This is a genomic window from Rossellomorea aquimaris (genome assembly GCF_001877785.1).
GTDB classification, from domain to species: Bacteria; Bacillota; Bacilli; order Bacillales; family Bacillaceae_B; genus Rossellomorea; species Rossellomorea aquimaris_A.
The window spans coordinates 115,343-173,013 of sequence record NZ_MINN01000117.1; the positions used below are offsets into that span (position 1 = coordinate 115,343).

The following is a 57,671-nucleotide window of genomic DNA, read 5'->3' on the forward strand; positions in this document are numbered from 1 at the left end:
GATAAGGCTGAGTCCAATTAGGGCGGTGTAAAGGCGTGCCATTCAAATTCCCTTCTCTCTAATAAAGATAGTATGTAAATTTGGTGATAAGTATCTTATGATCATCTCAGATCAGCGATTGATTGGAGTTCAAGACGAAGACTCCTAACCGAATGCGGAAGGGCTTTGAAGAGAGGCGTGTGGCATAAGACGGATCGTCCACGAACACTTTGCCTTCTTGGTCGGTTTGGCTTATGACATGTGCCTCTAACCCCTGCAGCTGGACAGTTCCACTTAACGGAGGAGGCTCACCAACCGCCCGCGGAAAGCGAAGTATTGACGGAAATCAAAAGCGCTTAAAATGCAATTTAATAGCTAAATAGATGTTATACTATATAGTTTCAATCCTATCTTATTTTCACCCGTAAAGGTAGCCCCTATTTACACTGTAAATTTACAAACAATTACAAAAACACTACTTTTCAACCATTCTATTTTTACACCTAAATGCTACTATGTAAGTGTTTGCAACTTAATACATATTTTAGGGGAGATCATGATGAAGAAGAACATGAAAAAAGCAGCCTCTGCCGCTCTAGCCTTAGGACTTATTATCCCTGCAGCCGCTCCTTCCATTACGTACGCAGATGTAATGGATCTGGATGTTGTGAAGCTTCGCATCCTGGAAACGACTGATATCCACGTTAACCTTGCCAATTATGATTATTATCAGGATAAAGAAACAAACAGCTATGGGCTTGTAAAAACAGCCACCCTCATTAAAAACGCACGTGAAGAAGCGGCCAACAGCCTTCTGTTCGACAATGGCGATCTGCTCCAGGGGAATCCGCTTGGTGATTATATTGCAAAAGTGGATCCTCTGCAGGACGGGGAAACTCACCCTGTATACAAAGCGATGAACCTGCTCGATTATGATGCAGCAAACATCGGAAATCATGAGTTCAACTACGGTCTGGACTTTCTCGGAAAGTCATTGAAAGGTTCCAACTTCCCTTATGTCAATGCGAATGTATACAAAGATGACGGCGACAGTGATCCGGCCAACGACGAAAACTATTTTAATCCTTATACAATCCTTGATAAGGAAGTGGTCGATGAAGACGGTGAAAAACACACTTTGAAGGTTGGCGTCATCGGATTCACTCCTCCGCAGATCATGCAGTGGGACAAGGCAAACCTCGAAGGAAAAGTGATCACAAAAGATATCGTAGAGACGGCAAATAAATTCATCCCTCAGATGAAGGAAGAAGGCGCGGATATCATCGTCGCCATCCCTCACTCCGGTATCGGCAGCGTCACAGATGAAGGCATGGAAGAGAACGCTACATATTCCCTGTCAAAAGTGGACGGCATCGATGCTATCCTTTTCGGCCATTCACACGGGGTTTTCCCATCTGAATCATATGCAGGGATTGAAGGTGTCGATACTGTGAAAGGCACGATCAATGGCACTGCATCCGTCATGCCGGGGTACTGGGGAAGCCATCTTGGCCTGGTTGATTTAGAACTTCAGCTTAAGGATGGGGAATGGTCTGTGGCCGATTCACAATCATCCACCCGCGGAATTGCAGATAAAGACGGCAATCCATTGGTCGAGCGTGACGAAGAAGTATTCGGCGCGATCGAAGAAGATCATAACCATACCATCGACTGGGTCAGAAGTGCGGTCGGTGAAACCGAAGCGCCGATCAACAGTTATTTTGCTCAGGTAAAAGACGATCCGTCCATCCAAATTGTGACGAATGCACAGAAATGGTATGTAGAGAAATACATCCAGGGAACTGAATATGAAGGGCTCCCTGTCCTTTCCGCAGGTGCACCGTTCAAAGCGGGCACACGCGGGGACGCTTCCTATTACACCGATATCCCTGCAGGCGAACTTGCCATCAAGAACGTTGCAGACTTATATCTTTATCCCAATACGCTTCAAGCTGTGCTGATAGATGGCGCTCAGGTGAAAGAATGGCTCGAGATGTCAGCCGGTCAGTTCAATCAGATCGACACTGCAACGACCGAAGAGCAGCCGCTGGTTAATGGGGATTTCAGATCTTATAACTTTGATGTCATCGACGGGGTGACATATGAAATCGATGTCACTAAACCACTCCGTTACAATACGGACGGAAAATTGATCAATGAAGATTCTCACAGAATCAAGAATCTGAAATTTAACGGAAAAGCGATCGATCCCGATCAAAAATTCATCGTTGCGACGAATAACTACCGTGCAAGCGGCGGCGGGCACTTCCCTGGCATCGATGGCTCGAATATCATCATCCAGTCACCCGACGAGAACCGCAATGTCATCATCGATTACATCATGGAAAAAGGGACCATAAACCCTGAGGCGGACGGCAACTGGAATTTCGCTGCTATCAAAGATGATGTGAATGTCGTATTCCAAAGCTCACCTGATGCACAGAAATATATCCATGATTCCAGAACGTTTAAGTATCTTGGAACTGAAGACAGCGGTTTTGCCAAGTACTCCATCAAGTTCAAGCAAAGCGATGCCACCAATCCGGGACAGGAAAAAAAGGAGTCAAAAGGAAATTTCCTGACTAACTTCATTTCTTCCATGGCCAAGACGTTCAATTTTATCAAGTAATCCCGGGGAACCCCCTTTTAAGGGGGTTCTTTTTCATAGGTGCAGAAACACTACCATTTTCGTGGTTTTGCAAACTGCCAGCCGAAACCATTTAACTTTAATGGGTTTTCATCATATAATGGGAGGGTAGAATTTATAACCAGAGAAAAATATTTTATGGGACTGATCATGAATGTACAATAAAGAAACTGTTTATAAAGAATTATTGAATGTGATGCATGAAGAGAATATCAAGCGGGATGAAATGCTGAGGGACCATCTTTATACAAAGCTCGGCGGGAAGGCGGATTTCTTCCTCACTCCGACAACGTATGAGGAAGTGCAGAACATCGTGAAGCTTGCCAACAAGGTGGACGTACCGTTCACACTTCTCGGGAACGGCTCCAATCTCATCGTCAAAGACGGCGGGATCCGCGGAATCGTGCTTCACCTGAAAAATTTCGATGATATCAAGTCAAACGACCAGCAGATTGTGGCACAAAGCGGGGCAGCCATCATTGATGTTTCAAGACGTGCATTGGCTGAACGCCTGACCGGACTTGAATTTGCATGCGGGATCCCTGGTACTGTCGGAGGGGCGTTATTCATGAATGCCGGCGCTTACGGCGGGGAAATCAAGGATGTACTCGACTACTGCTATGTTGTCGACCGTCACGGTGAGCTTGTCAAACGCACGGCTGCGGACCTGGAGCTGGATTACCGCCACAGCAATATTTCCGAAAATGGCGATATTGTGCTGGAGGCGACCTTCAGCTTAAAGCCGGGGGAATACGAGGATATCAAAGCCGTCATGGATGACCTTACGTATAAAAGGGAATCGAAGCAGCCGCTTGAATATCCATCCTGCGGAAGTGTATTCAAACGACCGCCTGGATACTTTGCAGGTAAACTGATCCAGGACAGCAGCCTGCAGGGGACGAACTTCGGCGGTGCCGAGGTTTCCACAAAGCATGCCGGGTTCATCGTCAACAAGGACAATGCGACGGCGAAGGATTATATCTCACTGATAGAGCACGTGCAGAAGACGGTGAAAGAGAAGTTCGATGTGGAGCTGGAGCGTGAAGTACGCATCATCGGTGAGGATTTAGAATAAATTCAGGGGGAGCTGCCAGTGTGCGGCTCCTTTTTACATATAGGCTGTTTTCTAAAAAATTGCTGCTTTTCGTACAGCGGTTTGCGGCCTGAATTTAACTTCCTTTTCGAACTCCACTTCAAATAACAAAAGAACGGACAAGCCGAAAATACCCAGGTTCCGGTATTTTCTAGTGTTCAAAGCAACAAAATATGTAAAAAGAGCCTGCATATAAAAAAACAGCCTAATTAAATTAGACTGCCTGAAGGTTCCGCTGGCTTTATTTATTTTTTTGAACAGGTGCTGGCTTCGGTTTACGGAAGAGGCGGATGTTCGTGTTCTGAACCTGCTGGACTTTTGCATCGAATTCCATCATTTCGCGGGCCTTCACGTATAAAAGGGACACAGCCTAGCCCTCCTTTTAAAAATGGTTAGTTGGTTTTTGTTTACCCAGGAATGAAACTTTAAAACTCAAAAGATTAAAAATCATAGTCCCACAAAATCTTCCATTCTTCTTTCTCGCGTGCCACATAACAAATCTGGCTGATCGTCATCTCGCCAAACTGGCTGTCATACAGCAGATCCACCTTGGCGGACCTCACATCCTTGAACGCCGGTCCATCCTTGCTGAACTCAAAATCCTTTATTTCTTCTATGTCCCCCACTTCCACTTCAAAGGAATCCACTCCCATATGTCCTAGGAACACATGATTCTTCGTTTGAATATAAGATGCTTTCCCGAACTTCTTCTTCATTTCAGAATGAAAAAGCTCCCATGAATTCCCGAAGTCGCCTTTCTGCTCATAATCGTAAAATTCCTCAATGACCTGTTCAGGCGAGTCCCCCTCCCTGCTTCCAAGCACACTCACGAAAAGGAAGAGGAGAATCATGCCGACGACGCCCATAAGTAAAAGAGGAATCGGATTTTTCCTTCTCCGCATCCCTTCACCCCTGTCTTGACCTTATACAACCATTTTTATGTTGGACTGCCTACACGTATGTGGTATTCAGAGATTAAATAAAAAACCTCCCTGAAAATAATCAAGAAGGTTAGTCTGTTGTACAGTCAATTTCGTTTAAATCCCAGGCTGTAACGATTCCAAGGGGAGTTTCGCCGTCCCTGCCATTTTCAGTCATGATGACGGATTCGAGGCCCAGTTTTTTGCTGATGAAATTGATTCATTTCCTTTATAATTTGCTGCTCCACTTCCCATTCAGGTACTATTTGAAGAAATATTAATATTTTTATATTTAATAAGAAAAATAGCCCGTTATTCAGAAAAACAAGCTGTAAGCCCTTCTCAATACCCCAGAGATAAAATACAAGGAATACAGATTTATGTTTTAATAAATTCAACGACAAATTACAATACCTGTTGACGGCACTTCCCTTTATGGGGAGTGCTCTTTTTATTGATTGTCTCTTTCTTTTATCTTTGTCTGGATTTGCTCTTTCTTGTTCAAAATAAATGAATGGTAGCCGTGATTATTTCTCATTTCAAATATGATCATGGCCTTCTCTATATATGGCAGTGCTTCATCATATTTGCCTTCCTGGTCAAAATTGTGTCCAATATGATAGTACAGCTCCCCGAGTCCCCAAAAGTGTTCTTCTTCTACGCACCACCGGATGCCTTCTTGACAATAGTTAGTCGATTCTGCATACTTTTCCGATCTGGTGAGTACCCTCGCAATATTATATAGCAGCCGGGTTTTGATCGATTTGTCGTTTAGAAGTTCAAGCGCTTTTAGTTCTTCCTGGACTTGTCCATAGATGGTCATCGATTTTTCCAGGCTGCCTAAATTAAACTCAAAGGAACCTAACGTCATCAGAATTTCAATTTCTCTTTCACTTCCAACTTTCTTGGGAGATGCCGTGAGCTTATACGCCTCTTTCAACAGTTCAATCGCTTTCGTATGATTTTTCTCAACTTCAAATATATAAATACTTTTATGCCATAAGAGCATCTGAAGATTGGCGGGATCCTTGTAAAAGAGGGGATTGTTTTCCTCCACTTTTACCACATCCATCATTTCGCTGTATTTCAATTTTATTCTCAGGTTCCTTAACTGGCGTTCGACTTCTTTGATATAGTCCAATCTCGGAGTCGAACCAATCTCAAAGAAATAATTGACGTCCACGCCCAGTTTCTTGGATATTTGATAGAGAGTTGCAGCACTTGGATAGATATCCCCTTTTTCAATCCGGCTGATCAACGCCTGAGTACATATATCCTCTGATAACTCTCCTTGCGTGAGTCCAACCTCTTTCCTGAGCTCCCTGATTTTTTTTCCAATGGCTGAATAGTCCAAGTCCATCCCTCCATTACCAGAATATTAATATCTTTATATTTTAACAGATATCGCCCCAAAACATTTCAATTACACAGGTATTTTTCCGGAATATCGCACGAGAATGAAGTTACACGTATTTCTATCCTGTGTTTTAATAGACTCAACGACAAATTACAATACCTGTTGACGGCACTTCTCTTTATGGGAAGTGTCCTTTTTTATTGCTCAAACATTAAACCTGCACTTCGGAAAATTGCTGCATCCTTTGAATGTGCTACCATTCTTTTTTGATGTGCGGTCAACGATCTGACCCCCGCATTTCGGGCATATCCCTTTATTCACTTGCTCCTTCTTTTGCTCTTGCTCTTTTCTTACCCTCCCTTTATGTTCTTTGCTTGCCCCTTTGTAAGTAAGCTCTTTACTCTGCAGCCTTAGTCCGATTCCTTTCATATGAAAATCACTGATGATCATCTCTTTATGATTCTCAATTAATAACAGAAGCTGTTTGATAGAAACGACATATGTATTTGGAGAATTCACCTCTACTCCTTTTATCACGGCCCTTGACCCAAATACTACAACATTATAATACGGGATGTTTTTTTGTTCACCAAGGATATGTTCGATTGCCTTAATATGCCCATAATTTTGATGAAGAGGGTTGTTAAACTTCTGTTTTCTCCGATAAATGGTCTGTGTCCATTGTCTGCTTCGCTCATTTCCGAATATCCAACCTTTGTAATTCTTTGTTTCGATTACGAAGATTCCGGCCCGCGACACTACGATATGATCAATCTGGGTGGTACCCCCATTCCTTGAAGGCAATAGTGTATCATGAAATATCTTATATTTTTCTGTATCCAGCTTTCTCAAATAGTGTCTTACTTCTCCTTCTCCAATACTCCCTTTCACTGCAGGACTGGTAAGTAGTACAGCTCCGATTAATAAAGTAATAAATAATATGATTCCCATGTCTCTACTCCTTATTAAATTAAAGTAAACTCATAGTATTAATAGTATCATTACATGAAAAATTTACCATTATATTTATAATAGATTAGACTTCCATAAAATAAGTGAGGAACGTATGGAAGATGAGGCAATGGATTGGCAGGGAAACCCTTCTTACTTTCGGCTGAGTGCCATTATTGAAGATGATACAAGGGATAATCATGCAGCGAAGAGCTTATGAAGGAGTTTGGGGCGTACCTGGAGTATTGATTGTAATTGCCGAGGCATTTGAAGAAAGTGTCAAACGGTAATCTCTTTTCACTGAATAAAAGAACCTTCCAACAGTAAAGCAGGCAGAAAAGGAAATATTAATATTTATTAGTGTGGTGCCTGGCACAGATGAGTAAGTTTGTGCCTGGCACCAATTCGGGTTTCTGCGCCTGGCACAAATCAGTCCTTTTGTTCCTGGCACAATAAGGCTGTTTTGTGCCAGGAACCCCCAATTTAACTATTATGATCCGAAAAAAAAGAAGCAGCCTGAAAAGACCGCTTCCTCCAAAAAATATTACTTAATCGCATCCGTCAATACAGGCACGATTTGCTTCTTACGAGAAACAACGCCTTTCAACACAGCTGTGTTGTTTTCAAGCTTCACGTTGAACGCCTTCTCTACTTCTGCCTGTTTGCTTCCAAGTGCCAAAGCAGTCGAGTCGTTTTCAAGGATATCCGTCACGACCAATAGGAATAGGTCCAATCCTTTTTCCTTGATCAGAGTTTCCATCGCCGCTTCAAGCTCTGCCTGGCGTCCAAGTACATCGTTCGTATCCACAACGTTTACTTGTGCAACTTCCACTTTCGCCGTACCCATGGAGAATTCTTTTGCATCAAGGGTAACAAGCTCTGCGATTGACTTCGAGCTCATGTCCGCTCCTGCTTTCAGCATTTCAAGGCCGTATTCCTGAGCGTCCACGCCTGCGATTTCCGCAAGTTCCTTCGCAGCTTCTACATCTTCATCCGTGCAAGTCGGTGATTTGAACAGCAGTGAATCAGAGATGATCGCAGACAGCATCAATCCGGCCATTTGCTTTGTTACTTCAACGCCTTTTTCTTTGTAGATTTTGTTCAAGATCGTTGCCGTACATCCGACCGGCTCTGCGCGGTAATACAACGGATCCGCTGTTTCGAAGTTCGCGATGCGGTGGTGGTCGATGACTTCAAGCACCCGCACGTCTTCGATGTCACTCGCACTTTGCTGACGCTCGTTGTGGTCGACAAGGATGACCGTATCCGCTTCGTTTGCAACCGTCTCAACAAGACGCGGCGCCTCTACCTTGAAATAGTCAAGTGCATATTGAGTTTCACCGTTCACTTCACCAAGACGAACCGGCTCAACGTCCATACCGATTTTTGATTTCAAGTCAGCATACACAAGCGCTGACGTGATCGTATCCGTATCAGGATTCTTGTGACCGAAAATAAGTGTTTTACTCATGATCATTCTCCTTACTCTATGTATTTTAATGATAGAATTTCACTCTTTACATTTTCTTATAGTACCATATTTCACAGCCGTTTTCGTCAGTTTGTTTATTTTTGAAGCCAAGAAAATTGCGGTAATGGTACATGTTTTATCTTATTGGAAATCGGTGTGAAAGACAAATAAAAGGAAGGAATTTACCAGATGGGAAAGCGGCTGTATTTTTCCAAACCGTTAAATTGATTTCTCCACTATAAATCCCGCCATTTGATATTATGGCGGGATGTTATTTTGTCTTATTTAAATTACAGCTCTTCTATCTAAACCGTACCCGGCCCGGATAATCATCTCAATCATTTCTTCCGTCATGTTGAGGTGTCTAACATCAGTTCCCAGGATCAACTCCTGCGTATTCCGGTCATCAAATGAAAGGTTCCCCGCAAGATAAACTTTGAACACATCGATCAGACTATTGAGGCGAATCTCTTCCTCATCCAGCTGCTCATCCGAACTTTCCACAACAGACAAGCTGTGAAATTCGAGGGCTTCTTTCAGCATCTGCAAGAGTTCGGCGTTTGTTGGCGGATTCGGATTTGTGATGTGATAGATTTTATTTTTTTCAGCTTTCTGTGGTGCCAGGCTCAGGATATCAGCGACATAGTCGACCGGAACCAGATTGGAAGTCCCGTCCTTGGCAGCCAGCAATCTGTATGTCCGGCTTTCGCTATTTTTCCTGGCCGTCTTTCTTTTAAAAACAGCCAGGGCACGCATGAATCCGTACAGTGTAAACTGTGAGTCAGCTTCCCCTGTTTTTGAATCGCCGACGATGATGGCCGGCCTGAAAATGGAAACGTCCATTTTATGGCGGTAGCTGAAGACAAGATGTTCGGATTTCACTTTACTTTCTTCGTAAGGATTGTTGAATGTTCCGTCTGCAGGGTAAAGCTCTTCGACTCCATGCGGGAGCGTCCCGACTGTGTAGGCCGTGCTTACATAATAAAACGTACTGGCGTTAAGTTGCGACGCCAACTCGAGAATATGTTTCGTGCCGTCATAGTTGGCTGCAAATAATTCGTCGCGTAAATCGAGATCGAATTTCACGAGTGCCGCCAGATGGTAGACTGCATCAACTTTATTGGTCAACCATTCGATGTCTTCGGGTGACAGCCCTGCCATCGGCTGGGTGATATCTCCTTGATAGATATGGATCCTGCGCTGTTCTGCAGCCGGAAATGTATCGCGCAGAGTCTCCGCTTTCGCCACATTCCTGACTAAAATGAAGACTTCATTTTGTTTATCTTTTAATAAGTTCTTGATGAGCCTGCCCCCAAGAAAACCTGTAGCTCCTGTCAAAAATAGATTCAACTAAATCACTCCTGATGTGTGTCGGTTCATAGATTTCCCCTATCATAGCATAATTCGGAGCAATTTTTGGTGAGGTTGAGGGATTTTACCGGCAGTTATGCGGATTTTCCCTCTCGAGGGAGGAGGTTTACCGCTGCATACTGGATTTATAGTTGATTAGGGTGTCTAGATTACTGGGGGGAGGGCCGGTCCATGGGGCTGCGGGAGCGGAATCTTTTAATTTTGCTCTGGAATCTTCGAATTCGACACGTTAATCTTTTAATTTCCACTTTTAATCTTCGAAACCCGCCCAATAATCTTTCGAACTCGCCAATTATTCCGTCACTTAGAAAAATATGGAATAAACCCACCACTCCTCAACATCTAAAAACCTGCGAGAACCACCCGGCAGGCCAAATTGATCGGTTTGATGAAACCGCTAGATGATTGAATGCTTGTTTACTGGTTAAATGCTAATTTCATCGCTTATCAGGAGCTTAACCGCCCCGTACAAGTACATTAACATGGTCGCGGGAGCGGAATCTTTTAATTTTGCTCTGGAATCTTCGAATTCGACACATTAATCTTTTATTTCCATCATTAATCTTCGAAACCAGCCCAATAATCTTTCGATTTCGCCCATTATTTCGTCACTTGGAAAAATATAGAATCAGTCCACCCTACCCAAACACAAAAAAACCTGCCGAGAACCACCCGGCAGGCCAAATTAAATCGCAACTACTATCAAATGCAAATTAACTCCATTCTATCAGTAATTCGAATAAAACTTCTGCGCCACCTGAACCGTATGCGTGCTTCCGCCGCGGTCTTCCACGCCTTCGAGCATCATCGCAAGAATAAATTCGGGATTCTTCTGATCATAGGATACGAACCATCCGTTTTCTTTCCCTTTCGTACCCTGTTCAGCTTTAATCTCGGCTGTACCGGTTTTACCCGCGATTTCCTTACCGGACACTTGAGCTTTACCGGCGATTCCTTCAGAAACAACCTTCCTAAGATTCGTGCGCATCAGTTGTGACTGTTGGGGAGTCAGCAGGTCCTTCTTCCAGACGCCCTGCTCCTCATCCTTCAGGAGGACCGGTTTCATCATGGTCCCGTCGTTTATGATGCCGCCATAGGCACTTGCAAGGTGGACGACGCTCATCAGGACTTCCCCCTGTCCGAAGGCCGAGTCGGCGAGCTGGATTTCCTTGGAGATTTTCCCGTCATTCGAAATTTGTGATTTTTCAATTGGATAGGACATCGGGATTTCTTCCCCGAATCCGAAGTCTTTCAGCCCTTTGATAAATGCTTCTGCACCCATCTCAAGTCCGACGCGTGCGAAGTAGATGTTGTCGGAGTACTTCAACCCGCTTTCCAAGTCGACCACGCTGTCATTATCAAATACGCGGACGACCTGATAACCGCCCCATGATTCGTCTTTTTGCCATCTCTTCCCTTTGATATCAAACGTTTTATTGGGATCGAGCTTGCCGGACTTCAAACCGACGGATGCGGTGATCGCCTTCATGGCAGATCCCGGTGAATACGTCTGATAGAAACGATTACGGAGCGGTTTGTCCGGGTCGTTATAAATCTTGTCATACTTGTCACCGGCCATTCCGAGTGCAAATTCATTGGGATCATAGGAAGGGACGCTCACAAGGGCCAATGCCTCTCCTGTTTTTGGATCGACAGCCGCTGCCGTTCCGACTTCGTCCTTCATCTGGTCATACAGTTTTTTCTGCATTTCGGCATCCAGTGTCAACGAGATATTTTCCCCGTCCTTCACTTCCTGTTCAGCCACCGGGGTTTCTTCGCCGTTCACTTTGGTGAGGTAGATACGCTGGCCGCTTTGACCGCGGAGCTTTTCTTCGTACACTTCCTCCGCCCCGCTTATACCGAGCAAGGATTGAGCCGTGTACCCTTTATCCTTTAACTTTTCCAGTTTCTCCGCATTGATTTTGCCAAGATATCCTGTAATATGGGCAGTTGCTTCACCATAAGGATACTGGCGTGCTTCCACTCGTTTCGAATAGAGTCCCGGCAGGTCGATGATATCCAGTGCAAGCGGCCGTTCGGATATCGGCAGCTTCTTGATCGGCACAAAATATTCAGGCTTTACCCAGCTTTGACCTAATTCTTTCTGGATCGCTTCAGGCGACATCTCCAGGAGGGATGACAGTTTTTTCAGTTCGCTTTCGTTAAATTCACCTGGCACGATACCGATCTGGAAAGCCTCACCGTTGATAGCCAGCGGATTTTCATTCCGGTCATAAATTTCGCCGCGCTTGGCCGGGATGCTTTCAACACCGACTTTATCCCCTTCTTCCATGTCAGGGAGGATGAATGACGGGTCCCAATCGACAAACCAGTTCTCTTCATCGTCTTTTTTCTGTTTTTTCAGGGTGACGGTTTCATCATAGGAAACCTCGCCCGCGAGTGTATTCATAGAGATTGTGACAGGGAATTCTGCTTCTTTTTCCTTGTCCCACTCTTTTTCGTCTTTCGGCTTTTTAAACTTGACCTTCAGATCCTTCACGGCCAAATCTTCATATATATCATTTGTCCGTTTTACGACATCTTCCTTTTTATAGGTTTCCTTTGCAGAAGTTGAAAGATAGGCATCGTACATCTTGTCAAATTTCTTGTCATTCCAAAGATCGACGTACTCTTTCAATCGATCGTCAGGCTGGGCTTTCTCCTGACAGCCTGCAATCAACATTCCCGCCGCAGCAACCAGACTAAGCAAGAACAATTTTTTTAACATATGTAACGTGAACCCCCTCGGTTTTCCTATTTCTAATTATTTCAAATTCATGAATCAATTTCAATTTAAATGTATTCCTGGTTCCAGGATGTATGTCCTGTACACACGATTCAGTCCATTCGTCCTTTCCATTTTCCACCTTCTTTTCCTCCCGTTCCTATTCCTTTTTTCAGTAAAACTGGTGCATATAAAGGAATATTTGTTATAATAGAATGTCGTAAGAGTAATAAGGAAAAAGATCCTAAGATTATATCTTGCAAATATTAATCGACAGGTGGAATGAAATATGAGTCAAAAACCTTACAGAGTACTTCTGTACTACAACTATGTAACAATCGAGAATCCCGAGGAAGTGACAGCCGAGCATAAGGAATTATGCCAGGAGCTTGGGCTTATGGGACGCATCCTGATTTCTTCTGAAGGAATCAACGGAACATGCTCTGGTACGATTGAGCAGACGGATGCATATATGGAAGCGATGAAAAATCATCCATTATTCCATGACACAGTATTTAAAATCGACGAAGCGGATGAACATGCGTTCAAGAAATTGAAGGTGAAGCATCGTCCGGAGCTTGTGACACTTCGTCTTGAAGATGACGTGGATCCACATGAAATCACGGGTAAATACCTTGACCCGAAGGATTTCTACGAGCAGATCCAGCGCGAAGATACAATCGTTCTTGACGCCCGCAATGACTATGAATATGATCTTGGTCACTTCCGCGGCGCGATCAGACCTGATATCCGCAATTTCCGCGACCTTCCTGAATGGGTCCGTGAAAATAAAGAATTATTGGGCGATAAAAAGATCATCACCTACTGCACAGGCGGTATCCGCTGTGAGAAATTCTCAGGCTGGTTATTGAAAGAGGGCTTCGAGGATGTAGCACAGCTGCACGGAGGAATTGTCACTTATGGACAAGACCCTGAAGTGCAGGGTGACCTGTGGGATGGCCAGCTTTACGTGTTTGATGAGCGTATCGCCGTACCGGTCAACCGCAAAGAGCATGTCGTTGTCGGTAAGGACTATTTCGACGGTGAGCCTTGCGAACGCTACGTAAATTGCGCCCACCCGCCATGCAACAAGAAAATCCTTTGCTCAGAAGAAAACGAGCATAAATATATGAGAAGCTGCTCCGACGAGTGCCGCAGAAGCGAAGAAAACCGTTATATCATCGAACACGGCTTGACTGAGGAAGAAGTGGCTGAGCGTTTGGCAGTGATTGAAGCTGAAAAGCAGACTGTATAATTAGAGAACAAGAATCAGACGCGCGGCCTGACGAGTCCGGATTTCGAATACAAAAACTTAATGAACATAGATTAGCAGTCTTATTCGCAACTGAATGAGACTGCTTCTTTTTGTTGAAATGTCCTGAGTTTCAAACCCCTTTTAACATGGGTCGTACGTTTTGTCAGCATGAAACCCGTACACCATTCTAACTAGCAGAAGAAGGGTGTAATTATGAGGGGCAGATCAATGAAGCAGATATATTTTTCAATCTACTTTGTTGTGAGTAGCCTCTGACTTTTTTAATATGGGGAATTTTTTCCGTTATCCTGCAGAATCGTCTAGGTTTGGGGGATATAAGGAGAGTTTTTTCCGTTAAGGCAAGGTTAAAGGAGCGATTTTCATGCTTTGAGAGCAATTAGAGGGATTTTTTCCTCCTATTTACTCCCTATTTCATATTAATTCCTCAATAAGGGGATTTACTCCGCTTATTTTGATGGTTAACTACTGTATATTAAGAATCCCCTGACCAGTGCTTATCTTGTAATAAAAAAATGCCTGGAGACAGATCCTCCAGGCATTTTTTCAATTCTTCTTAATTTTGGTACGGGCTGCGATACGAAAAATGATTTTCAAACATATTTTGCACCTTGAAACGGAACCCGTTACCCGATGCCAGTTCATTTTATTTAAACATTGAAAGGTCGACAGCTTCGGCCATTTTTTCATAACCGGCATCATTGGGGTGCAGATGATCCCCTGCATCATATTCAGGCAGGTACCGTTCAGGATCTTCAGGATCCCTCACCGCTTTGTCAAAATCAATGACTCCATCGAATTCACCGCTGGTCCTGATCCAGTCGTTGACCTCCTGGCGTACTTTTTCACCTTCTGCAGTGTATCTGCCAGAACCTTTATATGGTGTTAAAGTTCCACCGTAAATCTTCAATCCCCTATCATGTGTTTTTTCAATGATTTCTTTCATTTTATCTATGATATCATCCGCACTGTATTCCGGATGATGTCTGATATCATTCAATCCTTGATGAAGAATGACCGACTTGATACCGGTTTGATCAAAAACGTCCCTCTCGATTCTTTCCAACGCACTTTCTCCTTTGTCAGGAGTACTTTCTATCAATTGGTTGCCGGAAATGCCTGCATTTACGAGGGACATTGGGATATCCGATTGTTTCATCCGATTAGCAAGATAATCCGGCCAGCGGTGGTCTGTATCCGGTGTTGAATGGTTTCCATTTGCAATGGAACTTCCCAGCACCACTATGGAACCTTTCATGGAAGAATCAGCCAACACGTTAACAGCATCCAGCCAGAACCATGATTGTTCATCTTGCTCGTATGCGCCAAAATCGCTGCTGCCTGCTTTATTTCCACTGGTGATATAATTTGTCTGCATTGAGCGGGGGTGCCAAGTGACTGGCCCTGTTTTTTCCCGGATAAAGACACTAACTGCCAATTTTCCATCGCTTCTCACTTTGAAATCGAGTGGGTCACTCCACTTGGTTTCACCAGCGGGGATGGTCACTTTTTCCTTGCCGTCGAAGGTTACCTTCTGATCCGTGTCCGACTCAACTTCAGGTCCCCCTTTTGAAACGGCTATATGTACTTGTTCCAATTTGAGCGCTTCCGGGGAAAAGACATTCGATAAACGGATTCTCACATTCTTGCCGTCTATGTGAGGCTTTACTATCATCCGCACAGTCTGGTTGCTGAATCCCTCGTTCGAAATTCCGTCTTCCAAAGGTGCCTGCATGGATGAAGCCCAAGATCCTGTCCAGTTTCCTTTGCCCGCCTTATTCTCATTTACGCCTTTCCAGTCCCACCCGGTGGCTATACCAAAAGAAATAACGGCCAATAGGATGATGACGAATAAAGTAAAGGATATTCTTTTCATACGTTCTGCCTTCCCATCACATATATTGATGTATCTTTATTATTTCAAAATTCCCCTTGTGTTCGCAGAGTCATTCCTACTTGTTTAAAAATACAAACGAATTTCCCAGAATGATGGTTAGTTTTTGTAGAAGTAGTGATTTTATCCACAAATGAACTGAGTAAATTAAAAAGAGAACCAACTGATCAACAGTTGGTTCTCAAGGGTAATTCATTATTATTGAGATTAAGGCTTACTGCACCATCCAAGCAGCTTGCACAGCCAATCCTTTATCTTCTTGATGATTTCATAAAAATCATCTTCCCATCCGCCGTCACCGTCTCCCGGATCGTCCGAATCGTCAGGTTCTGCTTCCTGTACAATACGGTTCTCCACTTGTGGTGAGACAGGGCTGTTTTCTTCAAGATAATCCGTAAATACTTCGAAGTCGACAAGGAACAGATCTGTTTGGCGTCCTTCATCTTTCGCCTGTTTGAACATATCATAGCCGTCTCCGCCGTTCGCAGTGAAGGCGTTGGTCGCTACGCGGTATGTCTGTTCAGGATCGATTTCCTGGAATCCGTCAGCTGTTTTGACTTCAACAGACCAAACTCGTTCACCTGCAGGCTTGTTTACATCGTATTTGAAGTTGATTCCTGAAACCTGAAGGAATTCCCCAGGTGCGTCCTCACCTTCAACACGTGAAACGCTGTGCTCAAGTGCGTCAAGGATCTCTTGTCCTGTCAGGTCAAGTGTTACAAGCTGATTTCCGAATGGCATTGTTGTCAGCACTTCACCGAGGGTGATTTCACCTGCATCGATCGAAGCGCGGATTCCTCCGCCATTTGTAACGCCGATATAAGTTTCCACGAACTCATTTGCTTTGGCAACCATTCCGTCTGCAATCAGGTTCCCAAGGTTTGTTTCTTTACGGCGTACATCTTGACGTTCCCCATCAAGGGCAACATCTGTCGAGCCTACAACTTCACTCTTCAATTCTTCAAGCGGAGCCTTGTATTCCTGTACTTTAGCAAGTGCTTCGGCATCCTCTTCGTAATTTTCAAGATCAAGCACTTCACCTGAATGACCTGTTACGACACCATCAGAGTTGAAAGTAACATCCAACAGGCCTAGCAGATTCAGGTATTCACCCGCCTGCACGATAACTGTCGGCTCTTCCTTATCGATGACAACAGGCTCATCAAGAACCGTGTGAGAGTGGCCTCCGACAATGATATCAAGACCATCCACTGCTTCTGCAAGCTCTAAATCATGAGAATAGCCTAAGTGTGAAAGGACAATGATTTTGTTGACGCCTTCTTCTTTCAGCATATTGATGGTTGCAGTTGAACGCTCGACCGCATCCTCAAATACCACATTTTCTCCTGGATTAGAGATGAACGCTGTATCTGGAGTGGTCAATCCGAAGATTCCCACTTTTTCTCCATCTACTTCTTTGATAATCGCAGGATAGATGTTCCCGCCTTCTCCAGGCTTACCGATTTCATTCTTCACTAAAGGCTCTAAATCAGCGTCACCAGTTACGGTCACGTTTGACGATACCATCGGGAAGTTCATTTCTTTGATAAAATTAGCAAGTGTCTCTGAATCTTTATCGAATTCATGATTCCCCAATGTCATGGCATCGAAGCCAAGTTCGTTCATGAACCAAAGATCCGCAAGACCTTCATATTGGCGGAAATACAATGTACCAGAGAATACATCCCCTGCATCAAGTAAAAGCGAATTCTCTTTTTCGGCACGGATCTCGTTCACTGCCGTGAATAAACGGGGATACCCTTCAACATGAGCATGTGAATCATTCGTATGCATGATGGAAAGGTCAAAGTCTTCGTTTGTTTCTTCTTCAGTAAAATCAAGCTGTGCAACAAGGGCATCGTGATCGCTCGCTCGTCCGTGTTCTTCCATATATGGAGAGTTGAAGTTCACGATGTCGAATTCAGCACCTGCTGCCAAACGGTTTGATACAAGCATATGATCAAGGACTTGCGCGTTACCTTGGTATGTGTACGTGTATCGTTCGTTTTCAGGAAGAGTTTCAACAAGGTTTGTTAAAACGTCCCCTTTAAGTTTTTGAAGCGGATTGGAGAATTCAAAGTCATTTAAATCACCAAGTACGACAACATTTGCGTCTTCATTTTTCGTGTGGATGTCAGAAACGAAAGAGTTGATGACTTCTGCAATCTGCATACGCTGTGTTTCGCTTCCAAGAGTCGGAGGCTGATTTTTACCGAATAACGGCTCATCTCCGCCTTTGGAGTTGAAGTGGTTGTTGATGACAATCACTTCTTCACCATTGAATTCGAATTCTGCAGCCAATGATTTACGGCTGTCTTCAAATGCTGGATTTGTCGGGTCGATTCTGCCCGGGTTAACAGTCAGTGATCCATCTTCGTAAGCAACAGCTGTTGTGGCATCGCCTTTTTGAGCTTCGGCAAGAGTCACGCGTTCAGGATTGTATAGATAGCCGACACGGATATTTCCACCTGGGACACCGCCGTCTGTTTTATCCTGAGGAGCGATCTCGGTCCACGCGTACGTTGGTCCCCCGAAGCTTGCCACTGCATCGCTTAATGCTTTGTAGTTGGCATCCGCTTTAACCGTACCATCGTCAGTCGTTCCGCTTTCATCCAATACTTCTACAAGACCGATGATATCCGGAGAATTCAAGTTCTCCACCATTGATTTGGCAAGCTTGTCACGCTTTTCCGTGTCAGCTGCCGCGAAGTTTTCGATGTTGTATGCGGCAATGGATAATTCGTCGTTATCTTTTTCAATCGTCGTCACTTCCGGCGTAAACTCTCTTTCATTGAGTTCAGGAAGTTCATCTTCGTTCACAAGGATCTTGAAGTTGCTGAAGCCATAGCTGACTACACCATTTACTGTTCCGTTGAATTGATCTCCCGTTTTCGCGACAAAATCACGGTTATCCAACAGAAGGAACATTCTTTCAGGATTCTGGTTTTCTTTAGTTAAAAGTGGAGCGCCTTCTTTTGTGTAGGCTTTCCCTTCAACTTGCTCAGTGATGACCGGAAGTTCGCCGTATTTTTGAGGTCCCGTGATCATTGGGTTTTCAAGTGCAACACGCATTCCTTCCAGGCTTTCGTAAAAATCGATGCCATCCTGCTGAGGATCAAATTCACCGAACTGATCGTTGTCAATCACTTCAGACGGAGGTGTAACATCTTCACCGATAACAAGGGCTTCAGGAAGTTCATTGCCGCTTGAATCGACAATGACATTTCCGTACTGCGCATTCAGTTCTGTCATCGCAAGGTCTGTCTCTAACTTTTCGTTGTAACCGTCAAGCACCCATTCCTTTACTTGACCGTCTACCTTCACATGGTCTCCCACCTGCACACCATGAGATGGCTTGTACACAAGAAGAGCTTCGGATGTCTTCGGATTTTCATCCGGGTTAGGGTCCTGCATGTAGAAATTACTTGCATCCTCCACATGTGTGACGATCCCTTCGACTTCTTTCACTTTCTCAGAAGCATACGGAGATGAGTGGCTTTCACCCTGGATGTCATGGATGCTTAAGCCCTCGATTCCTTCGTATGGGGTTGGATCTTCAGGCTGTTCGCCTTCGAAGGACATGGCTGTAGTGTTCTTTAGTCCCGGTACAGTGAAGTAAGCAGTCAAATCACCTGTGACCGTCACTTTTTTCCCGATATTGTCCGGGTTTGTCTTTAATCCGAATTTCGTCCGGAAAGCAGATGGTATCTGAACCGGTAGAATCTTTGCCGGATCTTTTTCATCTACTGAATCTGCAATCGCAAAATTGAAATCTTCGCTAAAAGGAGCATCAAAATCAATATTAGTTCCGCTTACCGTATATCCAACGATAAACCCTTCAACCGTTCCAGTCCCCTCATTATTCTCAATCGCTTCCTGAACCGTCAAGGTATCATTCGCAGATGCAATCGAGCCGACAGGCAGGATGTACCCGGCAAGCAAGGCGAAAATCGTTGTCAAAATGAACAACTGTTTTTTCATGATCTTCAAACTGGTTCCTCCTCTATTCTTTTCTAACAGTAATTTGGTCCAACCTAAAATGCAAACGCTTACATAAGATGTCACTTCTCTCCGCAAAAACCGGTCCTTTTCCCCAAAAGGATGATTTACGGATATTTACTTTATCCTATGAAAACACCTCCACGAATTATTTCCATTAACCGCTTAGAATGTAGAATATTGACTAAGCTTCCTATTAAATATAGCATCTTTTCGTCGAATTTTAAGATATTTTCAATTATTTTACAAAATCAGAACTTTGGACTTACAAATGTAATATTAGTTGTGAATATATGCCTATTTTTTGTTTGGAATCGATAATTAATCCGTACTCCCGCTTTTAGAGTTGGCAGTAATTAGTTCAAAGTCTGTCCCACACCATCACCATTTAAAATATAGTCATATTTTCTCACTTAACCGGTATTTATTAGATATACACCAAGAAAGGGGTTTTGCGTATGAAGTGTACGAATTGCGAACACGTGAATGATGAAGGGAACTTTTGTGAAAATTGCGGGACGAGGCTGATGAAACCAGACTCTTCCGGTGATACGGGTCCAGGATATTCAACTCCGGCCGCTGTCCAGGCCGTTCCGCCGCCGAAGCCGAATGTCCATGTTGAAAATGTTAAACAGGCTTCGAGCATGTACTTCCAGTATTTTATAAAAGTTCTTAAAAACCCGGTCTCAGCAACGGCGAAGGCAGGAGCCGATCAGCTTGTGAACGGGCTGATTTCGATTGGGCTGTTTTCTGTCATCATTCCATTGATTATTTATCTCAGCCTGGATTACAAAGGGGACGGAGCGTTCTTCTCCGTTTTAGTAAAGCCTGCCTTCTTTTACGTGTTATTCATGATACTGATTGCGTCTTATTCCTACATTGCCATTAAACTTGGGAGAGTCGGGGTCACCTACACCGACGTGCTTGCGCGGTTCGGTTCCATGCTGATCCCTTTCGCAGGTATCTTTATCCTTGCCTTTGTCTTTTCATTGCTGGATATGTTCCTTTACCCGCTTCTCCTCGGACTTGGTTTCATGGGAGCTGTCTTCATCACTCCTCCCCTCGTCATTTCAAGCTTTAAAAAGGATGAGCCCGGGGGACTGGACACATTATACGGGACATTGCTGACGTATATCGCTATTTTTCTGACGTTCATTGCCATGGCTGCGATGATCATTTCCACTCTTATAAATATGGTTGAAGACAAGATTGACTCTTTCTTCTCGCCATTCTGAAGAACAGCAGCCCCTTGTTTTTTATAAAAAGGGGCTTTTTAAGATTAATCAGCAGGGGTGAGGAAGATGAAATTCTGTAAACAATGCGGGCAGTCACTCTCGGAAGGCAAGTGGTTTTGCAGCCAATGCGGGGAGGCGGCTGCTCCGAGTGAAGCTGATAAGAAAATTTGCAGGGAATGCGGGAATCTGATCGATGGGGATGAATGTTCCACCTGTTCCGTGAGTGAGCCGTTGGAAGTCGAAAGCAAATTTTGCAAAGAGTGCGGTGAGGCTCTGAAGGACGATGAAGGATGTCAACGTTGTGCAGCTTCTTCTAATCGGTACTGTAAAAACTGTGGTACAGCAGTTTCTCAATTTGAATCATATTGTGCTGATTGCAGGGCGCCGGTAGTCAGCCAGCCCATAAAGTCCGAATTTCCGCCAGTCAGAAACAAAAAGAAACCCCGGCCGCTCATGATTTCCCTGATCATTTTCGCAATCCTCCTAGCAGGAAGCGCTACATACGGATACTTCTATGTAAAAGATGCCTCCCTTCCAACTCATACAACCGACACCTTAATCGAAGCGCTGGAAAAGAAGGATGCCCCGGCTCTGCAGGAACTGCTGTCAGAAACATCTGATATCCCGCTGACCAGAAATGCACTGCAGGATTTCCTGGATCAGATTCATGCTGACCCTGAAGTATACGAAAAACTGCTCCAAAACATCAAGAGACAGGAAAAATCCATTGCATCAGCTGCTCCATCAAATCCTTTTTTAATTAAGTTGAAAAAATCCCCAGAAAAAAAGTGGCTGTTCATCAATCAATATACCGCTGAATTGATACCTGTCTCGTTCACACTGGACACGGACCCGGATGCAAAAGTGTTTCTCAATGATAAGGAAGTTCCGGCTTCAGGTAAGGAATCGCGAGAAATTGAAAACATGATACCAGGAGAATTTACATTCAAAGCAATTAAAGATGGAGAATGGGGAGAACTCGAAACATCACTGTCTCTTTTTATATGGGAGGATGCGGATGTGCCTATCCCGCTGTTATTTGATGAACAGTATATTACCGTGAAGTCCGAATTTGATGGGGCGGAAGTTTATTTGAACGGGGAACCTTACGGAACGATAGAAGATTCATCTTTACGGATCGGTCCCGTGTCGGAAGGGGATTCTGTAGTGGTGAGCGGGAAATATAGTTATCCGTGGGAAGATGTATTCAGTGGAGAGGTGGAAGCCGCAGCATCTGAAACAGTTGAATTGGATTTTCCGCCGGGCAGTCAAGTGGTCATTGACGATTTGACCAGCGGCATCATCAAATACAACGAGTCCTATATTGAATCCATTACTTATGCAGACTCCTCTTTGTTAAGAAATGTGAAAGGTTCACAACTCGAAGACAATGAGAAAACAATCCAAAACCTTCAAAAAAGGAGCATCACCTACGGCGGGCAGTTAAATGATATGATTTTCGACGAGATGTCCCTGTCGATAAAAGAAGAGGATGGAACCTATAAAGCAAGCATCGAAGTAAAAGAATATTACGACAGCAGCTGGAACGATCCATCCGACCCTGATGCGGCCGTCACCATACCAAAAACCTACTATTATACGTACTTCTGTGAATATGATGAAGATGCTTGGGAATGGGTTGTATATGATTCAGATGAACATTGAGGATTGACCTTTTATAAGAAAGAGGCTGGGACAAAACTTAAAATTCCATGTCTAAAGAGGAACATATAGAGTGGTCTCTAAACAACGCTAATGATTTCCGTGCAAGACTTCGCTTTCCGCGGGTAGCCCGTGAGCCTCCTCGTCACTTCGTTCCTGCGGGGTCTCACATTAACTACTCTTCCCGCAGGAGTCTTCGTCTTGCACTCCAATCAACCGCTGGATGTGGAAATGAACAATAAAGAAATTATAAACCGAACTAATTTGCCTTATCTAATGCAAATTAGTTTGGGTTTTACTTAGACTATATCACTTTTGTCCCAGCCTCCTATTTGTTAACCTATGAAATTATTCCATCCACTCCGGCTTCCCGAAGCCTTTGAATTCTTCATCGATCACTTTTTCAAATTCGTCTGCTTCGACGACTGCCTTGATGTCTTTTGCAAGCTGTGAATCAACGTCTTTCGTGTTCATGACAACACGGTTGCGGTATTGATCAGGCATGTTCTCAAGCTGCAAAGCGTCAAGAAGATCCATTTTCGCAGCCAATGCGTAGTTCCCCGGCACTGCTGATAGATCGACGCTTTCCACCGCCCTTGGAAGCTGGGCTGCTTCGATCGGTTTGAATTGCAGGTTCTTTACGTTTTTATCGATGTCTTTTTCTGATACCGTCAGTGGGTCAGTCCCATCTTTCAATGTGATCAGCTCAGCATCCTCTAGGATTTGGAATGCGCGGGCTGCGTTTGTCGGATCGTTCGGGATTGCGATGGCGCTGCCTTCCTTGATATCTTCGAGAGAATCAAATTTCTCTGAGTAGATCCCCATCGGTGCGGTCGGCACTACGATAACTTCCGAAAGCTCCATGCCGTGCTGCTCTGCGAATGTTTCCATATAGATTTTGTGCTGGAACAGGTTCGCGTCAAGGTCCCCCTGAGCGAGTGCGTTGTTCGGCTGGATGTAGTCGCTGAATTCCTTCACTTCAACGGTGTACCCTTTTTCCTTAAGCCCAGGTTTGATGGCTTTTGTCACCATGTCGCTGTAAGGTCCGGATGTCGCCCCGATCGTGATTTCTTTTTTATCATCAGAACTTGCTTCTTCTCCACCGCATGCTGCCAGCAGGCTGACAGTCAAAGCTGCTGCTAAAAGTAAAAACCATTTTTTCATCTGAAATCTTCCCCCTGGGTTGTTTATCGTTTATCTACAACTCTTGCAAAAATATCGCCCGTGTATTGGATTAGCTGCACCAGGCAGATCAGCACGACGACTGTGGTGATCATGACCGTATTGTCGTAGCGGTAATAACCGAAACGGATGGCAAGGTCGCCGATGCCGCCTCCGCCAACGATTCCCGCCATGGCGGAGTATGCGACGAGGCTGATCGTCGTGATTGTGACGGCCTGGATGACGGCCGGCTTTGCTTCCGGCAGCAGGACATCCTTGATGATCATCCATGGACTCGCACCCACCGACACCGATGCTTCGATGACTCCCTTATCAATCTCGCGAAGTGCCGTCTCTACCATTCTTGCGAAAAACGGAATCCCTGCCACAGAGAGGGACACAGATGCCGCTGTCGGTCCGATCGTCGTTCCCGTCAATAGTTTAGTAAGCGGTAATAGTGCAACCAATAAAATGATGAACGGGATCGAGCGGACCATGTTGACGACGAAGCCGACAATCTTCTTAATGAACCCGTTCTGCAGGAACAATCCTTTATCTGTCACAAAAAGCAGGACACCGAGCGGCAGCCCGATCAGGATCGCTATGGCCAGCGAAATACCGACCATATAGATGGTTTCCAGGAATGCTTTATTCAATTCTGGTAAAATCGCAGTCAATGAATCAGGCAGCACGGTCGAGCACCTCCAGACTTTGTGTCTTGGCCGTTATGTAGCGGATGGCGGCCTGTATTTCGGATTCTTCGCCGATCAGCTCCATGATGAAAATCCCGAGCGGCGTTTCCTGTATATATTCGATTTTCCCGTGCAGGATATTGCCGCGGACTTTGTACTTTTGGAACACTTCCGATACAACGCTCTCCTCTGCGATCGAACCCTTGAACTGTATTTTGATCAGCTTGCCCGTCCGGCTCTTCAATAAGTGAGGCGGCAGTTCGAACTGCAGGATATTTTCGATGAACTGCTTCGTCAGCGGCTGTCTCGGGTTGGCAAACAGATCGTACACGGGCCCTTCCTCAACGATCCTCCCGTCCTGCATGACGGCCATCCGGTCGCAGATCTCTTTTACGACTTCCATTTCGTGCGTGATGAGGACGATGGTCAGCCCCAGCTGTTTATTGATGTCTTTTAACAGCTTGAGGATTGACTTGGTCGTACTCGGATCCAGCGCCGACGTTGCTTCATCGCAGAGAAGGACGGATGGGTTGTTCGCGAGCGCCCTCGCGATTCCGACGCGCTGTTTCTGGCCGCCGCTAAGTTGTGCGGGATAGGCTTGAGCTTTGTCGCTTAAACCGACCATTTGTAATAGTTCGGTCACCCGCGGCTCGATCTTTGCCTTAGGCACCCTCGCTGCTTTTAAGGCAAAAGCAAGATTCTCATAAACCGTCTTTGCTTTTATAAGGTGGAAATGCTGAAAAATCATGCTGATTTTCTGACGTGCGAGGCGGAGTTCCCTTGAATTCAGCTTCGTCAAATCCCGGCCGTCAATGATGATCTCCCCTGATGTCGGTTTCTCCAGTAAGTTCAGGCAGCGGATAAGCGAGCTTTTCCCCGCTCCGCTGTAGCCGACGATACCGAAGATTTCCCCTTTTTCAATGGTGACGGAGACATTATCCACTCCGAGTACCGTCTGCTTTTTTGTTTTGTATTCTTTTACTAAATTATTGATTCTGATCATCATTCACACCCCTTTTCTTTTTCATTGATGTCTTGCCAAATAAAAAATGCTTCTTTCAATTACTGAAAGAAGCATCGCGTTTATGTCATCGACTTATCTTTCAGAATGAAATCCATTCTGCAGGAATTGGCACCGTTCCATAAATGGAGGTTGCCGGACTTCATAGGGCCTGATCCCTCGGTCGCTCTTGATAATTTGAAAGTATTTAATTTTCGAAGTTTTTTATCTTATAGGAGATATTATATGGTTTGTTTTGGAAAGTCAATAAGAGATTTTGGATTGGTTTTTCGTGTAAGCGATTTCTTTGTTGTGGTTAAAGGGAACCCCCCGCCAAAAAATATTCCTTGCATATCGCTTTTGATTTCCGTGGAAGACTTCGCTTTCCGCGGACGGGAAGTGAGACTGCCTCAATCATTCCCATGGTTTAACTGTCTAGCTGCAGTGCTTAGAGGCACATGTCATAAGCCAAACCGACCGAGAAGGCAAAAGAACGCTTTCCAGGCCGATTCGTCTTATGCCACACGCCTCTTTTCAAAGCCCTTCCGCTTTTCTGATAGGAGTCTTCGTCTTCCACTACAATCAACGCTGGAGTGAAACTATACTCACTGCTACCCTTATCCATTGATTAAACACAAACCCGATCCCGTTAATACACAATTCTATTTTTAAACAAACGTTTGATTAACTTCTCAAACCCTTTATGGGACAGGCTTTTGAAGGGTTAAACAAACGTTTAATCTAAATTGAAAAGCCCGCCTCGTTTTTGGATTTCGAGGCTGGCTTTGGCTTTGTTCATTTATTATAAGACTTCATAGTCTGTAACGTTGCGTTCTACCACGCGTGCGCCATCTACGCTTACCAGTGCGCCGCCTGAGCTTCCAAATACGCCGGTTGCGATCAGGTTGTCCATTGCTGCTTTCACCTGGACGGTATCGATCGGGTCGATCGGATCGTTGACGCTGATTTTCGCTGCTTTGCCGGTTTCTGTTATGAATTCAAGTTCAAGTACTTTTGCCATGTTAAAATCCTCTCCTTTCTATTAAAATTCAACTGTCGTTACGCGTTGATATCGAAGTTTTGGATCTTTTCTACGTTGAATAGATTTTTCTCAGAAAGTCCTGCGAGCGATTGAGCAGCACTGTGCATCTCATCTGCCGTGGCCGAGCCATTGATGTAGCCGTATGATTTGAACTTATACTTCGGGTTGCCTTTCTGATCCATCCCGTCGTTATAAGCAAATCTCAGCTTCGTTCCTTTCAAATCCGCTGTTGCCATGGTGCTTCACCTCCTTTCACCTTTTATATAGGGATTGGGGGAGGAAAAGGACACCTTTGGTTGGAATTTTTTTAAATATGAGGTGGTTTTGGTGCTGCGGGGTTGGCTGTGCCAGGCACAGCACATGTCCGGGAGTTACCAACATTTTTCGGGGTGTTATCAACAAAAATTTGAATTTACCAACGAAAATTTCCTTTTACCAACGTTTTTTTCGATATTACCGACAATTCTTCAATAATCGACAATTTTCGCCATCATGCCCGTCAGAAACCAGATTGCGATAATCGAACCTGGCTCAAATCTGGCTTTTTGAGCCAGGCTCAGACAACCCGGGTACAAAAACACACCAAACAAAAAAGCCCTCTCAGGACCATCCAATGATCCAAAAAGAGCTTTTCCTTATTTACCAGCCGCTTCACTGCAGCTTTCCCGCTTCACCAAGTGGACCGGGACAACAACTTTCTTGGCCAGTTCCCGTTTCGACTGGATCTGGTCGAGCAGCAGTTCGACCGCCGATTCCCCCATGAATTCAGTGTAGACCTTCACGGTTGTCAGGGAAGGCTGTAAAAATTTCGATGTTGCAATATCGTTAAAGCCGACAATCGAGACGTCATCCGGAATGGCGATACCTTCTTCATGAAGGGCGCGTATCGCTCCAATCGCCATGGAATCCGATGCGACAAAGAAGGCGGACGGGACATCATCTTTTTTCAGCGCTTCCTTCATAAGATGGTATCCGCTCTCCGAAGTGAAGTTGCCGTCCGTCCAGATGAAAGAAGGATTGTGCATCCCTTTTAGAGATAGATACTCACGAAACGTGATTTCACGCTCATCCAGGATCGGTTCTTCCTCGAGGACATATTCCTTTCCGCCTATGTAGCCGATGCGCTCGTGACCGAGACTTAAGAGGTAGTCGAGTACTTCTGTCATCGCCTTCCTGAAATCAACGACCACTGAGTCATAATCATCCGAAGGCGAATAATCGACGAGCACCAGCTGCCGTGCCGCTTTTTCGAATGCATCGATTTCGGATTGGCTGTATTTGCCGACGGCTATAATGCCGTCCAGTTCAGAAAGCCTTGACGGGTCGATTGTGTTTCCGTTCTTGAACAATTTGACCAGGTCGATATTCCGTTCCTGGCACTCCCGCTCGACCCCATTGCGGACGGCCATATAATATGGATCGGCCATTTCCTGCTGATCGGAGTACCAGTAGACGAGACCGAACTGGAGACGGTCTTTCACCTGCTGGGGGTCTTTCCGGTTCCTCAGCGTTTTATAATTCATATCCTGTGCGATTTGGAAAATGCGTTTTTTCGTTTCGTCCGCGACGGACAGTGAGGCGTCGTAGTTCAGGACCCTTGAAACAGTTGCCAGTGAGACTCCCGCTTTTTGTGCTATGTCTTTTAGAGTGGCCATCCCACTTCCCCCTTTAAATACTTTTTCCTGGAAGAGAAGCGGGCCGCTCGACTTACTTCTCTCTTGCATAAAACCATTCATCTATAGTGACTTCGTTATTTACGTTAAAATCTTTACCACTCTTTACTTTAAATCAAATCAACACGAATTTCCATTGTTATGGGGATTTCTTATCGGACTTCCCTCAATTTCCAGATCATTGACGCGAAGTCACCCTTGAGTATTGTATTCTCCGTAACGACGGTGCCGCTGAACATCGGCGGGACCATGAGCCCGATATTCATGAGTTCATCACCATATGCCTGCTGTCCGGGTTGTCCGGCCGCTTCAATTTTATACAGCGTATCAGGGTTGAGTCCCTGCAGCCTTATACGTTTCAGGGACGGATTTGGCATGGCCAATGTGCGGTAAAATGCCACGATCGCTTCACGGCCGTCCTCACCCGCCACCATCCATGATGTATCATTGCCTTCAAATGGAGTGATCAGCCGGTAAAATGAGCCGAACTGAAGGAGACTGCGGTTTTCTTTTACGAACTCCACCTGCTTTTTCACTTCCTGTTTTTCTTCCTCTGAAAATTGAGTGGCATCGAGCTCATAGCCGAATGCACCGAACATAGAGACATTAAAACGCGTACTTAGCGGTGTGGAACGGCCGGTCTGATGATTCGGGCAGCTTGATACGTGCGCGCCCATCGATGACAGAGGATAGACGAGCGAGGTGCCCCACTGGATCTTCAACCGTTCGATGGCATCCGTGTTGTCACTTGTCCATGTTTGCGGCATGTAATGCAGCATGCCGGGATCGAAGCGGTTACCACCGCTTGCACATGATTCAAACAGGATGTGAGGGAATTTGCCGATCAGTCTTTCAAGCAGCTGATAGAGGCCCAGCACGTACCGGTGGCCGACTTCCCCCTGCCTGTCGCTATCAACAGAGTCGGAACCCACTTCTGTCATATTCCTGTTCATGTCCCATTTCACATAAGAAATCCTGGCTGAAGACAGAATCCCCGAAAGGGTTTCTTCCAGATAATCAACGACTTCCTGCTTTGAAAGGTCGAGGATGAACTGATTCCTCCCGTGTGAGAGCGGACGATCCTTCACGCCCAGAACCCAGTGTGGATGGGTCTTGAATAACTCACTTTTTCCAGAGATCATTTCCGGCTCCATCCAAAGACCGAAGCTCATGCCCGTTTCCCCTGTTACTTTTTCACTCAATCCATCTATCCCATTTGGAAGCTTGCTGCGGTCGACTGTCCAGTCGCCAAGGGACGTCGTATCGTCATTCCGTCCGAGGAACCATCCGTCATCCAGTGCAAACAGCTCGATGCCAAGTTCGGATGCCGATGCGCAGATCTCGAGAATTTTTTCTTCATTAAAATCAAAATACGTCGCTTCCCAGTTATTGATGAGGATCGGGCGTTCCTTTCCGCGCCAATCCCCCCTCACCAGCCGGGATTCATAGAGGCGGTGAAACGTTTGACTCATGCCGTTCAGACCTTGATCGGAATATACCATCACGGCTTCAGGTGCGTGAAAGGACTCTCCGCTTTCGAGCTTCCATTCAAAATGGAACGGATTCAAGCCGATCAGCGCCCTGGATGTATCATAGTGATCCACATCAACTCCGCCGAAGAAGTTGCCGCTGTAGACAAGATTGAATCCAAACACTTCCCCATGCGACTCGGTGGCGTCCGGGGACTTCAGGGCAAAGAAAGGATTATGCAGCGAACTGGATACGCCTTTTTTGCTGTCGATCGACTGAAGGCCTTTCCGGAGCGGATTCTTCGAGACATGTCGTTCACGGATCCAGGCTCCGTCGAGGTGGATGAATTCGAAGTCGGAATTCGGGAAATCCACCGCTGCACTGAGCAAGCGCTCGATCACCACATTCCCCCTCCCGACATTCCTGAGCCGGACACTGCGGACAATCGCATCCCGGTCGTGGTACACCGTATATAAAAGATCCATCTCGAGTCCGGCCGTTGCATCCTCCAGGATGACAACCAGGGTCTCAGCCTCATCCTCACGTTCTGCATAGGTCGCTGGAAGGCCATCGATTCCAGGCTTTCCGTTTAAGACTTCATATGTTTTAAAAACAAATTGTGATGTCCTGCTTCCATTCGAGTGCCTGAGCACAAAAGCCGGCTCCCGGTAATCGCCAGTGCCGAAGCCCGGGTACTCCTGCTTTAAAAATTCCAGAGAGAAATATTGATTCCCCTCAAATGGAAAAGAGGCATTCCCAAGCGGTTCGGCCGGCAGCTGACGTAAATGAGAGAAATCGTCGCGGTGCTTCACTTTTTTCCCGAAATAAAGCTGGCCGGGCTGACCATTTTCCATTACAGAGAAGATGTAGCTGACGTTTTTCCCTTGAAGATGAAATTGTTCCGTATGTTCCGTCACATAAATTGGCATGTTGGTTCATCCTTTCATCGTATCGCAGGTTGTATAATGACAACCCCTTATTTCACCGCACTTCCAAGCATCCCTGAAATGAACTGCCGCTGCAGTGCCAGGAAGAAGATGATGATCGGGATCGTGGCTATCGTCACACCTGCCATGACCTGGCCGTAATCAATCCGGGAAAGTCCGAAAAGGCTGGACAGTGCGACCGGGAATGTGTACATATCGTTGGACGATAACGCGATCAACGGCCACAGGAAGCTGTTCCACTGATAAAGGAATAAAAAGATCGCCGTTGCCGCAAGTGCAGGCTTCATGGACGGCAGGACAATTTTAAAGAAAATCTTCCACTCACCCGAGCCGTCGATTCTCGCCGCTTCGATCAATGAAGTCGGGAACGCCAGCATATTCTGCCTCATCAGGAAGATGGCAAAAGGATACGCTAGATTCGGCAGGATCACTGCCTGATACGTATTCAGCCAGCCGAAGCCCGCCATCATCTTAAAAAGAGGGATGATTGTCGCGTGATAAGGCACCATCATGGACAGCAGGAACACGCCAAAGATGATGTTCCTCCCTCTAAAACGGAACTTGGCGAACGCATAGGCGGCCATTGAGCAGATCAATAAACTTAACACAGTGTAAATGATCGCGATGAACAGCGAGTTGAACATCACTTTGCCGATATCAATCGACGCATTCAGATTCTGGACGTTTTCTGCAAGCTTCTCACCCGGTACGAGGACCGGGGGCTTTGAAAACATCTTGCCGCTCTCATTCGTCGCCCCGATCGCCGCCCAGTAAAATGGGAAGAGCGAAACAAGGGCACCAAGGGCCAGGATACTATATAAACCGATTTTCTTACCTAATTTAGACTGTCTCATTCTTGATCACCCGTTAGTTTGAATTGTATGAACGTCATGATTGCAATCAGCACGACAATCACGTACGCAATGGTTGAAGCATAGCCAAAGTCGAAGAAACGGAATCCGGTTTGATACAGATACATCCCGATCGTCAGCGTCGCATCACTTGGTCCGCCCTTCGTCAATACGAACGGTTCATCGAAGAGCTGAAGCGTCCCGATGGTCGACAGCACGACCGTGAACAGGATGACGGGCTTCAGCTGCGGGATGGTGATGGAGAAGAACTGGCGCACCCGCGAAGCCCCGTCCATGCTTGCCGCTTCATAAAGCTCCTCGGGAATATTTTGAAGTCCTGCCAGGTAAATGACCATATTATAGCCGACCCATCTCCATGTCATCGCGATGATGAGGGAAGCTTTTGCCCAGAACGGGTCGTTCAGCCACGGAATCGCCTTGAATCCAAGGGATGTCAGCAGCTGATTGACTACCCCGTCGTTCATCAGCATGATGGAGAAAATGATGGAGTAGGCGACCAGCGATGTGACGGCCGGCAGGAAGAATGTCACCCGGAAGAACCCTTTCATGCGAAGCAGTGCCGAATTTAATAACGCAGCCAGCACCAGTGCCAAGAGGACCATGATCGGTACCTGGATGATTAATAGAATAAACGTATTTTTAAGTGCGGTATGAAAAATTTCATCATCCAGCAGCCGCTTATAGTTGTCCATCCCGACGAATGTCAGGTTGGCGCCCTGTCCGGTCTGGAAGCTGAGGATCAGCGACGAAATGATCGGATAGAGCATAAAGATGCTGAACAGAATGACGGCCGGTGCGATGAATAAATATGGGATATATGTCTTTGACTTCATACATCATCCTTCTCTCTAGTGTTATAGAAAAAGAGAGACCTAGATCACCAGACGAACCTCTTGGCTCTAAATCTCTCTTTTAAATTAGTTTGCTTTACGTTTCGTACGGTCTTCCAGTCGCTTCGCTGCTTCTTCAAGCGCTTTGGCAGGATCCTTGCCGTTGAATGTATCCGCCTGGGCTTTGATGGCTTCATCAAGCGCCACGGAATAATCCTTCGTATAGTAGGCAGTCGGAACGTCTTTCATTTCTTCTGCAAACAGTTCCCAGATCTTCTGCCCGCCGAAGAACTCATCTTCGCCAGTGAAGACTTCAGAATCGTAAGTCGTATTTAATGACGGGAATAAACCGTAGTCTTCCATTGCCATGATCTGCGTATCTTTGTCCGTTGAAAAATACTCAATGAAATCGTAAGCTGCATCCGTGTTTTCTGATGCGGCAGGTATCATCCAGCTGGATCCGCCCAGGTTGGAGGCGCGGTTTCCGCCTTCTTCAAAGGCAGGAAGCTTGAATACTCCCCAATCCCCTTTTGTACCTTTCGCCTGGTCGATGATCGTTCCGTAATACCACGCACCGAATGGGATCGCAGCAACAGAACCGTCGACTGTCGAAGAAACGACACCGTTCCATCCGTCAACATTCTTAATCAGATCCGCATCGGCGAATTTCTTCTGCATTTCCATTGCTTTCACCGCTTCTGGGCTCGTAAGGTCGATATTGCCTTTTTCGTCATAGTAGAAAACACCCTGCTGGTTCAGCATCATTCTGAATGTCGGATCATCCTTGAACATATCAAGAGGCATTGCATAGGATCCTGTTTTCTCTTTGATTTTCTTTCCTGCTTCAAGGAAGTCATCCCACGTTTCGATGTCTTCCGCTTTCACGCCCGCTTCTTCAAACAGGCTTCTGCGGTAGAACATCCCCCCCGGGCCGGCATCGAACGGCATTGCGAAGTACTTGCCGTCGACCTGCGCCAGGTCATTTTTGAAAGAAGGGAATTTATCTTTATGATCATCGAATCCCTTTTCCGAAAGGTCAAGGAAGCCCTGAGGGAATGCCTGCACATACCCCTGTATACGGTCATCCTCCACAAGGACGATGTCAGGAAGCCCGACTCCGCCTGCTGCAAGACCTGTTGAAAGCTTGTCATATACATCCAAACGGCCAATATCCTCCACTTTCAGCTTCACATTTGGATGATCCTTCTGATATTCCTTCACGGCGTCATTCAAGGCCCCCACGTTTACGTTCCAGGCCCATGCCGTCAAGGTCACTTCCCCATCCTTGCCGCCGGAACTGCTCGAACTGCAGCCGCTGATCACCAAAGCAGCAATGATGGTCATCATGACGAAAATTTTCTTCATACCCTTTGTCCCCCTTAAATTCATAGATTAGAAGAGTTGTAATCGTTTTCTATCGTGGTAAAAATAAAACACTTTCCAGAAAGCGTTTACATCTTACTTAAGATTTTAGTAAATTATCAGAAAATAGTCAATCATAATTTTACTAAAATTTTTATTATTTTAGTAAAGTATGGAGCAAGGGGTCGGCGAGGGGTTTTTCTTGATTTCAGAGGAGCTAGAGAGGGGGGGAAGCGGCGGGGTGTAGATGTACCTGGTACAAATCGTGTGCGGTGTACCTGGTACAATTTGCGGGATGTGTACCTGGTACATTAGAGGGTTCATGTACCAGGTACAGTCACTAAAAAAATTGGTGCCAGGCACAAAACAACACTTTTGTGCCTGGCACCCGCCCGAATTCGCGCTTAATTAAAAAAGGGACGGGCCTTTAGCAAGCTAAAAGCCCGTCCCCCGCTGCGTTGATTCAGTAAAGTTTTCCTTGTCTATAGAGAACGGTCGATAGTTTGGTCACCGAGTGGATATAGCAGTTCTGGCGGAGCGGGAATGGATCGCCGAAGAACTGCGGAAGTACCGTATCCAGTGTTGACTGCATCTTTTCGTAAAGGAGCCTGAACACTTCTTCTTCTGAGTAGAACTGAGTTTCCCGCCCTTGCAGCCATTCAAAATAGGATACGATGACACCGCCGGCATTGGCGAGTATATCCGGTACAATGATGACTCCCTTATCGCTCAAGTATTGGTCCGCCTCTGTCGTTACAGGGGCATTCGCTCCTTCTACCAGGATGCCTGCTTTTATTTTTTCCACATTGTCTTTGTGGATCTGATCTTCCAGGGCAGCAAGGATCAGTACATCCACATCGAGGTACAGCACATCTTCACGATCTGATATCTCTGCCTTCACATCAATCTCCTGCAGCTGATCGCCCGATTTCGGGAGGTCCCCTTTATTCTTCATTGTAAACTCGATCAGAGCAGGGATATCCAGACCGTCACTATTATAAAGAGTGACATTCCTGTCGCTGACTGCGACGACTTTGTTCTGCAGGTGGGTGGACTGGTATGCTTCCAGCGCTGCAACCGATCCAACATTACCAAATCCCTGAACGGCAATGGTCAGCGGCTTCCCTTCGTATTTCTGCGCTGTCCTGGCAAAAATATTATCCGTATTGGTAAGGAGATTTTTCTGGTTCTTTATAAAATCATGCATCATATAGCGAAAGGTGAAAAATACTCCCTTTCCGGTCGCTTCCCGGCGTCCCAGGGACCCTCCGTTTACGACACTTTTCCCAGTGAAGCTGCCCCTGTACGGATTGCCGGGATGGATACTTTTATACTCTGCCATCATCCAGTCCATCTCACGTTCGCCGGAGCCCATGTCAGGTGCCGGGATATCCTTATCAGGTCCGATGACGTCACTGAAATACTGAACGTATTTCTTCGCAATCAAGTTCAGCTCTTTATCGGTGTAATCGCGCGGATTGAGGATAATCCCTCCTTTTCCCCCGCCGAACGGAACATCATGGAGAGAATTCTTAAGTGTCATAAGCGAAGCCAGGTTGACCACTTCATCCTCATTGACGGATTCATGAAACCGGATCCCTCCTTTATAAGGACCCAGGGCATTGTTATGCTGCACCCTGAAAGCAGGGACCCGGTCGACCCGGCCGTTCTCAAGCGGCACCCTCAAATACGACTTATGTACATGATTCGGTGTGGATAGAATGGCTGTCAGCGAGGTGAAAGCCTGTTCCCTCGATTCCCCTTGCAATTCCGGTAAAAAATGTTCATCTTCGAGCAAAGCGTCCAGTGATTTCTGGACAATATCGCGTGTTTGGCTGATCATCGTTTCCCTCCTGTTAAATAAGTATTTATTGGTATTTATTATAAAGTTACCCAATTCATGCGGGATAAAACGATAAACAGCTCTTTTAGTGAAAACCTTTTCAATGATTGTCCAGGACATTAATGAAGGGGTGACTGGCCAACCTCCTGTAACTGGTACAATTGACGTCGTTTGTACCAGGTACAACAATCTTCTCTCAGACCCACCGGTGCCTGGCTCAAAACAGACCATTTGTGCCTGGCACCGCGCACCTTCCTCTTACCCACAAAAAAAGGACAGGCCCCTGTCTCACTAAAGGCCCGTCCTTTTCTCATGATTCTATTTATCCACAGAAAAAATATACGAAGTAGATGCCCTGTATTCTTCCCCCGCTTTGACCATCACCGACGGAAAGTGCGGGTGATTGACTGCATCGGGATAACCTTGGGTTTCGAGGCACAGTCCCTTGTGCCTTCCGGCTGTGTTCCCTCCGCTCAGGCGCTCGCCCGTTAGGAAGTTCCCGGTGTACAGGACGACGGACGGCTGGTCGGTTTCAATGGTCATCATCCTGCCGCTTCGTTCATGTGAAAGTACGATCTTTCCATCTTTTTTCAAGGTGAACGGATGGTCATAGCCCTCTTTGGTTTCTTTCGAGTCACCCATCCCATCCAGAATGGTGCGCGGCTGCCGGAAGTCGAATGGGGTCCCTTCAACCGGTCGTATCTCTCCAGCCGGGAGGTTCTCCCCGTTCAATGGAAGATAAGCGTCCCCTTCGATTTGTAAGGTGTGGTCCAATATCGGGCTGCTGGCGTCCCCGCTCAAATTAAAATAACTGTGGCTCGTGAGGTTGATCGGTGTATCGCGGTCGGGTACTGCCGAATATTCAATGAGGAACCCTCCCTCATTTGTCAATGTATATGCCGCATATACCTTCACGTTACCGGGATATCCCTCTTCCCCATCACGGCTGTGATAAGAAAGCTTCACACTTACACTGTCTGAAGCTATATTCACTTCTTCCTCATGCCAGTTCACGCAATTAAAACCTTCATTGCCGCCGTGAAGATGATTGCGTCCTTCGTTCTCAGTCAGATCAATTGTTTCACCATTCAAGGAATACTGCGCGTTCCCGATCCTTCCGGCTACCCTGCCGGCGATTGCACCGAAATAGTGGGTGTGCCCGATATAGTCGTCCAGTGTATCAAAGCCAAGGACGACATTCTCAAGACGGCCATTCCGATCCGGTGCAAGAATTTTCGTTACAGCCCCGCCATACGTAATGAAGGACACTTCCATGCCATGGTCATTTTTTAACGTATAGGAATCGACCTGCTGTCCATTCAGGTCCCCGAATGCTTCTTTTCTGATATCCATTCCTTTACACCTCGATGATGCGGCACTCATACGGCTGGAGTTCGATACTGTTGAATGTTTCCTCGTGCCCGTTATGATTCACGACCACCCGGTAATCTTTTCCTTCCGCCGTTCTCGTGATGACTTCCACACCATGGTTGGATTCGATTGTTTTAAGCCCTGAATTTTCGGCGATCGTCTTTGCAAGTGAATGCATGATTTCCCCTTCAACGCCTGCACCGATGTAGTAGGCTCTCCCGCTGCCGAAATCATTTTCGGTCACGCAGGAATACTCGTTGTAAAAGCGGTCATCGTAGCGGTGGAGAGTACGTGCAGTCAGCGGCTTTACAAGATCCCGCCAGGAGACGGCTTTCGAGACGGAACCGCCTTCTGCTGGAACTACCGGAGCTGCTTCACCCGCCTGCAGCGATTCTGATTCTTCAACTTCGATTCCCAAAAGACCGGAAAGTTCCCCCGGGATCATGTTTCCAAATACCAGATTATTATCGCGGTCCTTCACGCCGGCACGGTAGGACATGACGACGGTTCCGCCGTTTTCCGCGAATTCCTCGAGGCGGCCGGCAAGCTCGCGGTCCATCACTTTGGCAACCGGCAGGAGGAGCACTTTATAATCAGAGAAGTCCTGATCGTATTTGATCACATCGATGGATGTATTCTGCCTGTGGAAAGGCTCATAAAGCCGGAGGATCTCTTCCGTGTAGTCGATGCTGGCGTTTTGCTGCTGATTCCTCCACGACCAGATCGTGTCAAAATCGTAAACAAGTGCGACATCCGATTTCACCGGTGAATCGAAAAGTGTTTTGTACTCTTTAACCTCATTGAAGAACTGCTGGACTTCCTTGTATTTACGGGTAGTGCGGTTGTTGGCGTCAAGGATTCCAAGGCAGTACTGCTCGGCACCTTTGTTCATCCCGCGCCAGCGGAAGAACAGCATGTTCGAGCATCCGTGCGCAAACGCATGCCATGCCCAAGCCTTCGCCTGGTTCGGACGCGGAAGATAGCCGATGATGTCATGGCCCTGTGCCCCCATCAATTCCTCGACGATCCAGAAATTCTCTTTCTTCAAGCCTCGGACGTAATCAAGTGTCATGGACAAATGGGCTGGAGAAATCGGCTCCTTCAAGCCTCCCCATACCGGGTAGTTGTCATACGAAACGAAATCCAGTTCCCTTGAAAATTCATTGTGGTCGAACCATTTATCAAAGAATCCGCCCGGCAGATTCGTTGTCACGGTCTGGTGCCCGCCCTTCAGTTTGTTGACAAGCTCGATATGTTTGCGTGCGAATCCCGCTAGTGAAGCAGACCTGAAACGTGCCCAGTCCAGCATCATCGCAGGATTATGGACGGTGACCGTCACTTTCGGGACAGGGATTTCCGAGAAATCATTGTAGTTCTGACCCCAGAAAATCGTCCCCCAGCGTTTATTCAGTTCATCTATGGATCCGTATTTCTTTTCGAGAAATTGCTGAAATGCTTTTAAACACTGGCCGCAGTAGCACATGTCGCTGCCTTCGTGTCCAAATTCATTGTCGACCTGCCATGAAACGATCGCTTCTTCGTTTTTGTAGTGGTTGACCAGCTCCTCGACGATGCGCAGGGAGTATGTTTCGTAGGTTTCAGAGTTGAAGCAGTATTGACGGCGGCCGCCGAATGATTTTTTATTTCCGTTGATATCTTCTATCAAGATATCCGGGTGTTTAGTTGCAAGCCATGCCGGGAATGTGGCGGTCGGGGTGCCGAACATGACGTTGATCCCCTCGTTCCTGGCCTTTTTGATGACATGGTCGAAGAAGGAAAAGTCGAAGTTCCCTTCTTGTTTTTCCATGAGGTGCCAGGCGAATTCGCCGATTCTTATCATATTGACGCCCATTTCTTTCATGCGGGTAAGGTCTTCGTCGATCAGGGAATGATCCCAGTGTTCGGGGTAGTAGTCCACTCCTAGGTACATGTTTATCACCTTTCTCCTCTTTGGGCTTTTTGTTTATTTAAAATATTGGCTGCTTAACGCCGCTTTTGATTTCCTTGGAAGACTTCGCTTTCCGCGGGCAGCCCGTGAGCCTCCTCGCCGCTCGCGCTCCTGCGGGGTCTCACTTTAGCTACTATTCCCGCAGGAGTCTTCGCCTTCCACTACAATCAAAAGCTGGATCCGGTTCCGGCCCATAAATATTCCTCAGCCTGACAGGGTCAACCTAAAACCGTCGCGCCCCTTAGGCTGCTTTTCTATAAAGATTTATCTCTCACCATTCAAACCATCCACAAACTTCCTGAACGCCTGCTGCCCTTGTTCATCGCGTTTAAATACGCCGGCGTCTTCTAAGACGCGGGAGAATTTGCGGCCGAGTTCTTTGCGGACGATTCCGCTGACGTTTTGTTCGGTTAGTTCGCTGCCGCAGCGCTCTTTGATTTCCCGGACCCATGGAAGATGGATGTCTTCGACGTTATGCCCGTTACCCAGAAGTGCTTTTTCAACTTCCTGAAGTTCGGTTTTCAGGCGGGCCGGCAGGACGGCGAGACCCATGACTTCGATGAGACCGATGTTTTCTTTTTTGATATGATGGACGTCTGCATGCGGATGGAAGATGCCCATCGGATGCTCGTCGTCCGTCCGGTTGTTACGGAGTACCAGATCAAGTTCGTATTTGCCGTTACGCATGCGGGCGATCGGTGTGATCGTGTTGTGCCGGGTATCCCCCGAGTATGCATGAATGCCGACTTCCGGGTCGCTGTACTCTTTCCAGCGCGACAGGACCTCATCTGCTGCACCCGCTAGCGGCGCCATTTCAGAAGAACTCAAGCGGATCACCGACATCGGCCACTTCACGATGGAAGCTTCGACACCTGTATAACTCTCAAGTGTAAACCTATACTCGCTTTCGGCCTTCGCCATCGCGAAGTCATAACGTCCGCCCTGATAATGGTCGTGCGATAAAATCGAGCCGCCGACGATCGGCAGGTCTGCGTTCGATCCTGCAAAATAGTGCGGGAATTGATGGACGAATTCAAGCAGACGTTCGAATCCGCTCTTGCTGATTTCCATCGGACGGTGCTCTTTCGAAAGGACGATGCAGTGCTCGTTGTAATACACATATGGAGAATACTGCAGCATCCAGTCTTCATCCCCGAGGTTCAGCCTGATCATCCGGTGGTTGGCACGTGCCGGATGACCGATCCTGCCGGCGTACCCCTCGTTTTCGACACATAGCAGGCACTGCGGATATTTATTCTCCTTCTTCGGCATCGCCCTTTCCATCGCAATCTGTTTCGGATCCTTCTCAGGCTTCGACAGATTGATGGTGATATCGAGCCCGCCGTATTCAGTCGCCGCTTTATAGCTGATATTCTGCTTGATCCGCTTCATCTGGATGTAATTGCTGTCCTGGCTCAATTGGTAAAAATAATCCGTCGCTTCCTTAGGGTCACTCTCGTAACGATGGAAGAATTCTGTATTGATGACAGACGGTCTCGCGATGAAACAGTCCATTACATGGGCAGAGAAGATTTCCTTCTTATCGAACATGTCTTCAACTATCCCTTTTTCCACTGCATATTGAGTCAGCACTTCAAGTAAGGCTGGAATGTCCAGATCCCCCGGACAGGGTGTTTGATCCTGCTGATAGTCTTCAATCTTCAATAAAGCCAGCACCCGGTTTCGTGCATACACTTCATCTTCTTTCGTTATCAAATCAGCTTCCAGCGCCTTTTCAATCAGCGCGTCGACTTGACGGATAATGGTCATGTCCATCACTCTCCCTTTCTGTCACGATAGCCGTTCGGATGATTCTCATGCCAGTTCCACGCATCACCGATGATCCGTTCGATCGAGGTCCTCGATGGGCTCCAGCCAAGAACGCTCTTTGCTTTGTCGGAAGAGGCGATCAGCTTGCTGGGATCACCGGCTCTCCTTTCCCCGGCCTTTGCCGGGATGGGGTGTCCGGTCACACTGCGGGCGGCTTCGATCATTTCTTTTACAGAAAAGCCCTGGCTGCTACCCAGATTAAAGACATTGCTCTCTCCGGTTTCCTTCAGATGCTCGAGGGCCAGGAGATGAGCTTCAATCAAATCGTCGACATGGATATAATCTCGGATGCACGTGCCGTCCGGTGTATCATAGTCTTCACCGAAGATCGTGATATGCTCCCGCTGCTCCAGTGCAACCTGGAGGATGATCGGGATGAGGTGGGTCTCGGGATCATGATCCTCACCGATTTCACCGTTCGTCCTCGCACCCGCCACATTGAAATAACGAAGCGATACAAATTTGATTCCGTATGCCTCGTCGCACCACTTCATCATCTTTTCCATCGCAAGCTTCGTCTCACCGTATGCGTTGGTCGGATTCGTCACCATATCTTCCGTGATCGGCACCTGGTCCGGTTCCCCATAAGTGGCAGCCGTGGAGGAGAAGACGATGTGCTTCACGCCGAATTCCTTCATTACCTCAAGCGTAACCTGTGTGCCGTATACGTTGTTGTCAAAGTACTTCAGCGGGTTTTCCATCGATTCGCCCACCAGAGAATTGGCGGCAAAGTGGATAACGCCGTCGATGCTTTCTTTTTCAAAGACAGAACGAAGGAATTCCTTATCCCGGATATCCCCCTTGTAGAAGACCGCATCCTTATGGATTGCCTCTTCATGCCCCGTTTCGAGATTATCCACGACAATCGTGCGGTATCCTTTTTCCACCAGCTGATAGACTGCATGAGATCCTATATATCCTGCCCCGCCAAGAACTAACACGTTCATACGATCACCTCTTTGTCTAATTTTTTTGCACCATCACCGATACTTGCTGTATAAAATGTCGCTTCATAGCCAATTTCCTTCTTATATTCTTTACCGACTTCCTTGATAAAGCGGTCCGCATAGTCGTTCTCCACGATTGCGATTGCACAGCCCCCGAAGCCGGCACCGGTCATCCTTGCCCCGAGGACGCCCGGCTGATTCCAGGCCGCTTCCACAAGTGCATCGAGCTCTTTTCCGGTCACTTCATAATCATCCCGAAGCGACACATGTGACTCATTCATGAGCTTCCCGAATTCTTCAAGCTGTCCGTTTTTCAAAAACGCCAGTGCCTTAAGGGTCCTGCGGTTTTCATAGACAGCATGTTTGGCCCGCTTCCGTTCCGTTTCAGAAGCAATCACGTGCTTATGCTGTTCAAATTCCTCTTCCGTCAAGTCGCCGAGTGAATCGATCCCGACTGCACCCTGCAGGCTCTTGAGCGCATTTTCGCATTCCTGCCTGCGCTCATTGTACTTGGATCCTGCCAATTCGCGGCGCTTATTCGTATTCATGATGATGATTTTATGGTGCAGAAGATCAATCGGGGCGTACTGATACTGAAGGGAATTTGTATCAAGCAGGATGCCTGCCCCCTTCTTCCCCATTCCGATTGCGAACTGATCCATGATCCCGCTGTTCACACCGATGAAGTCATTTTCCACTTTTTGACCGATTTCTACCAGCTCAAGCCTTTCAGTATCCAGGTTGAACAATCCTTCGAGCATTACCCCGGTCGCAAGTTCGATTGAAGCCGAAGAAGAAAGACCTGCCCCGTTCGGAATATTGCCGCAGTAAATGACGTCCATCCCGGAATCGATTGTGTGGCCGGCTTCCGTTAAAAACCGGATCATACCCTTCGGATAGTTTGCCCAATCATGTTTCTTGTCAAAATTCAGGCTGCCGAGTTCAAACTCGATGATGCCCTTTTCTTCAAAGTTCATCGAATACATCCTGACCATCCGGTCCTCACGTTTGCGGGCAAATGCATACGTGCCGAACGTGATCGCACATGGAAACACATGACCGCCGTTATAATCCGTGTGCTCCCCGATCAAATTGATACGGCCGGGTGCAAAGAATGCCTGTTCTGCAGTGCAGTTGAATATATGCTGAAAGCTCTCAGACAGCTTCTGATAATCCATCCTGATTCCTCCTATATAAAAACAAATCTGTCATTCTATCATTTGTTCATCCCGCGGCCGGGTGCACTCTGAATCCGTAACCGCTTCCAATATCATGTTAATTCAAAGCGCGTTTGTCCGTCAATAAACTTTTAGTAAAAGTTTTACTAAGTTTTTATTTTAACTGGAATTTCATCTGAACTTACCAAAATAACTGCGAAGACCATAGCGCAGTTTTTCAAAAAACAGCCAGGCGAAGCCACCTGACTGTTCGATTGTATACGTATTATGCACCGATCCCCACAGGAGAGAAGACCATATAAATGATGATCATTGCGATGGTCGCTGCAATCCCGATTGGGTAAACAAGCTTCCAAGGTGTCATATCGACCTTATGGGATTCCTCAAGAACATAATCCGTATCCCTCGGCTTGATCTTCCCGATGAACAGCATCAGACCGGAACATAGGACGAACAGGATCCCGAGGATGTGCAGGAAGTGCAGTCCCGTATCCCAGAACAGCTGCGTCACTGCGTAAACCGAAATGAACACGAACAGTGAAACTTTCGCGGCAATTGCAGGCACGCGTTTCGTCAGATAACCGATGATGATGATCGTGAAAATAGGTACATTATAGAAACCGTTTACAATCTGGAGGTACTGGAAAAACCCCTGCGGCGCTTTTTCGATCAGCGGCGCCAGTACCATTGCAAACACTGCCAAGAGCGTTCCGAAGTACTTCCCGGTTTTGACAAGCTGCTTGTCGGAAGCCCCCGGTTTCATATAAGGCTTGTAAATATTCAAGATAAATAGAGTGACAGATGAGTTCAACGCCGAGTTGAATGAAGACAGAATCGCACCGAATAGTACGGCTGCAAAGAACCCGACTAGCGGAGTCGGCAGGATTTCATTCACAAGTCTCGGGTACGCATCCGTCGGTTCAAGGTTTTCACCGAACATATTGAATGCGATGATTCCCGGCAGGATCAAGAAGAAAGGTCCGAGCAATTTGAACATCGCTGCGATCAGGACACCCTTCTGCCCTTCCTTCAGGTTCTTGGCGGCAATCGCGCGCTGCATGATATGCTGCGCAGTCCCCCAATAAAACAGGTTTACAAGGAGCATCCCCGTAAACATCGTACTGAACGGCACCGGGTCCTCCGGCTTGCCGATCGCATTCAGCTTCTCGGGCGTATTTTCCATAATGGTGTTCACACCGTTGAACATAGAGCCGTCTCCAAGTACAAACAATCCAATGACCGGTATCATCAATCCACCGATCAAAAGTCCGATACCATTGATCGTGTCGGATACGGCAACCGCTTTCAGTCCACCGAAAATGGCATACAGCGAACCGATGACACCGATTGTCCATACCGTGATCCAGAGTGCCGTCGTCCGGTCCACCCCGAGCATTTCAGGGACATTGAAGATCCCGCTCAGCGCAACTGCTCCAGAGTACAGGATGGGCGGAAGCAGATTGAACACATATCCGAACAAGAACAGGATCGTAACGATTTGCTTTGTTCCGAAATCAAACCGTTCTTCCAGGAAGTCCGGAATCGTCGTGATCCCGCCTTTCAAGTAACGCGGCAGCAGGTAAAACGCCACAATGACGAGTGCAATCGCAGATCCGACTTCCCAGCCCATCACGGACATATTATCGGAATAGCCCTGGGCGTTCAGCCCGATCAGCTGTCCTTCGATAAATTGGTGAGCATCAGCGAGCCCCCGATGACCCAGCCGGTCAAACTGCGTCCGGCAAGGAAATAACCATCTTGCGTACTTAAATCTTCGTCCTTCGTTTTCCAGTACGAGATGAATGCTACAAGTAGTGTAAATAACAAGAAGGATACAACTGTAAAGATCATGATGAAACTCCTCTCTTCCGAAACTGCTTTCTAGTTAGTCCTATCAAACGTTAGAGTAACTGATTTAGTAAACTTTAAAGCTAGTATAAATGAAAGCGCTGTTATAGTAAACATTTTAGTAAAAATATTTTAAATATTTTACTGGATGTTTTTACTAAAAATAAAGAGGGAGCGCGCCGGCCCCCTCTTTGACAGTTTTTAATAAAGTTTATATTTAGAGAGAAAGCAGTCAAGCCTCAGCTTGAAAATTCTTTCAAACACTCACTCATCATTTTTACACCCCTCACACAATCGGGAAGAGATGTCCATTCTTCAGGAGAATGGCTTTTCCCGTTATGGGAAGGAACAAAAATCATGCCGCCGGCTGTGTATTTTCCTATATTCATCATATCGTGACCGGCGCCGCTCGGGAGGACTTTGTAAGCGAATCCTTCCTTTTCTGCAATTTCTGCCATCTTATCCAGGATGGACTTTTTCACCGGGACGGGAGCAATTTCTATCCCCTTTTTCACATCTGCCTCCAAATCCCTTCCGGATGCCACTTCTTTGGCTTTCGCTGTAATTCTTTTAAGAAGTTCATTCCGGTTTTCCAGTGATATATCCCTCACATCCACGTCAACAACGGCCTTACCTGCGATCACATTCGTACCGTTGGGGAATGCCTGGATCCTCCCGACTGTAGCAACCGCTGTCCCGCTTACTGTTGAAGGCAGCTTTTCTACTTCTGTGATGAACTGGGCTGCGCCTGCCAAGGCATCTTTACGCATCGTCATCGGGGTGTTTCCGGCATGATCAGTGCTGCCGTTAAAAGTGAAGCTCCGCCAGGAAGGACCGGCGATTCCGCTCACCACCCCTATATGAAGGTTTTCATTCTCCAATTGTTTTCCCTGTTCGATATGAAGTTCGAGAAAAAAGGAAATGTCTTCAGGGTTTCTTTTTGCATGTTTCAAATGCTCCGGGTCGAGACCTGCTTCAGACATCGCCCTGTGCATCGTAATGCCCGCTTCATCAGTAAAATGATGAAGCGACTGGGGTTCCACCTCCCCCATCACTACCTGACTCCCAAATAAACCATGGCCGAATCTGGACCCCTCTTCGTCTACAAAAACGACGATTTCAATGGAGCGCCGGGGTTCGAATCTTTGCTCCTTCAGTGCTTTTACAGCCAGGAGACTGCTGAGACAGCCAAGCGCCCCGTCAAAAGCCCCGCCGTCAGGGACGGTATCGAGATGTGAACCGGTCATGATGCACGGGAGGGACGGGTCTTTCCCTCCCCACTTCCCGAACAAGTTTCCGGCTTCATCTTCCCGGACCATCATTCCCAGGTCCTCCATCCATCCCTTATAAAGAGCTGCTGCACCGCGTTCTGCTTCTGAAAAAGGAGGACGATTGAACCCGCCTGAGGGCGCTGTTCCGAATTCGTTCAGGGCGGCAAGTTTCTCAGCAAGTTCGCGGTTGTTTATTGACGGATAGTCCGGACAGTCATCAAGTTCGAGTAAATGTCTCTCAAGTGTGTAGGTTGAGGTCATGTTATTTTATCTCCTTTATTGTATGAATTTGAAAGCAGGCCAGGTCTTGCTTGCGCCATAAAGATATAAAACCCGGCTCGGTATATTCATGAGCCGGGTACGAAAATTTCATTTAATAGCGATTCCGGCAATCACTTATCCAGAAAGATCCCGGAACCAGGACCAAGCGGAAGGCCCAGGAAGTACCAGATGGCAAAGAATACGATCCATGCCAGTGCGAAGAAAATGGAGTACGGAAGCATGACTGCGATCAGGGAGCCCAGCCCGAGGTTCTTATCGTATTTTTTAGCCAGCGCCAGTAAGATCGCAAAGTAGGCAAACATCGGAGTGATCGGATTCGTGATCGAGTCACCGATCCTGTATGCCATTTGCGTGAAAGCAGGGCTGTACCCCAGCAGCATGAACATCGGCACGAATACAGGACCGAGGATCGCCCATTTAGCAGATGCGCTTCCGATGAACAGGTTCAGGAATGCGCTGATAAGGATGAACCCGATCAATAAAGGCAATCCGGTCAATCCAAGGTTTTTCAGGAAGTCCGCCCCTTGTATGGCCATGATGACCCCCAGGTTGCTCCAGTTGAAATACGTAATGAATTGAGCGGCAAAGAATGCAAGGATGATGTACATCCCCATCCCGCCCATCGATACAGCCATTGATTGAGCGACATCTTTGTCATTGCGGAGTTCTTTTGTGATGAATCCATACACGAGAGCAGGGAATAAAAACAATCCCATGATAATCGGCACGAGCGAGTTCATGAACGGCGAAATGACGATCGAGCCGTTTTCTCCGCGCAATGGCCCATTTTCAGGTACAACCGTCAAAGCGACGAGCGCCAAGAAGACGAGCGTGACGATGCCTGCCCACTTCAAGCCTTTTCCTTCCAGCGGGGTCAGCTTGTCCAATGTCATTTTCGGACCTTTGTATTCCGGCAGACGCGGTTCGACGATCTTCTCTGTGACCCAGACAGCCAGCGGGATGATGAATAGACATGAGGCTGCGAGGAAGTACCAATTCATCGCCGGATTCGCAGTGAAACTCTTATCGACGATTTGAGCAGCCGACTGTGTGAACCCTGCAAGCAGGGCGTCAAGCATATTAACGATCAGATTTGCGCTGAAGCCTCCGGCGACAGCAGCGTATGCCGCAACCATCCCGGCAATCGGGTGGCGGCCGACACTCGCGAACACCATGGCGGCGATAGGCGGAAGCACGATGAATCCTGCGTCACCTGCCATATTGGCCAAAATCCCTGAAAACACGATGGACACGGTGATCAGCTTGGGAGATGTCGACAGGACCACCTTTTTCAACAGGGCGGAGATCAAACCGACACCTTCTGCAACACCTACACCGATCATGGTCACAAGGACGAGTCCAAGCGGAGGGAATTCGGCGAAATTCTTCACCATATTCGTCATCATCCGCTGGAAGCCTTCTGCAGTCAGCAGGCTGACCGCCACTACTTCTTCATTTGTCGAAGGATTGACCGCTTTCCATCCGGCAAGTGCCCCTATATGCGACAAGATGATGACCAGAATAGCGAAAATAATGAAAAGCGTAACGGGATCTGGAAGCTTATTCCCGGATCGCTCTACAAAATCAAGCATTTTTCCGAACCAGTTTTTCTTTTCAATTTTTTGAGCAGCAGCAGATGAAGAGCTGCTTTTTCTTGCGGCTTCCATAGAATCACCTCGTTTATTTTTCTGAAAATTTTAATTATTACCGATTATCACAGAATCCTTCAGCAAATTCTATATAGATAATTACAAAAATCCACTTTATTTTTTGTGCTTATATACAATGAGGTGCTATCTCGCAATAAAATCCTTTTACAACCATCTTTTTGTGTGACTGCACAAAAAGGTGGCCGAAAGTTGTTATCATTCTCTATAGCTTCCAGTTTCCAAACAATTTATAATTTTTACTAATTTAACTCAAAGGAGTTTTGCAAAATGAACCCATTACTTTCTCAGCTCCAGGAATCTTTTGATGAAATGGTCTCATTAAGGAGATATTTGCACGAGCGGCCTGAGGTTTCATTTAAAGAAGTACATACACCGGAGTATATAGCTGCCTATTTGACCGAATTAGGGATTCAAGTGAAAACAGGGGTTGGGGGAAACGGAGTGGTCGGCAAAATTCAGGGGGACCTTCCGGGTAAAACTGTTGCCCTCAGGGCCGATTTCGACGCCCTTCCCCTTCAGGATGAAAAGGATGTACCGTATCGTTCAAAGGTGGATGGTGCCATGCATGCCTGCGGACACGATGCCCATACCGCAACCTTGCTGGTCACCGCCAAAATTTTGCAGCGAAATAAGCATCTTTTAAAAGGCAATGTTGTGTTGATTCATCAATTCGGGGAAGAAGTGGCCCCGGGTGGAGCAAAACCGATGATCGAGGCCGGCTGCCTCGATGGAGTGGATGCTATCTTCGGCACTCATTTGTGGTCGACGATACCGGTAGGGAAAATCGGGGTTCGCTCAGGGCCGATCATGGCAGCCGCCGACAGGTTTGAAATTACGATTCAGGGAAAAGGCGGCCACGGCGCCTCTCCTCATGAGACGGTAGACAGCATCATGGTCGGGATGAATTATCTGCATTGGCTTCAGCAGATTGTCAGCCGGCGCGTGAATCCACTCTCCCCTGCTGTCGTTTCAGTTGGTTCCTTTCATGCAGGGGATGCCTTCAATATTATCGCTGACAAGGCTGTCATCATTGGGACCGTGCGGACTTTTGATGAAGAAGTGCAGCAATTCATCATCGAAGAAATGGAAAACTACCTGAAATCAATCTGTTCAGGGTATGGAGCCGAATATGATTTTCATTATGCAAAAGGCTACCCGGCTGTCGTTAATCATAAAAAAGAAACCGGGCTCCTTGCCTCTTGTGCAAGCAATGTCATGGGAGAGGAAGCTGTCTTTGAAATCGAGCCGATGATGGGCGGAGAGGATTTTTCCCATTATCTCAACAAAGTGCCGGGTACTTTCTTTTTTACAGGCGCAGGAAATCCGGATAAAGATGCCGTCTTCCCCCATCACCATCCTAAATTTGATATCGATGAAGATGCGATGCTGAATGCAGCGAAGGTCCTGTTGAGTTCGGCCGTTTCCTACCTTGAAGAGAACGCTGCTGCAGTCCCTTCAGCAGCCCGTTCAGAAAGATAGTATAATAGATGAAAAAACAAGGGACTGGACGAAATATGAAAGAAAACTTGAGTTACAGACAGCTGAAATCCCTCATCTATGTTTCGAATGTTTTGAACAGCTCGCTTGATCTTGAGACCATTCTGGATTCTATTTTGCAGACAACCATCTCCGTGATTGACGCAGCTGATGGCGGTGTCCTGTTTTTATATGACCCGGACCAGGATGCGCTTGTGGCAAAATCGACTACCGGTTTCGACTCGATGATCCTGAATCAACTGAATCTAAAACCGGGGGAATCCATGACAGGACAGACCTTTGTGAAAAAAGAATGCCAGATCTTTCAATCTATGCGCGAAGTCCATACCACCACGCGCTCCCTGACACCCAGGAATCTGGATATCATGGAAAGGTCGATTCCCCGATATCCTTTTTCCACGCTTTGCGCACCAATACTATTGAAAAATGAAGGGATCGGCGTAATTACGATCGATTCTTTTCAGGAGGACAAAGAGTTCAGCACAGAGGATGTCGAGCTTTTGAAAGCGATCAGCCATCAGGCTGCCATCGCAATCGAAAAAGGAAACTTTTATCATGAAAAGTCCCTTGCGCTCGATCAGTTCAAGGAATTGAACAGGCAGATTTCAAACCATAATGAAATGCTCTCTCAATCTGTCAGGCTGCACAGGGATCTAGCCGACCTTGTACTGAAAGGAAAAAACCTGCAGGACATCATCGATTACCTGCATGGCGCAATGGGAGTCAACTTATCTCTGTTTGACCGCAGCCAGGAAGAACTTGCTTCCTGCTGCGAAAATGGCCTGTCCTCTGATGTGATGGAAGCGTTGAACGATCATGCAGTGCGTTCGATGAGTGCCAATCACCTGAATCGGCAGACATTATTATTTCAAACAGATGGCGATGAGTATCATATGCTCCTGCTCCCGATTGGTTTGATGCCCGATTTGTTCGGGGTTCTTGCCGTCTTTTCAAAAGAACCGCTGAATGAGATCAATACCGCCGCCATGGAGCACGCCTGCACTGTCTTGTCGCTGGAAATATTAAAAGAAGAAGCCATATTTGATACTCAGCAGAAAATGAAAGGCGACTTTCTCGATCAGCTGTTGAAAGGGAATATGAGTGACGCCCTCCTCCATCACGCAAAACAGCTGGATATCCATCCGGAACAATCGTTCATGGTCGCCTCCCTCCATTTTGAACAGGCGTTTTCATCAGCGGAGGAAGGCTTGCTTGAGCGGAGGAGGATGATCCATACCTTTTACAGGAAGTGTCAGCTCGAATTGCAAGACTCTTTGATTCTATTGAAACATGATCAAATGGTGATCTTATTCTCCTGTAAATCAGAAAATCAGCGCAGCGGGGAAACCGAGCGCATCGATGCTTTCCTCCATAAACAGGCGGCTGCGGCAAAAAAGAATTCCCCCTCCTTCGATATCCATATTGGAATCGGCCGATGGAAGAAAGGACTGCAGGAGGTCCATAAATCCTCAAAAGATGCCAATCAGGTCCTATACTTCATCAAGCAGCACGGCTTGAATTCGAAAATCCTCCATTATTCAGAGCTTGGAATGTACCGGCTGCTGATGCAGACGCCTGCTGATGATATAGAAGGGTTCATCATGGATCAAATCGGCTCGCTGCTGGATGATTCCAAGAAAAAGAATGACCTCCTGGAAACGCTGACCTGTTATATAAACCATAACCGGAATGTAAAGGAGACAGCCGACGTCCTCCACATCCATCCAAACACGCTGCATTACCGGCTGAACCGGATCGAGGAACTGCTCGACTGCAGATTGGATATGCCGGATCAGCTATTGAATATTCAGATGGCGTTGAAGTTATATGGGTTGGAGAATTAGAGAAAAGGCCGATTGCGAATTCGCAACCGGCCTTTTCTCTTGGCTGGCTTCACCGTGATTATTCGAGCACCAATTTCCACCTTCGTCCGGCAGTCCCTTAACTTTACAAAAATACCCTTTCAATAAATATACAAGCAACCTTGACAATCCCTACTAATATACTATAATTAAATTCATTAAATTCCGATTAGATTAATATGAATTATAGGGAAAGGTGATTATTTGTTCATTCAAATCGAACATCTGAACAAACAATATAATGATAAAACCGGGACACCGGTCGATGTATTGAAGGACATCAACCTCGAGATCGACAAGGGCGAATTCGTATCGATCCTCGGTCCTTCAGGGTGCGGGAAGTCAACGCTGCTTTCGATCGTGGCGGGACTTACCAAGTCCACGACCGGCGAGATAACCGTCGGAGGTAATCCGATCAAGAAACCCGGAAAAGACCGCGGCATGGTGTTCCAGCAGGCAGCCCTTTTTCCATGGCTGAACGTACGTGACAATGTGACGTTCCCATTGAAAAAAGAAATGTCCAAAGCCGAAGCGAGGCAGCAGGCTGCAAAATATCTACATATGGTGCAGCTTGGAAACTATCATGACCATTATCCCCACGAACTTTCAGGAGGTATGCAGCAGCGGGTCGCGATCGCTCGAGCGCTTGCGATGGATCCTGAAGTCCTCTTGATGGATGAACCATTCGGGGCACTCGACGAACAGACCCGCTCACGCCTACACGGACAGCTCGAAACCATCTGGATGGAAACGAAAAAGACGGTCCTCTTTGTCACCCACAGCATCTCGGAATCCATCAAACTATCAGACCGGATCATCGTGATGGGCACACGCCCCGGGACGATCCTGGCAGACATCAAAGTGGAGATCCCCCGCCCAAGGGACGCTCATAAGGACCAAATGGTAAAGCTCGAGGAGCACATCATGAGCTACCTGAAGAAGGAAATCGACAAAGTCATAAGTGAGGAATTAGCCCATGAACACAGCTCTTAAACGAATCATCTTCTTTGCAGTCATCATCGCTTTCTGGGAAGCAGGTTCCCGGTTCGGGTTGTGGACGGAGGTTGTGCTCCCTTCTCCTACTTCGGTTTTTGAATCGCTGGCTGCCGGTATATCCGATCAGACTCTCATCATCGACCTGATCGCAAGTTTCAAACGTCTGCTGATTGGATTGGGGATTTCCCTTTTGATCGGAACCTCGATCGGTGTGCTTTTGGCAAAATCAAAAACGGCCGACGACACGCTTGGATCAGTATTGCTTGCGTTGCAAAGCGTACCAAGCATCGTCTGGCTCCCGCTGGCGATCATGTGGTTCGGGCTGAACGAAAAATCGGTTATCTTCGTTGTCATCTTAGGCGGAACCTTCGTCATGGCGCTGAATATCCGGATGGGGATCAAGAATGTATCGCCGCTGTTCATCAGGGCAGCGCAGACGATGGGATCCCGCGGATTGGATCTGTTCATACGGGTCATCTTCCCCGCTTCGATTCCATATGTGGTAACGGGATCGCGGCTTGCATGGGCATTTGCATGGAGAGCCTTGATGGCCGGTGAGCTGCTGAGCACCGGACCCGGACTCGGCTACACGCTCCGGTATGCGTCGGACTTCGGTGACATGAGTCTCGTGATTGCGGTGATGATCATCATCGGTGTCGTCGGGGCGATTGTGGATCAGCTGATCTTCCAGCGGATCGAGAAGTCGGTTATGAAGCGCTGGGGGCTGGAGTCTTAGGGGGCTGCTTGATTCTTTCGGCCGATTTGCCTGAAATATTGGTTTTGATAATATAATTGGATTTTTGATAATAAATGGCTGGTTTTTGATAATATATTCCGTTATTTGATAATAAAAGTGTTATTTTTGATAATAAACGCTCCATCATTACACAATTACGTAATGAGCACCCTGACAAAAGTCAGTTACTCACCCATAAAACCCATTAGGAGGCCACAAAATGAAAAAAATCTTCCTTTTTACAGCGATTTTCTTCCTCTTCACCGGTATTTTAGCCGGATGCGGAACATCAGGCAAAACGTCCGGATCTTCTTCGGACAAAGAAAAGATCGTCATCGGCTACTTCCCGAATATCAACCACGTCCCTGCGATGGTGGCAAAGGATAAAGGCTATTTCGAAGAACAGCTTGGGGACGGCACGAAGGTCGAATACAAGACATTCCCGGACGGTTCATCCTTCATGACCGCCCTTAAAACCGGCGACATCGACGCCGGACTTGTCGGACCGGGTCCTGCCATGAACAACTACATGACAGGTGCGGATGTGAAGATCATCGCCGGTGCCTCCACAGGCGGTACGGTCGTGCTTGCCAGTGAACAAAGCGGCGTCAACTCCGTCGAAGACTTCACAGGAAAATCATTCATCACCCCGGCTGTAGGCTGTACGCATGACGTTCAAGTCGAGACATTCCTGAAAGAACACGGCATCGAGTCTCAGCGTATCGGCGGAACGATGAAGCATGTTACAGGAAATCCTGCTCAATACGCGGCAATGCTGAAGTCTGGCAAAGTCGATATCGCCGTGGCACCTGAGCCATGGGCAGCAGTGATCCAGCAGGAAACTGGCGCGAAGGTCATCATTGACCATGACGAGGTATCTTTCGGTGAAACCCTTCCTGCATCCGTACTTGTGGCATCCGGAAAATCAGTGAATGAGAACCCGGACCGCATCCAAAAAATTGTTGACGCCCACAAACAGGCAACAGAGTTCATCGCTGAAAACCCAGAAGAAGCAAAGGAAATCACAATCAACGATATAAAAGAAACAACAAAACAGGAACTTAGCAAAGAAGTCGTCGACCAGGCTTGGGAGCGCATAGGATTCACTTATAAAGTTGACTCTGACGCTGTGCAGGCATTCGCCGACTCATCACACGAACTGAAATTCCTGAAAGAAAAACCGGAATTCACAGACCTGATCGACACACAATTCATCGACTAATTTGAAGGCCCGTCCCTCGCTGCTTACATGCAGTGCAGGGGCGGACCTTTGTTGTAAGGGGGAGATTATGATAAAGAAATTTTGGGTTGTTGTGCTGGCGGGAATACTTGCGGCTGTACTTGCAGGGTGCGGCAAGGGAAATGTGGAGGAATCATTTCCGATGAGCGTCGAGGTCGGGGAGATTGAGGCTGAAAATCAAAACGGTGAGAAGGTGCGGTTATCGGATCTCAATAAGGATAAAATCCTCATCGCAGACTTCATCTTCACCAACTGTGATACGGTCTGCCTCCCGATGACGGCGAATATGGCGAAACTTCAAAAGAAAATTAAGGAAGCCGGTCTGCAAAATGATGTCCAGCTCGTCTCTATTTCAATCGACCCCGAGGAGGATACTCCGGAAGTTCTGGCCGAATACAGCAAGCGCCACGGAGCAGACTACAATAACTGGTCGTTCCTGACCGGCTATACCCGTGAGGAAATCGAGTCATTTGCAAATGTTTCGTTTAAGACCCCTGCCGCTAAAGTGGAAGGTTCGAACCAGTTCGTTCATGCGACTTCTTTTTTCCTGGCCGGTGAATCGGGGACGCTCCTTAAAACATACGAGGGCGTATCAGACCCGCCATTTGAAGAAATCATCCAAGATATCGAAAAGCTGAAATAACAAAAAAAGCTTGATTCCCAATCGAACGGGAATCAAGCTTATTCTAATTTTCCTGCAGCCATTCATAAAAACCGGCTTTCCGCAGTACCTGGTCTGCCTTGTTTTCAGAACGGCGAATGGACACTTCAAGACCCTCGTGCTTCAGTAAACAAACCAGATCGACCAGAGCGGCAACACCAAACTGATTGATAAAATCCAGCTTGCTGATGTCGATTGAAATGTCCTTGCAATTTTTAAAGTGAGATTTATATTTAAGCAAGAACTCATCCATTTTTTCTATCGTGGATGTACCAAGATGCCCGGCAAGGACCACCTTCATAGTCCCAAACTGGGAAGAAGCCTCGATGTTCAAGCTTTTTCCATAAAGACGAGTGTGGCCCATATTGATAAATAGATCTTTCCCGGAAGACGGATGGTAAAAGAAACACATTTCCTGCTTGGTTGAAAGATTCATAGGAAGCACCTCTATCTTTTAGAGTTAAATTGCTCAGATAGTATTTTTTACCCATGACCCTTCCAGCTTAAACATTAAATTTGAGATTTATTTCCTAAATTACATAAAACATTATCAGTCAAAGTAATATCGTTGAATTTTTAGAGGGGCTTTCTTGTTTTTTCTATATTTACTTATCCTTTTTATCATAATAATACGTAAACGTATCCTCAATATCAGAAGACCAGTAAACAGATGCAGGCTGCTCGACAGGGTTTCCCCCTGCACAATTTTCATAAAATCCCTCTTTATTCTGCTCTTTTATGAACAACTTGCCGTAAATATTTTTATGTCCGGAGACTTCCAGCTTTCCGGCGACACACACTTTTGAGCCGCTGGACACATTCAAATGTTTTCCCACTTTCATGTCTCCGCCGATATATACTGCTGATTCTCCCTCCAAATCCAAATGTCCATTAAAAATGGCATTCTTACCAACTTCAAGGATTATGTTCTTTGCGTTATTCATATTTTTACCCATTGTAAACTGACCGTCTACATGGATACTTGAATTTTCAAGGTTGTTGTTGTTTCCGGTGAGCGTTAAATCATTCAGGGAGTAGACAAGATCTTTCTGGATTTTCATATTATTTTCTGAATAGGTCTTTGAGGTGGTAAGCAGGACTTCTTTACAACGATTGTTCAGACTGGCGGGATTCTTGCAGCTGTCCGGCACTGCCGGCAGCGGTATTTTTTTCAGAAAGTCACCGGTATACGAATCGCCATTATTTACTGCAGGCGTAATCGTTAATGGAATGGTCGTTTCAGCAAATAAGGTGAATCTCTCCTTTTTTTTCAGTCCCGTGCTTGTGATTTCAATGAACAGACCTGTGTCTCCCGCAGGAGAAATGGTCCGCTTGAGTTCAAACGAAGCGCCTTCCCCCACCTCCACTTTCTCTTCTTTTAAAAAGTCCGTGAATTTAGTGATCATGAGGTTAAAAATCTCTTCTTCATTTAAACCGGCATTTTTGTCCCGGGCGATTTCAGCAAGCACAGTATCCCTCGCTTTTTCAAGGGCATAAATGATCGACGTTTGATAATACGGGATCCCCATCTCGGCAATGGCTGCTGCCTGGTAGTTCTCTTCGACCTTGCTGCTCTGTTTGGAATTATTGTAAGAAGCAGCCAATAAACTAAGAGCCACTGCCATAAATACAGTGATAATCAACAAAGAAAGAACTAATGCATACCCTTTTTCTTCTCTAATTTTCATGGTTTGAACTGCCTTTCAGTTTATATAAAGTGGTATGTAAAGTGAACTTCTCCCCGGGGGCATCTTTCAGGGACAATGTGAGTTCCAAATCCCTGGAATGGTCAGAACCTTCCTCTATGTCTGCCGTGTAGCAAGTCTTTCCATCAGAAAACGATGTGATCAGCTGTTTATCATCCGTTTGAGTGTTATATACCTTAAGTTGACAGTTGTTATTCACTATCTCATATGAAGGACTGGTCTGGTGGATCCTTGTCAGTTTCATAGAAATTTGATTGGCTTCCTGCTGAAGGGAAGTGTCAGTGGCCGCTTTCTTTGAATAGGAAATACCTTGAAAGAAAACATTCCATAAGAGCAGTCCGATCACGGATAAAACAGCCAGACTGGCAAGAACTTCAACAAGTGTGAGGCCATTTTGATTACGCGTCATTCTTCCGCCTCCCTGACTGTGATATATCCGTATGTTTCAGTTATTATTTTCCCTGACTGCCCGATCTGGATGGTCACAGCATGCAGCCGGCTTTCTGCGCTATCCTTCGAAAGCTTGACTTCAACACTGAAGCCTTCCAGTACTTTAGTAAAATAAAAATCCCCCGGGTCATCAGGTACTATTATTTCGTACCCATAAGGGACAGGCATCGAGTCAGGGTCCTTTATAAATGTACTCACTTCGTTATCCTCATCATCGGTCCAGACTGCCAATATTTTTTTCGCAAGATTGATTGCCTGAATCTTTTCTTCATTATGCTTATTATTCATGCCGACCTGAGGAAAGAAGGTGATGATGGATACGAGAATAATAGATAATAGCGTAATAGACGCAAGAATTTCCACTAACGTGATTCCTTTTTCATCTTTAAGCACCGGAATTCTCCTTGTTATAGGTTTATTTTACTATATCCTCTTTCCATTATATCACCAGCGGCTGCGGGTAAGGAAAAGAAATAAAAAAAGGCCTGCGCCTCAGGGCAGACCTTCTCTTATGACGGTAACGTCGGCACACTGGAACGAAGGGGAAGTTTAATTGTAAAGGCGGTCTTTTCGTCAGTCGAAAAGCACGTGATTTCCCCGCCGTGCTTCTCAATCAGCTTCTTGCATATGAACAAACCGATTCCCGTTCCGAGCTCTTTCGTTGTATAAAACGGCTCAAATATTGCATTGATGGTTTCCTGCTGTATTC

At 46.5% G+C, this 57,671-nt stretch carries 47 protein-coding genes, 1 pseudogene and 1 riboswitch (2 of these 49 running past the window's edge); of the genes and pseudogenes, 11 read left to right on the forward strand and 37 right to left on the reverse strand.

From position 1 onward, the window contains the following. Nucleotides 1–42 carry the beginning of a DMT family transporter gene (locus tag BHE18_RS17310; RefSeq protein WP_071619767.1) on the reverse strand. 861 nt of this gene lie to the left of the window's left edge, so the window shows 42 of its 903 coding nt (coding positions 1–42); the start codon lies at nt 40–42; its stop codon lies beyond the left edge, outside the window. Nucleotides 43–535: 493 nt separating this feature from the next. Here BHE18_RS17310 and BHE18_RS17315 point away from each other — a divergent pair, with 493 nt between their 5' ends. Next, nucleotides 536–2,608, forward strand: coding sequence for a bifunctional 2',3'-cyclic-nucleotide 2'-phosphodiesterase/3'-nucleotidase (locus tag BHE18_RS17315; RefSeq protein ID WP_083573858.1), 2,073 nt, complete (start codon nt 536–538; stop codon nt 2,606–2,608). A gap of 172 nt (nt 2,609–2,780) precedes the next feature. Then, nucleotides 2,781–3,701, forward strand: coding sequence for a UDP-N-acetylmuramate dehydrogenase (gene murB, locus BHE18_RS17320; RefSeq protein WP_071619769.1), 921 nt, complete (start codon nt 2,781–2,783; stop codon nt 3,699–3,701). A gap of 259 nt (nt 3,702–3,960) precedes the next feature. Here murB and BHE18_RS23795 read toward each other — a convergent pair whose 3' ends face one another. The 7 genes from BHE18_RS23795 to BHE18_RS17360 all read right to left on the reverse strand — a co-directional run bounded on the left by BHE18_RS23795 (nt 3,961) and on the right by BHE18_RS17360 (nt 12,517). After that, the gene (locus BHE18_RS23795; RefSeq protein ID WP_268876373.1) at nt 3,961–4,086 is read right to left on the reverse strand and encodes a hypothetical protein; all 126 of its coding nucleotides are present in this window, start codon (nt 4,084–4,086) and stop codon (nt 3,961–3,963) included. Between the two features lie 73 nt (nt 4,087–4,159). After that, complete coding sequence (locus tag BHE18_RS17325) at nt 4,160–4,621, reverse strand: hypothetical protein (RefSeq protein ID WP_071619770.1); 462 nt, start codon at nt 4,619–4,621, stop codon at nt 4,160–4,162. Nucleotides 4,622–5,090: 469 nt separating this feature from the next. Further along, on the reverse strand, nt 5,091–5,993 hold the full coding sequence (locus tag BHE18_RS17335) for a helix-turn-helix domain-containing protein (RefSeq protein ID WP_071619772.1): 903 nt from the start codon (nt 5,991–5,993) through the stop codon (nt 5,091–5,093). A gap of 207 nt (nt 5,994–6,200) precedes the next feature. After that, nucleotides 6,201–6,947, reverse strand: coding sequence for an NERD domain-containing protein (locus BHE18_RS17340; protein WP_083573876.1), 747 nt, complete (start codon nt 6,945–6,947; stop codon nt 6,201–6,203). 544 nt (nt 6,948–7,491) lie between these two features. Further along, complete coding sequence (locus BHE18_RS17345; protein ID WP_071619773.1) at nt 7,492–8,418, reverse strand: manganese-dependent inorganic pyrophosphatase; 927 nt, start codon at nt 8,416–8,418, stop codon at nt 7,492–7,494. Nucleotides 8,419–8,703: 285 nt separating this feature from the next. Beyond that, the gene (locus BHE18_RS17350) at nt 8,704–9,768 is read right to left on the reverse strand and encodes an SDR family oxidoreductase (protein WP_071619774.1); all 1,065 of its coding nucleotides are present in this window, start codon (nt 9,766–9,768) and stop codon (nt 8,704–8,706) included. 748 nt (nt 9,769–10,516) lie between these two features. Then, on the reverse strand, nt 10,517–12,517 hold the full coding sequence (locus BHE18_RS17360) for a penicillin-binding transpeptidase domain-containing protein (protein ID WP_071619776.1): 2,001 nt from the start codon (nt 12,515–12,517) through the stop codon (nt 10,517–10,519). A gap of 286 nt (nt 12,518–12,803) precedes the next feature. Here BHE18_RS17360 and trhO point away from each other — a divergent pair, with 286 nt between their 5' ends. Continuing rightward, nucleotides 12,804–13,769 carry an oxygen-dependent tRNA uridine(34) hydroxylase TrhO gene (trhO, locus tag BHE18_RS17365; protein WP_071619777.1) on the forward strand — a complete coding sequence of 322 codons (966 nt, stop codon included), beginning with the start codon at nt 12,804–12,806 and terminating at the stop codon, nt 13,767–13,769. Between the two features lie 664 nt (nt 13,770–14,433). Here the strand turns inward: trhO and BHE18_RS17370 are convergent. After that, entirely contained in the window at nt 14,434–15,663 is a 1,230-nt protein-coding gene (locus BHE18_RS17370; protein ID WP_071619778.1) for an SGNH/GDSL hydrolase family protein, read from the reverse strand. Nucleotides 15,664–15,888: 225 nt separating this feature from the next. Further along, nucleotides 15,889–19,662 (reverse strand): 5'-nucleotidase C-terminal domain-containing protein, encoded by a 3,774-nt coding sequence (locus tag BHE18_RS17375; protein WP_235860372.1) that lies wholly within the window; start codon nt 19,660–19,662, stop codon nt 15,889–15,891. Nucleotides 19,663–20,138: 476 nt separating this feature from the next. On the opposite strand from BHE18_RS17375, the gene BHE18_RS17380 reads away from it, so the two are divergent. Both BHE18_RS17380 and BHE18_RS17385 read left to right on the forward strand, forming a co-directional pair. After that, entirely contained in the window at nt 20,139–20,915 is a 777-nt protein-coding gene (locus tag BHE18_RS17380; RefSeq protein WP_071619779.1) for a zinc ribbon domain-containing protein, read from the forward strand. A gap of 66 nt (nt 20,916–20,981) precedes the next feature. Continuing rightward, the gene (locus tag BHE18_RS17385; protein ID WP_071619780.1) at nt 20,982–22,580 is read left to right on the forward strand and encodes a TcaA 3rd/4th domain-containing protein; all 1,599 of its coding nucleotides are present in this window, start codon (nt 20,982–20,984) and stop codon (nt 22,578–22,580) included. A gap of 345 nt (nt 22,581–22,925) precedes the next feature. Here the strand turns inward: BHE18_RS17385 and BHE18_RS17390 are convergent, their stop codons facing one another. From BHE18_RS17390 to BHE18_RS17490, 22 genes and pseudogenes are all read right to left on the reverse strand, one after another. Continuing rightward, a complete protein-coding gene (locus BHE18_RS17390; RefSeq protein ID WP_071619781.1) occupies nt 22,926–23,741 on the reverse strand; it encodes a MetQ/NlpA family ABC transporter substrate-binding protein in 816 nt (271 codons plus the stop codon). Between the two features lie 23 nt (nt 23,742–23,764). Next, on the reverse strand, nt 23,765–24,430 hold the full coding sequence (locus BHE18_RS17395; protein ID WP_071619782.1) for a methionine ABC transporter permease: 666 nt from the start codon (nt 24,428–24,430) through the stop codon (nt 23,765–23,767). Next, on the reverse strand, nt 24,420–25,433 hold the full coding sequence (locus tag BHE18_RS17400; protein WP_071619783.1) for a methionine ABC transporter ATP-binding protein: 1,014 nt from the start codon (nt 25,431–25,433) through the stop codon (nt 24,420–24,422). The genes BHE18_RS17395 and BHE18_RS17400 overlap by 11 nt, the downstream gene beginning before the upstream one ends. 90 nt (nt 25,434–25,523) lie before the next feature. Beyond that, nucleotides 25,524–25,630, reverse strand: a riboswitch (SAM riboswitch). Nucleotides 25,631–25,878: 248 nt separating this feature from the next. Beyond that, nucleotides 25,879–26,055, reverse strand: coding sequence for a hypothetical protein (locus tag BHE18_RS23325; protein WP_171910738.1), 177 nt, complete (start codon nt 26,053–26,055; stop codon nt 25,879–25,881). A gap of 177 nt (nt 26,056–26,232) precedes the next feature. Continuing rightward, nucleotides 26,233–26,451 (reverse strand): DUF2922 domain-containing protein, encoded by a 219-nt coding sequence (locus tag BHE18_RS17410; protein ID WP_071619785.1) that lies wholly within the window; start codon nt 26,449–26,451, stop codon nt 26,233–26,235. 38 nt (nt 26,452–26,489) lie between these two features. Further along, nucleotides 26,490–26,708, reverse strand: coding sequence for a DUF1659 domain-containing protein (locus BHE18_RS17415; protein WP_071619786.1), 219 nt, complete (start codon nt 26,706–26,708; stop codon nt 26,490–26,492). A gap of 399 nt (nt 26,709–27,107) precedes the next feature. After that, the gene (locus tag BHE18_RS17420; protein WP_071619787.1) at nt 27,108–28,127 is read right to left on the reverse strand and encodes a LacI family DNA-binding transcriptional regulator; all 1,020 of its coding nucleotides are present in this window, start codon (nt 28,125–28,127) and stop codon (nt 27,108–27,110) included. A 170-nt stretch (nt 28,128–28,297) separates the two neighbouring features. Continuing rightward, a complete protein-coding gene (locus BHE18_RS17425; protein WP_071619788.1) occupies nt 28,298–30,544 on the reverse strand; it encodes an alpha-galactosidase in 2,247 nt (748 codons plus the stop codon). A 47-nt stretch (nt 30,545–30,591) separates the two neighbouring features. Next, nucleotides 30,592–31,416, reverse strand: coding sequence for a carbohydrate ABC transporter permease (locus tag BHE18_RS17430; protein ID WP_071619789.1), 825 nt, complete (start codon nt 31,414–31,416; stop codon nt 30,592–30,594). Continuing rightward, a complete protein-coding gene (locus BHE18_RS17435) occupies nt 31,413–32,267 on the reverse strand; it encodes a carbohydrate ABC transporter permease (RefSeq protein ID WP_071619790.1) in 855 nt (284 codons plus the stop codon). The genes BHE18_RS17430 and BHE18_RS17435 overlap by 4 nt, the downstream gene beginning before the upstream one ends. An 84-nt stretch (nt 32,268–32,351) precedes the next feature. Then, nucleotides 32,352–33,629: an ABC transporter substrate-binding protein gene (locus tag BHE18_RS17440; RefSeq protein WP_071619791.1), complete on the reverse strand. Its 1,278-nt coding sequence runs from the start codon at nt 33,627–33,629 to the stop codon at nt 32,352–32,354. A gap of 460 nt (nt 33,630–34,089) precedes the next feature. Beyond that, nucleotides 34,090–35,469, reverse strand: coding sequence for a Glu/Leu/Phe/Val family dehydrogenase (locus BHE18_RS17445; protein WP_071619792.1), 1,380 nt, complete (start codon nt 35,467–35,469; stop codon nt 34,090–34,092). Nucleotides 35,470–35,787: 318 nt separating this feature from the next. Further along, complete coding sequence (locus tag BHE18_RS17450; protein ID WP_071619793.1) at nt 35,788–36,822, reverse strand: aldose epimerase family protein; 1,035 nt, start codon at nt 36,820–36,822, stop codon at nt 35,788–35,790. A gap of 4 nt (nt 36,823–36,826) precedes the next feature. Beyond that, nucleotides 36,827–38,770: a beta-galactosidase gene (locus BHE18_RS17455; RefSeq protein ID WP_071619794.1), complete on the reverse strand. Its 1,944-nt coding sequence runs from the start codon at nt 38,768–38,770 to the stop codon at nt 36,827–36,829. A 33-nt stretch (nt 38,771–38,803) separates the two neighbouring features. After that, nucleotides 38,804–38,983: pseudogene (locus tag BHE18_RS24005) on the reverse strand (hypothetical protein). A 69-nt stretch (nt 38,984–39,052) separates the two neighbouring features. Next, the gene (gene galT / locus BHE18_RS17465) at nt 39,053–40,558 is read right to left on the reverse strand and encodes a UDP-glucose--hexose-1-phosphate uridylyltransferase (RefSeq protein WP_071619949.1); all 1,506 of its coding nucleotides are present in this window, start codon (nt 40,556–40,558) and stop codon (nt 39,053–39,055) included. A 5-nt stretch (nt 40,559–40,563) separates the two neighbouring features. Beyond that, nucleotides 40,564–41,565, reverse strand: a complete 1,002-nt coding sequence (gene galE / locus BHE18_RS17470; protein WP_071619795.1) for a UDP-glucose 4-epimerase GalE — start codon at nt 41,563–41,565, stop codon at nt 40,564–40,566. Further along, nucleotides 41,562–42,743: a galactokinase gene (locus BHE18_RS17475; RefSeq protein WP_071619796.1), complete on the reverse strand. Its 1,182-nt coding sequence runs from the start codon at nt 42,741–42,743 to the stop codon at nt 41,562–41,564. The genes galE and BHE18_RS17475 overlap by 4 nt, the downstream gene beginning before the upstream one ends. 265 nt (nt 42,744–43,008) lie before the next feature. Next, a complete protein-coding gene (locus tag BHE18_RS17480; protein ID WP_235860363.1) occupies nt 43,009–44,382 on the reverse strand; it encodes a solute:sodium symporter family transporter in 1,374 nt (457 codons plus the stop codon). Nucleotides 44,383–44,414: 32 nt separating this feature from the next. Next, nucleotides 44,415–44,594, reverse strand: coding sequence for a hypothetical protein (locus tag BHE18_RS23665; protein ID WP_235860364.1), 180 nt, complete (start codon nt 44,592–44,594; stop codon nt 44,415–44,417). Between the two features lie 236 nt (nt 44,595–44,830). Continuing rightward, nucleotides 44,831–46,123, reverse strand: a complete 1,293-nt coding sequence (locus BHE18_RS17485) for a Zn-dependent hydrolase (protein ID WP_071619797.1) — start codon at nt 46,121–46,123, stop codon at nt 44,831–44,833. Nucleotides 46,124–46,254: 131 nt separating this feature from the next. Beyond that, nucleotides 46,255–47,811: an AbgT family transporter gene (locus BHE18_RS17490; RefSeq protein WP_071619798.1), complete on the reverse strand. Its 1,557-nt coding sequence runs from the start codon at nt 47,809–47,811 to the stop codon at nt 46,255–46,257. 270 nt (nt 47,812–48,081) lie between these two features. Here BHE18_RS17490 and BHE18_RS17495 point away from each other — a divergent pair, with 270 nt between their 5' ends. The 6 genes from BHE18_RS17495 to BHE18_RS17520 all read left to right on the forward strand — a co-directional run bounded on the left by BHE18_RS17495 (nt 48,082) and on the right by BHE18_RS17520 (nt 54,788). Continuing rightward, nucleotides 48,082–49,293: an amidohydrolase gene (locus BHE18_RS17495; RefSeq protein WP_071619799.1), complete on the forward strand. Its 1,212-nt coding sequence runs from the start codon at nt 48,082–48,084 to the stop codon at nt 49,291–49,293. A 35-nt stretch (nt 49,294–49,328) separates the two neighbouring features. Then, on the forward strand, nt 49,329–51,155 hold the full coding sequence (locus BHE18_RS17500; RefSeq protein WP_071619800.1) for a helix-turn-helix domain-containing protein: 1,827 nt from the start codon (nt 49,329–49,331) through the stop codon (nt 51,153–51,155). Nucleotides 51,156–51,377: 222 nt separating this feature from the next. Further along, nucleotides 51,378–52,166 carry an ABC transporter ATP-binding protein gene (locus tag BHE18_RS17505; protein WP_071619801.1) on the forward strand — a complete coding sequence of 263 codons (789 nt, stop codon included), beginning with the start codon at nt 51,378–51,380 and terminating at the stop codon, nt 52,164–52,166. Further along, nucleotides 52,150–52,905: an ABC transporter permease gene (locus tag BHE18_RS17510; RefSeq protein ID WP_071619802.1), complete on the forward strand. Its 756-nt coding sequence runs from the start codon at nt 52,150–52,152 to the stop codon at nt 52,903–52,905. Before BHE18_RS17505 ends, BHE18_RS17510 begins: the two co-directional genes overlap by 17 nt. 220 nt (nt 52,906–53,125) lie before the next feature. Continuing rightward, the gene (locus BHE18_RS17515; protein ID WP_071619803.1) at nt 53,126–54,127 is read left to right on the forward strand and encodes an aliphatic sulfonate ABC transporter substrate-binding protein; all 1,002 of its coding nucleotides are present in this window, start codon (nt 53,126–53,128) and stop codon (nt 54,125–54,127) included. A gap of 67 nt (nt 54,128–54,194) precedes the next feature. Continuing rightward, on the forward strand, nt 54,195–54,788 hold the full coding sequence (locus tag BHE18_RS17520; RefSeq protein ID WP_071619804.1) for an SCO family protein: 594 nt from the start codon (nt 54,195–54,197) through the stop codon (nt 54,786–54,788). Between the two features lie 43 nt (nt 54,789–54,831). Here the strand turns inward: BHE18_RS17520 and BHE18_RS17525 are convergent, their stop codons facing one another. The 5 genes from BHE18_RS17525 to BHE18_RS17545 all read right to left on the reverse strand — a co-directional run. Beyond that, nucleotides 54,832–55,242 carry an STAS domain-containing protein gene (locus tag BHE18_RS17525; RefSeq protein ID WP_071619805.1) on the reverse strand — a complete coding sequence of 137 codons (411 nt, stop codon included), beginning with the start codon at nt 55,240–55,242 and terminating at the stop codon, nt 54,832–54,834. A gap of 169 nt (nt 55,243–55,411) precedes the next feature. Further along, nucleotides 55,412–56,494, reverse strand: a complete 1,083-nt coding sequence (locus BHE18_RS17530; RefSeq protein WP_071619806.1) for a hypothetical protein — start codon at nt 56,492–56,494, stop codon at nt 55,412–55,414. Next, nucleotides 56,484–56,921: a type II secretion system protein gene (locus BHE18_RS17535; RefSeq protein ID WP_071619807.1), complete on the reverse strand. Its 438-nt coding sequence runs from the start codon at nt 56,919–56,921 to the stop codon at nt 56,484–56,486. Before BHE18_RS17535 ends, BHE18_RS17530 begins: the two co-directional genes overlap by 11 nt. After that, on the reverse strand, nt 56,918–57,355 hold the full coding sequence (locus BHE18_RS17540; protein WP_071619808.1) for a type IV pilus modification PilV family protein: 438 nt from the start codon (nt 57,353–57,355) through the stop codon (nt 56,918–56,920). Before BHE18_RS17540 ends, BHE18_RS17535 begins: the two co-directional genes overlap by 4 nt. Nucleotides 57,356–57,471: 116 nt before the next feature. Further along, nucleotides 57,472–57,671 carry the 3' end of a histidine kinase N-terminal domain-containing protein gene (locus BHE18_RS17545; RefSeq protein WP_071619809.1) on the reverse strand. Its footprint extends 931 nt past the window's final position, so 200 of the gene's 1,131 nt are visible here — the last part of the coding sequence; its start codon lies off the right edge, out of view — the gene reads right to left on this strand; it ends in the stop codon at nt 57,472–57,474.

Coding starts and splice junctions, on each gene's coding strand:
- BHE18_RS17315 (WP_083573858.1), top strand. CDS start 536: ATGATGAAGAAGAACATGAAAAAAGCAGCCTCTGCCGCTCTAGCCTTA.
- murB (WP_071619769.1), top strand. CDS start 2,781: ATGTACAATAAAGAAACTGTTTATAAAGAATTATTGAATGTGATGCAT.
- BHE18_RS17325 (WP_071619770.1), bottom strand. CDS start 4,621: ATGCGGAGAAGGAAAAATCCGATTCCTCTTTTACTTATGGGCGTCGTC.
- BHE18_RS17340 (WP_083573876.1), bottom strand. CDS start 6,947: ATGGGAATCATATTATTTATTACTTTATTAATCGGAGCTGTACTACTT.
- BHE18_RS17345 (WP_071619773.1), bottom strand. CDS start 8,418: ATGAGTAAAACACTTATTTTCGGTCACAAGAATCCTGATACGGATACG.
- BHE18_RS17360 (WP_071619776.1), bottom strand. CDS start 12,517: ATGTTAAAAAAATTGTTCTTGCTTAGTCTGGTTGCTGCGGCGGGAATG.
- trhO (WP_071619777.1), top strand. CDS start 12,804: ATGAGTCAAAAACCTTACAGAGTACTTCTGTACTACAACTATGTAACA.
- BHE18_RS17370 (WP_071619778.1), bottom strand. CDS start 15,663: ATGAAAAGAATATCCTTTACTTTATTCGTCATCATCCTATTGGCCGTT.
- BHE18_RS17375 (WP_235860372.1), bottom strand. CDS start 19,662: ATGAAAAAACAGTTGTTCATTTTGACAACGATTTTCGCCTTGCTTGCC.
- BHE18_RS17380 (WP_071619779.1), top strand. CDS start 20,139: ATGAAGTGTACGAATTGCGAACACGTGAATGATGAAGGGAACTTTTGT.
- BHE18_RS17385 (WP_071619780.1), top strand. CDS start 20,982: ATGAAATTCTGTAAACAATGCGGGCAGTCACTCTCGGAAGGCAAGTGG.
- BHE18_RS17390 (WP_071619781.1), bottom strand. CDS start 23,741: ATGAAAAAATGGTTTTTACTTTTAGCAGCAGCTTTGACTGTCAGCCTG.
- BHE18_RS17400 (WP_071619783.1), bottom strand. CDS start 25,433: ATGATCAGAATCAATAATTTAGTAAAAGAATACAAAACAAAAAAGCAG.
- BHE18_RS23325 (WP_171910738.1), bottom strand. CDS start 26,055: ATGGATAAGGGTAGCAGTGAGTATAGTTTCACTCCAGCGTTGATTGTA.
- BHE18_RS17410 (WP_071619785.1), bottom strand. CDS start 26,451: ATGGCAAAAGTACTTGAACTTGAATTCATAACAGAAACCGGCAAAGCA.
- BHE18_RS17415 (WP_071619786.1), bottom strand. CDS start 26,708: ATGGCAACAGCGGATTTGAAAGGAACGAAGCTGAGATTTGCTTATAAC.
- BHE18_RS17420 (WP_071619787.1), bottom strand. CDS start 28,127: ATGGCCACTCTAAAAGACATAGCACAAAAAGCGGGAGTCTCACTGGCA.
- BHE18_RS17425 (WP_071619788.1), bottom strand. CDS start 30,544: ATGCCAATTTATGTGACGGAACATACGGAACAATTTCATCTTCAAGGG.
- BHE18_RS17430 (WP_071619789.1), bottom strand. CDS start 31,416: ATGAGACAGTCTAAATTAGGTAAGAAAATCGGTTTATATAGTATCCTG.
- BHE18_RS17435 (WP_071619790.1), bottom strand. CDS start 32,267: ATGAAGTCAAAGACATATATCCCATATTTATTCATCGCACCGGCCGTC.
- BHE18_RS17440 (WP_071619791.1), bottom strand. CDS start 33,629: ATGAAGAAAATTTTCGTCATGATGACCATCATTGCTGCTTTGGTGATC.
- BHE18_RS17445 (WP_071619792.1), bottom strand. CDS start 35,469: ATGATCAGCCAAACACGCGATATTGTCCAGAAATCACTGGACGCTTTG.
- BHE18_RS17450 (WP_071619793.1), bottom strand. CDS start 36,822: ATGGATATCAGAAAAGAAGCATTCGGGGACCTGAATGGACAGCAGGTC.
- BHE18_RS17455 (WP_071619794.1), bottom strand. CDS start 38,770: ATGTACCTAGGAGTGGACTACTACCCCGAACACTGGGATCATTCCCTG.
- galT (WP_071619949.1), bottom strand. CDS start 40,558: ATGACCATTATCCGTCAAGTCGACGCGCTGATTGAAAAGGCGCTGGAA.
- galE (WP_071619795.1), bottom strand. CDS start 41,565: ATGAACGTGTTAGTTCTTGGCGGGGCAGGATATATAGGATCTCATGCA.
- BHE18_RS17475 (WP_071619796.1), bottom strand. CDS start 42,743: ATGGATTATCAGAAGCTGTCTGAGAGCTTTCAGCATATATTCAACTGC.
- BHE18_RS17480 (WP_235860363.1), bottom strand. CDS start 44,382: ATGTCCGTGATGGGCTGGGAAGTCGGATCTGCGATTGCACTCGTCATT.
- BHE18_RS23665 (WP_235860364.1), bottom strand. CDS start 44,594: ATGATCTTTACAGTTGTATCCTTCTTGTTATTTACACTACTTGTAGCA.
- BHE18_RS17485 (WP_071619797.1), bottom strand. CDS start 46,123: ATGACCTCAACCTACACACTTGAGAGACATTTACTCGAACTTGATGAC.
- BHE18_RS17490 (WP_071619798.1), bottom strand. CDS start 47,811: ATGGAAGCCGCAAGAAAAAGCAGCTCTTCATCTGCTGCTGCTCAAAAA.
- BHE18_RS17495 (WP_071619799.1), top strand. CDS start 48,082: ATGAACCCATTACTTTCTCAGCTCCAGGAATCTTTTGATGAAATGGTC.
- BHE18_RS17500 (WP_071619800.1), top strand. CDS start 49,329: ATGAAAGAAAACTTGAGTTACAGACAGCTGAAATCCCTCATCTATGTT.
- BHE18_RS17510 (WP_071619802.1), top strand. CDS start 52,150: ATGAACACAGCTCTTAAACGAATCATCTTCTTTGCAGTCATCATCGCT.
- BHE18_RS17515 (WP_071619803.1), top strand. CDS start 53,126: ATGAAAAAAATCTTCCTTTTTACAGCGATTTTCTTCCTCTTCACCGGT.
- BHE18_RS17520 (WP_071619804.1), top strand. CDS start 54,195: ATGATAAAGAAATTTTGGGTTGTTGTGCTGGCGGGAATACTTGCGGCT.
- BHE18_RS17525 (WP_071619805.1), bottom strand. CDS start 55,242: ATGAATCTTTCAACCAAGCAGGAAATGTGTTTCTTTTACCATCCGTCT.
- BHE18_RS17530 (WP_071619806.1), bottom strand. CDS start 56,494: ATGAAAATTAGAGAAGAAAAAGGGTATGCATTAGTTCTTTCTTTGTTG.
- BHE18_RS17535 (WP_071619807.1), bottom strand. CDS start 56,921: ATGACGCGTAATCAAAATGGCCTCACACTTGTTGAAGTTCTTGCCAGT.